This window comes from Natronoarchaeum rubrum, from assembly GCF_024494695.1.
Genome location: NZ_JANHDP010000005.1, coordinates 285,947 through 341,996, shown reverse-complemented (window position 1 = coordinate 341,996; position 56,050 = coordinate 285,947). Strand labels below are relative to the sequence as shown.

Annotated in this window: 57 protein-coding genes (2 of these 57 cut by a window edge); 30 read left to right on the top strand and 27 right to left on the bottom strand. The window is 68.2% G+C overall.

Features of this window, described 5'->3' with window-relative positions:
• The 5 genes from pheT to NO931_RS15180 all read right to left on the bottom strand — a co-directional run.
• On the bottom strand, positions 1–1,102 hold the 5' portion of the coding sequence (gene pheT, locus NO931_RS15200) for a phenylalanine--tRNA ligase subunit beta (protein WP_256393205.1). The gene continues 656 nt to the left of window position 1, outside the view; 1,102 of the gene's 1,758 nt are visible here — the first part of the coding sequence; it begins with the start codon at positions 1,100–1,102; its stop codon lies off the left edge, out of view.
• A complete protein-coding gene (pheS, locus tag NO931_RS15195; RefSeq protein WP_256393204.1) occupies positions 1,102–2,613 on the bottom strand; it encodes a phenylalanine--tRNA ligase subunit alpha in 1,512 nt (503 codons plus the stop codon). The genes pheT and pheS overlap by 1 nt, the downstream gene beginning before the upstream one ends.
• A 348-nt stretch (positions 2,614–2,961) precedes the next feature.
• A complete protein-coding gene (locus tag NO931_RS15190) occupies positions 2,962–4,605 on the bottom strand; it encodes a tryptophan--tRNA ligase (protein ID WP_256393203.1) in 1,644 nt (547 codons plus the stop codon).
• Between the two features lie 86 nt (positions 4,606–4,691).
• Positions 4,692–5,729 carry a tRNA-intron lyase gene (endA, locus tag NO931_RS15185; protein ID WP_256393202.1) on the bottom strand — a complete coding sequence of 346 codons (1,038 nt, stop codon included), beginning with the start codon at positions 5,727–5,729 and terminating at the stop codon, positions 4,692–4,694.
• 72 nt (positions 5,730–5,801) lie between these two features.
• Positions 5,802–6,563, bottom strand: a complete 762-nt coding sequence (locus NO931_RS15180) for a PDDEXK family nuclease (protein WP_256393201.1) — start codon at positions 6,561–6,563, stop codon at positions 5,802–5,804.
• A gap of 650 nt (positions 6,564–7,213) precedes the next feature.
• On the opposite strand from NO931_RS15180, the gene NO931_RS15175 reads away from it, so the two are divergent.
• On the top strand, positions 7,214–7,870 hold the full coding sequence (locus tag NO931_RS15175; protein WP_256393200.1) for an HAD family hydrolase: 657 nt from the start codon (positions 7,214–7,216) through the stop codon (positions 7,868–7,870).
• Here the strand turns inward: NO931_RS15175 and NO931_RS15170 are convergent, their stop codons facing one another.
• Positions 7,871–10,237, bottom strand: a complete 2,367-nt coding sequence (locus tag NO931_RS15170) for a DEAD/DEAH box helicase (protein ID WP_256393199.1) — start codon at positions 10,235–10,237, stop codon at positions 7,871–7,873.
• 237 nt (positions 10,238–10,474) lie between these two features.
• Here NO931_RS15170 and NO931_RS15165 point away from each other — a divergent pair, with 237 nt between their 5' ends.
• The 7 genes from NO931_RS15165 to NO931_RS15135 all read left to right on the top strand — a co-directional run bounded on the left by NO931_RS15165 (position 10,475) and on the right by NO931_RS15135 (position 17,343).
• The gene (locus NO931_RS15165; protein WP_256393198.1) at positions 10,475–11,032 is read left to right on the top strand and encodes a DoxX family protein; all 558 of its coding nucleotides are present in this window, start codon (positions 10,475–10,477) and stop codon (positions 11,030–11,032) included.
• Between the two features lie 174 nt (positions 11,033–11,206).
• Positions 11,207–11,872: a helix-turn-helix domain-containing protein gene (locus tag NO931_RS15160; protein ID WP_256393197.1), complete on the top strand. Its 666-nt coding sequence runs from the start codon at positions 11,207–11,209 to the stop codon at positions 11,870–11,872.
• 113 nt (positions 11,873–11,985) lie between these two features.
• Complete coding sequence (locus tag NO931_RS15155; RefSeq protein ID WP_256393196.1) at positions 11,986–12,315, top strand: DUF7344 domain-containing protein; 330 nt, start codon at positions 11,986–11,988, stop codon at positions 12,313–12,315.
• 64 nt (positions 12,316–12,379) lie between these two features.
• Positions 12,380–13,327, top strand: a complete 948-nt coding sequence (gene lipA, locus NO931_RS15150; RefSeq protein ID WP_256393195.1) for a lipoyl synthase — start codon at positions 12,380–12,382, stop codon at positions 13,325–13,327.
• Between the two features lie 251 nt (positions 13,328–13,578).
• Entirely contained in the window at positions 13,579–14,688 is a 1,110-nt protein-coding gene (gene pdhA, locus NO931_RS15145) for a pyruvate dehydrogenase (acetyl-transferring) E1 component subunit alpha (protein WP_256393194.1), read from the top strand.
• A gap of 2 nt (positions 14,689–14,690) precedes the next feature.
• Entirely contained in the window at positions 14,691–15,716 is a 1,026-nt protein-coding gene (locus NO931_RS15140; protein WP_256393193.1) for an alpha-ketoacid dehydrogenase subunit beta, read from the top strand.
• Position 15,717: 1 nt separating this feature from the next.
• Positions 15,718–17,343 carry a dihydrolipoamide acetyltransferase family protein gene (locus NO931_RS15135; RefSeq protein WP_256393192.1) on the top strand — a complete coding sequence of 542 codons (1,626 nt, stop codon included), beginning with the start codon at positions 15,718–15,720 and terminating at the stop codon, positions 17,341–17,343.
• 14 nt (positions 17,344–17,357) lie between these two features.
• Here NO931_RS15135 and NO931_RS15130 read toward each other — a convergent pair whose 3' ends face one another.
• Positions 17,358–18,014 (bottom strand): lactate utilization protein, encoded by a 657-nt coding sequence (locus NO931_RS15130; RefSeq protein ID WP_256393191.1) that lies wholly within the window; start codon positions 18,012–18,014, stop codon positions 17,358–17,360.
• A 176-nt stretch (positions 18,015–18,190) separates the two neighbouring features.
• Between NO931_RS15130 and lpdA the strand changes: the two genes are divergently transcribed.
• The 5 genes from lpdA (at position 18,191) to NO931_RS15105 (ending at position 21,799) form a co-directional block, all read left to right on the top strand.
• Positions 18,191–19,666, top strand: coding sequence for a dihydrolipoyl dehydrogenase (gene lpdA, locus NO931_RS15125; RefSeq protein ID WP_256393189.1), 1,476 nt, complete (start codon positions 18,191–18,193; stop codon positions 19,664–19,666).
• 101 nt (positions 19,667–19,767) lie between these two features.
• Positions 19,768–20,052, top strand: a complete 285-nt coding sequence (locus tag NO931_RS15120; protein WP_256393188.1) for a hypothetical protein — start codon at positions 19,768–19,770, stop codon at positions 20,050–20,052.
• Positions 20,053–20,184: 132 nt separating this feature from the next.
• Complete coding sequence (locus NO931_RS15115; RefSeq protein WP_256393187.1) at positions 20,185–20,364, top strand: hypothetical protein; 180 nt, start codon at positions 20,185–20,187, stop codon at positions 20,362–20,364.
• Positions 20,365–20,439: 75 nt separating this feature from the next.
• A complete protein-coding gene (gene pheA, locus NO931_RS15110) occupies positions 20,440–21,243 on the top strand; it encodes a prephenate dehydratase (RefSeq protein ID WP_256393186.1) in 804 nt (267 codons plus the stop codon).
• 133 nt (positions 21,244–21,376) lie between these two features.
• Entirely contained in the window at positions 21,377–21,799 is a 423-nt protein-coding gene (locus tag NO931_RS15105; protein WP_256393185.1) for an Hsp20/alpha crystallin family protein, read from the top strand.
• A 15-nt stretch (positions 21,800–21,814) separates the two neighbouring features.
• Here the strand turns inward: NO931_RS15105 and NO931_RS15100 are convergent, their stop codons facing one another.
• The gene (locus NO931_RS15100) at positions 21,815–22,312 is read right to left on the bottom strand and encodes a hypothetical protein (RefSeq protein ID WP_256393184.1); all 498 of its coding nucleotides are present in this window, start codon (positions 22,310–22,312) and stop codon (positions 21,815–21,817) included.
• Positions 22,313–22,445: 133 nt separating this feature from the next.
• Here NO931_RS15100 and NO931_RS15095 point away from each other — a divergent pair, with 133 nt between their 5' ends.
• The 3 genes from NO931_RS15095 to NO931_RS15085 all read left to right on the top strand — a co-directional run bounded on the left by NO931_RS15095 (position 22,446) and on the right by NO931_RS15085 (position 25,636).
• Entirely contained in the window at positions 22,446–24,017 is a 1,572-nt protein-coding gene (locus NO931_RS15095) for an FAD-dependent oxidoreductase (protein ID WP_256393183.1), read from the top strand.
• Between the two features lie 282 nt (positions 24,018–24,299).
• Entirely contained in the window at positions 24,300–24,632 is a 333-nt protein-coding gene (locus NO931_RS15090; RefSeq protein ID WP_256393182.1) for a hypothetical protein, read from the top strand.
• Between the two features lie 509 nt (positions 24,633–25,141).
• Positions 25,142–25,636: a hypothetical protein gene (locus NO931_RS15085; protein ID WP_256393181.1), complete on the top strand. Its 495-nt coding sequence runs from the start codon at positions 25,142–25,144 to the stop codon at positions 25,634–25,636.
• 69 nt (positions 25,637–25,705) lie between these two features.
• Here NO931_RS15085 and leuS read toward each other — a convergent pair whose 3' ends face one another.
• Entirely contained in the window at positions 25,706–28,372 is a 2,667-nt protein-coding gene (gene leuS, locus NO931_RS15080) for a leucine--tRNA ligase (RefSeq protein WP_256393180.1), read from the bottom strand.
• Between the two features lie 317 nt (positions 28,373–28,689).
• On the opposite strand from leuS, the gene NO931_RS15075 reads away from it, so the two are divergent.
• Both NO931_RS15075 and NO931_RS15070 read left to right on the top strand, forming a co-directional pair.
• On the top strand, positions 28,690–30,198 hold the full coding sequence (locus NO931_RS15075) for a sugar porter family MFS transporter (protein ID WP_256393179.1): 1,509 nt from the start codon (positions 28,690–28,692) through the stop codon (positions 30,196–30,198).
• Positions 30,199–30,253: 55 nt separating this feature from the next.
• On the top strand, positions 30,254–30,457 hold the full coding sequence (locus NO931_RS15070) for a DUF7535 family protein (RefSeq protein ID WP_256393178.1): 204 nt from the start codon (positions 30,254–30,256) through the stop codon (positions 30,455–30,457).
• 40 nt (positions 30,458–30,497) lie between these two features.
• On the opposite strand, the gene NO931_RS15065 is transcribed toward NO931_RS15070, so the two are convergent.
• The 4 genes from NO931_RS15065 to NO931_RS15050 all read right to left on the bottom strand — a co-directional run bounded on the left by NO931_RS15065 (position 30,498) and on the right by NO931_RS15050 (position 34,653).
• The gene (locus NO931_RS15065) at positions 30,498–31,487 is read right to left on the bottom strand and encodes an ornithine cyclodeaminase family protein (protein ID WP_256393177.1); all 990 of its coding nucleotides are present in this window, start codon (positions 31,485–31,487) and stop codon (positions 30,498–30,500) included.
• 221 nt (positions 31,488–31,708) lie between these two features.
• Entirely contained in the window at positions 31,709–33,400 is a 1,692-nt protein-coding gene (gene thsA / locus NO931_RS15060) for a thermosome subunit alpha (protein WP_256393176.1), read from the bottom strand.
• A 157-nt stretch (positions 33,401–33,557) separates the two neighbouring features.
• Positions 33,558–34,040: a hypothetical protein gene (locus tag NO931_RS15055; RefSeq protein ID WP_256393175.1), complete on the bottom strand. Its 483-nt coding sequence runs from the start codon at positions 34,038–34,040 to the stop codon at positions 33,558–33,560.
• 64 nt (positions 34,041–34,104) lie between these two features.
• Positions 34,105–34,653 carry a 16S rRNA 3'-interacting factor aDim2p gene (locus NO931_RS15050; RefSeq protein ID WP_256393174.1) on the bottom strand — a complete coding sequence of 183 codons (549 nt, stop codon included), beginning with the start codon at positions 34,651–34,653 and terminating at the stop codon, positions 34,105–34,107.
• A gap of 121 nt (positions 34,654–34,774) precedes the next feature.
• On the opposite strand from NO931_RS15050, the gene NO931_RS15045 reads away from it, so the two are divergent.
• Positions 34,775–35,173: a GNAT family N-acetyltransferase gene (locus tag NO931_RS15045; RefSeq protein WP_256393173.1), complete on the top strand. Its 399-nt coding sequence runs from the start codon at positions 34,775–34,777 to the stop codon at positions 35,171–35,173.
• 10 nt (positions 35,174–35,183) lie between these two features.
• On the opposite strand, the gene NO931_RS15040 is transcribed toward NO931_RS15045, so the two are convergent.
• The 5 genes from NO931_RS15040 to larB all read right to left on the bottom strand — a co-directional run bounded on the left by NO931_RS15040 (position 35,184) and on the right by larB (position 38,660).
• Positions 35,184–36,563: a phosphoglucomutase/phosphomannomutase family protein gene (locus tag NO931_RS15040; RefSeq protein WP_256393172.1), complete on the bottom strand. Its 1,380-nt coding sequence runs from the start codon at positions 36,561–36,563 to the stop codon at positions 35,184–35,186.
• 51 nt (positions 36,564–36,614) lie between these two features.
• Positions 36,615–37,163, bottom strand: a complete 549-nt coding sequence (locus tag NO931_RS15035) for a universal stress protein (RefSeq protein WP_256393171.1) — start codon at positions 37,161–37,163, stop codon at positions 36,615–36,617.
• An 88-nt stretch (positions 37,164–37,251) separates the two neighbouring features.
• On the bottom strand, positions 37,252–37,500 hold the full coding sequence (locus NO931_RS15030; protein WP_256393170.1) for a GIY-YIG nuclease family protein: 249 nt from the start codon (positions 37,498–37,500) through the stop codon (positions 37,252–37,254).
• 78 nt (positions 37,501–37,578) lie between these two features.
• Positions 37,579–37,722 carry a DUF7563 family protein gene (locus tag NO931_RS20935; RefSeq protein WP_343773300.1) on the bottom strand — a complete coding sequence of 48 codons (144 nt, stop codon included), beginning with the start codon at positions 37,720–37,722 and terminating at the stop codon, positions 37,579–37,581.
• Positions 37,723–37,901: 179 nt separating this feature from the next.
• Complete coding sequence (gene larB / locus NO931_RS15025) at positions 37,902–38,660, bottom strand: nickel pincer cofactor biosynthesis protein LarB (protein ID WP_256393169.1); 759 nt, start codon at positions 38,658–38,660, stop codon at positions 37,902–37,904.
• A gap of 217 nt (positions 38,661–38,877) precedes the next feature.
• Here larB and NO931_RS15020 point away from each other — a divergent pair, with 217 nt between their 5' ends.
• Positions 38,878–39,045: a DUF1931 family protein gene (locus NO931_RS15020; RefSeq protein WP_004267503.1), complete on the top strand. Its 168-nt coding sequence runs from the start codon at positions 38,878–38,880 to the stop codon at positions 39,043–39,045.
• A gap of 183 nt (positions 39,046–39,228) precedes the next feature.
• Here the strand turns inward: NO931_RS15020 and rpiA are convergent, their stop codons facing one another.
• Complete coding sequence (rpiA, locus tag NO931_RS15015) at positions 39,229–39,915, bottom strand: ribose-5-phosphate isomerase RpiA (RefSeq protein WP_256393168.1); 687 nt, start codon at positions 39,913–39,915, stop codon at positions 39,229–39,231.
• Between the two features lie 95 nt (positions 39,916–40,010).
• Between rpiA and glmM the strand changes: the two genes are divergently transcribed.
• Positions 40,011–41,324 carry a phosphoglucosamine mutase gene (glmM, locus tag NO931_RS15010; protein ID WP_256393167.1) on the top strand — a complete coding sequence of 438 codons (1,314 nt, stop codon included), beginning with the start codon at positions 40,011–40,013 and terminating at the stop codon, positions 41,322–41,324.
• Positions 41,325–41,553: 229 nt separating this feature from the next.
• Here glmM and NO931_RS15005 read toward each other — a convergent pair whose 3' ends face one another.
• Positions 41,554–41,835 carry a DUF8152 family protein gene (locus NO931_RS15005; protein WP_256393166.1) on the bottom strand — a complete coding sequence of 94 codons (282 nt, stop codon included), beginning with the start codon at positions 41,833–41,835 and terminating at the stop codon, positions 41,554–41,556.
• An 82-nt stretch (positions 41,836–41,917) separates the two neighbouring features.
• On the opposite strand from NO931_RS15005, the gene NO931_RS15000 reads away from it, so the two are divergent.
• The 4 genes from NO931_RS15000 (at position 41,918) to NO931_RS14985 (ending at position 48,617) form a co-directional block, all read left to right on the top strand.
• Positions 41,918–42,706, top strand: a complete 789-nt coding sequence (locus NO931_RS15000; protein ID WP_256393165.1) for an HVO_0234 family beta-propeller protein — start codon at positions 41,918–41,920, stop codon at positions 42,704–42,706.
• 65 nt (positions 42,707–42,771) lie between these two features.
• Complete coding sequence (locus tag NO931_RS14995; RefSeq protein WP_256393164.1) at positions 42,772–43,629, top strand: ribose-phosphate diphosphokinase; 858 nt, start codon at positions 42,772–42,774, stop codon at positions 43,627–43,629.
• A gap of 114 nt (positions 43,630–43,743) precedes the next feature.
• A complete protein-coding gene (locus NO931_RS14990; protein WP_256393163.1) occupies positions 43,744–44,277 on the top strand; it encodes a heme NO-binding domain-containing protein in 534 nt (177 codons plus the stop codon).
• 389 nt (positions 44,278–44,666) lie between these two features.
• Positions 44,667–48,617, top strand: a complete 3,951-nt coding sequence (locus NO931_RS14985; RefSeq protein ID WP_256393162.1) for a glucodextranase DOMON-like domain-containing protein — start codon at positions 44,667–44,669, stop codon at positions 48,615–48,617.
• Positions 48,618–48,805: 188 nt separating this feature from the next.
• Here NO931_RS14985 and NO931_RS14980 read toward each other — a convergent pair whose 3' ends face one another.
• Positions 48,806–48,994, bottom strand: a complete 189-nt coding sequence (locus NO931_RS14980) for a DUF7470 family protein (protein WP_256393161.1) — start codon at positions 48,992–48,994, stop codon at positions 48,806–48,808.
• 111 nt (positions 48,995–49,105) lie between these two features.
• Here NO931_RS14980 and eif1A point away from each other — a divergent pair, with 111 nt between their 5' ends.
• From eif1A to rio1, 3 genes are read left to right on the top strand one after another with little or no spacing between them, the layout of a single operon-like run.
• Positions 49,106–49,384, top strand: a complete 279-nt coding sequence (gene eif1A / locus NO931_RS14975) for a translation initiation factor eIF-1A (protein WP_256393160.1) — start codon at positions 49,106–49,108, stop codon at positions 49,382–49,384.
• Positions 49,381–49,581 carry a hypothetical protein gene (locus NO931_RS14970; RefSeq protein WP_256393159.1) on the top strand — a complete coding sequence of 67 codons (201 nt, stop codon included), beginning with the start codon at positions 49,381–49,383 and terminating at the stop codon, positions 49,579–49,581. Before eif1A ends, NO931_RS14970 begins: the two co-directional genes overlap by 4 nt.
• Positions 49,582–49,635: 54 nt before the next feature.
• Positions 49,636–50,520, top strand: a complete 885-nt coding sequence (rio1, locus tag NO931_RS14965) for a serine/threonine-protein kinase Rio1 (protein WP_256393158.1) — start codon at positions 49,636–49,638, stop codon at positions 50,518–50,520.
• 24 nt (positions 50,521–50,544) lie between these two features.
• On the opposite strand, the gene NO931_RS14960 is transcribed toward rio1, so the two are convergent.
• The 3 genes from NO931_RS14960 to NO931_RS14950 form a co-directional block, all read right to left on the bottom strand.
• Entirely contained in the window at positions 50,545–51,435 is an 891-nt protein-coding gene (locus NO931_RS14960; RefSeq protein WP_256393157.1) for an alpha/beta fold hydrolase, read from the bottom strand.
• Positions 51,436–51,491: 56 nt separating this feature from the next.
• The gene (gene samp2, locus NO931_RS14955; RefSeq protein ID WP_256393156.1) at positions 51,492–51,689 is read right to left on the bottom strand and encodes a ubiquitin-like small modifier protein SAMP2; all 198 of its coding nucleotides are present in this window, start codon (positions 51,687–51,689) and stop codon (positions 51,492–51,494) included.
• A 443-nt stretch (positions 51,690–52,132) separates the two neighbouring features.
• Positions 52,133–52,693: a hypothetical protein gene (locus NO931_RS14950; protein ID WP_256393155.1), complete on the bottom strand. Its 561-nt coding sequence runs from the start codon at positions 52,691–52,693 to the stop codon at positions 52,133–52,135.
• Positions 52,694–52,831: 138 nt separating this feature from the next.
• Here NO931_RS14950 and NO931_RS14945 point away from each other — a divergent pair, with 138 nt between their 5' ends.
• Positions 52,832–53,815 (top strand): replication factor C small subunit, encoded by a 984-nt coding sequence (locus tag NO931_RS14945; protein ID WP_256393154.1) that lies wholly within the window; start codon positions 52,832–52,834, stop codon positions 53,813–53,815.
• A gap of 128 nt (positions 53,816–53,943) precedes the next feature.
• Complete coding sequence (locus NO931_RS14940; RefSeq protein WP_256393153.1) at positions 53,944–54,186, top strand: DUF7127 family protein; 243 nt, start codon at positions 53,944–53,946, stop codon at positions 54,184–54,186.
• Between the two features lie 15 nt (positions 54,187–54,201).
• Here NO931_RS14940 and NO931_RS14935 read toward each other — a convergent pair whose 3' ends face one another.
• The 3 genes from NO931_RS14935 to NO931_RS14925 all read right to left on the bottom strand — a co-directional run.
• Entirely contained in the window at positions 54,202–54,711 is a 510-nt protein-coding gene (locus tag NO931_RS14935) for a TspO/MBR family protein (RefSeq protein WP_256393152.1), read from the bottom strand.
• 123 nt (positions 54,712–54,834) lie between these two features.
• Positions 54,835–55,632, bottom strand: coding sequence for an alpha/beta fold hydrolase (locus NO931_RS14930; protein ID WP_256393151.1), 798 nt, complete (start codon positions 55,630–55,632; stop codon positions 54,835–54,837).
• Positions 55,633–55,722: 90 nt separating this feature from the next.
• Positions 55,723–56,050: the final stretch of a helix-turn-helix domain-containing protein gene (locus NO931_RS14925; protein ID WP_256393150.1), read on the bottom strand. 359 nt of this gene lie beyond the right edge of the window; only the last 328 of its 687 coding nucleotides appear in the window; its start codon lies beyond the right edge, outside the window; the stop codon is at positions 55,723–55,725.

The following is a 56,050-nucleotide window of genomic DNA, read 5'->3' as shown; positions in this document are numbered from 1 at the left end:
GGCCCGCGTCGTCCACCAGGTCGAGGGGATGGAGCACGTCGACGCGGTACGGCGGGATGGAGACGTCGTAGACGAGGGCCTCACTCTCCTCGTCCGTCGCGGCGTCCAGCCCCGACCGCTCGAACAGGTCGACGACCTCTTCGGGGTCGAGATCGACGCCGAGGAGCGTCTCGATGCGATCGTGCGAGACCGATTTTTCGGCGACTTCGAAGTCGGGCCGGTGAAGCTCGCGGTCGGGGTAGTCCACGACGACGTCCTCGATCGTCGCGCCGCGGGCGTCCAGCGCGTAGCAGACGATCGCGCACATCCGGTCGATCGTCCACTGGTCGGTGCCCGTCAGCTCGACGAACAGGTCGCGCGAGTCGGTAGTCACCTCGGTCCGCCGACCGTTGATCACAGGCGGGAACGAGAACAGCCCGATATCGTCGTAGATCGCGGGGTAGCGGTCGTACTCGGAGACCAGATCGGCGTACGTCTCGCCGGTGGGATGTTCCTCGAGCACCTCGCCGGGCGTCAGCTCGGCGTCGCTATCGAGTGGGACGAACCGATCGCCGTCCGGTTCGACGCCGGTGTAGCGGATACTCTTGTTGGGCGCCGTCGCGCCCGCGTCGGGATCGACGAGGTCGTCGTCCGCGTCGTCGACTTCGACGGCCCCGCCTTTCAGCATCGTCAGGTCGTGGATGCCGATGGCGCCCTTGGCGCGCTTGCGCCCCATCGTGGCGTGGAGCTTCTCCTGAAGCTGGATCAGCGAGTCCAGCGCGTCCTCGTCCAGATCGACGCCGCGGATCACCGCTCCGGTGACGTAGGGCCGTTCCTCGGGGACGGCCTCGTCGACCTCGATCGTCCAGTCGGCGTCGTTCGTGTTCGGGACGTACACGCCCCGGTCGTCGCCGTAGTGGTAGCGCAGCGATCGGGCGATCCCCTCGACCGAGAGGCGATCGAGCCGGTCGGGCGCGAACTCAAGTTCGAAGCCGCCGTCCTCCGTCTCGCCCTCGAACTCCAGTCCGAGGCCGAACAGGTCCTCCTTGAGTTCCTCGTCGTCCTTCTCGTCGTGGCCGGTCAGGTCGCGCAGTTCGTCGGGATCGACGTCTACGGTTGGCATCAGTACATCACCTCGGTGTCTCGCAGCAGTTCAAGATCACACAGCGTCCCGTGGACGTCGCGGATGTCCTCGAAGCCGTAGATGAGCATGAGCAGGCGCTCCAGCGACAGTCCCCAGGCCATCACGTCGGCGTCCTCGACGCCGAGCGGCGCGAGCATCTCCTCGCGGAAGATTCCCGAATTTCCGACCTCGATCAGTTCGCCCGTCTCGGGGTGGGTGCCGAACAGCTCGAAGCTCGGCTCGGTGTAGGGATTGTAGTGGGGCTTGTACTCCAGGTCGGTGATGCCGAACTGGGCGTAGAACTCCTCGAAGGTGCCCATCAGGTCACGCACCGAGAGATCCTCGGCCATCACCCAGCCCTCGATCTGGAAGAACTCCAGCAGGTGGGTCGGGTCGAGCGTGTCGTTGCGGTACACCTTCTCGACGCTGAAGAATCGCTGGGGCGGTTCGAGTTCGCCGACCTGCTCGCCCGAGAGATATCGCGTCGACAGCGAGGTGGTGTGCCCGCGCAGCGCGAGCGCCCGCGCGAAGTCCTCGTCCCACGGCGAGTGGTAGCCGTCGCCGTCCGGTCCGACGCCGTTGCGGTGGGCGTCCTCGACGCGGTCGACGAGGTCCTCAGGAAGCTCGTCGATCTCGCGGGGCTGGTCCATGGCGAACCGGTCCCAGTGCGTCCGTGCGGGATGGTCCTGGGGCATGAACAGGCAGTCGTTGATCCAGAAGTCGGCGTCGACGTGAGGGCCTTCCATCTCCTCGAAGCCCATTCCGACCAGCACGTCCTTGACGCGATTCGCGGTCTGGCGGAGGATGTGTTCCTTCCCGCCGCCGACCTCGGCGGCGTCTGCCTCGACGTTGTACTCGCTGAACTCCACGTCGCGCCACTCGCCGCTCGTGAGCATCTCGGGCGTAAGCTGGCCGACGGACTCGGTGGCCTCGACGCCCTCCATCAGCGCCGTGACGCCGTCGTCGGTCAGTCGAACCGATCGAACCGTGCGCTCGCTGCGCTCGACCAGTCCGCGGCTGTCGAGCCGATCGAGCGTGTCGTCGTCGACGTCGGCGTCGCCAGCGGAGAGTACCGTCAGGGCTGCAACCTCGGGATCTGTCTCGGAGTCGGCGTCCGCGTCGGCGGTGATCTCGCCGCTGTCGATCGAGCCGTACCCCTTGCGGGCGTAGTTCGACAGCGCGATGTCGACTTCCTGGCCTTCGAGGCCGGAGGCGCCGATCGCCTGGCCCATCTGGACCGGCGACTCGTCGGCGCCGAGGTCGAGCGCCGCCTCGTACAGTCGAACCTCAGGGAGCCCCTCGTCGAGGTACTGGCGCCCCTCGTCGGTGAGCTCGACCGCTTCTTCGGTCGCCGACTCGACGGCGACGAGGCCCTGCTCTTCGAGATCGAACGCCGCGCCGGTGATCGTCTCGGGCTTGTGCCCGGTGGCGTCGGCGATATCGTCGATCGTCTGTGCGTCGTCCGCGCTCGCGGTCTCCAAGACCGCGACCTGTGCGTCCGGGAGTTTCATGGGTTCATTGTTGGATCAACCGCTCGGTCGTCAGTTACCGGTTCCGGTCTGGAACGGCATCGGTGCGGCTCTTCTCGGATCGGTTTCGTCCGGGGTGCGGCGTCGAGACGCCGTCGCGCCGCGGAGTCCACCGGCCCTAGGCCGCGACAAAAAAGCCGAACCCCGCTCTGGCCGCGCGTGCCTTGCTGTCGACGCGAACGTCGGCGTGGGGTTCGAACGCCATGTGCGAACGGTTGTGAGGGGTTCTAAAAAGCGTTACGCGTTCGTCGGCGTGCGCTCGCCGCGTCGACGCGCCGAGCGTGGCGTCGAGACGCCGCGGCGGCGTCTGCCGCTCCCGGCCACTGGAGGCTACCGCTTCCGGTCGCTGTCGAGATCGATGTCGAGTTCGTCGAGCTTCTCGGCCCACTCCTCGCGCTTCTCCTGGTGGTCTTCGAGGAACTCCGTCATGAGCTGGGCGGCCTGCTCCTTGCAGTCGCCACAGAGCCGCTCGCCGCCGACGCACTCGTCGTACACCTCCTTGGCGAACTCGTCGTCCTCGCCCGCGAGCAGGTAGGCGTACAGCTCGTACACCGGACACTCGTCGGCTTTTCCGCCTTTCTCGCGCTGTTCCTCGGCGGACTGTCGTCCTCCCGTGGTGGCCGATTTGACCTTGTCGTAGCCGTCCTCGGGATCGTCGAGCAGCGAGATGTGGCTCGCCGGGATCGACGACGACATCTTGCCGCCGGTGAGCCCGGTCATGAACCGGTGGTAGATCGACGACGGCGGCCGGAAGCCGTAGCCGCCGTGGTCGAGTTCGACCTCGCGGGCGAGTTCGTCGGCCTCCTCGCGGGAGAGCTCGAACGTGTCGATGTGGGCGTCGTAGACGCGCTTCTCGCCGTCGACCGCCTCGATGAGCGCCTCGAAGGCGTCCTCCGGGGCGTGCTGGTCGAGGAAGCGAACGCGCGGCCGGACCGGCTCCATCCCCGCGGCGTCTAACTTCTCGATCGCGGTCTGCCGGGCGTCGTCCGGCGCGGGCTCGTGTTCGCGAAGCCAGTCGGCGGCGTCCTCGCAGCGCACGTCCTCTGCATCGTCGTCGGTGCGGACGTCCTCGCCGCCGAGGTCCTCGTAGGCCTCGCCGATCAGCCGGCGCTCGGTCGGCGTCGCCTCGAAGCTGGCGTACGCCTCGGTGACGCCGAAGTAGCGAGTGCGAGCAGCCAGATCCCGCGCCAGCCGCATGTGGGGGTCCTGATCGGGGCCGACCGGGATCACCGTGGGCTTTGGCTCGTCGGCGACCTGCGGGTAGAGGATGTCGGCCATCTGCGTGACGACCGACTGCATGTGGCTCACGTCGGTCTCGCCGTCGAAGCCGTAGATCGATCCCAGCTCCGAGAAGTTCGCCTCGGCGCCGAGCTCGAAGGCCAGATCCTGCACTTCGCGGTTGTCGGACTGACGATACAGCGTGCCTTCCTCGGGGTCGAAGCCGAGCGCCAGCAGCGAGAGCACGTAATCGCGGGCGTGCTCGTCGATCTCGTCCCACGTCATCCCGCGGGCGCTGTGGGCTTCGAGGTCGGCGATCAGGCCGTAGGCGTCGCCGCCCCGCTCCTGGTGCCAGATGATCTCGTCGAACACCAGCTTGTGGCCGATGTGCGGGTCGCCCGTGGGCATAAAGCCCGACAGCGCGGCGAACGGCTCGCCCTCGCGCATCGCCTCGGCGACGGGCTCGTAGTCGCGGTGGCCGAAGATCACGCCCCGGCGCATCAGGTAGTGCGGCGAGGGGACGCCGTCGAGCAGGTCCTCGAACTCCGCGATGCCGAAGTCCTCGAACAGCTTCCGGTAGTCGGCGACCGAGGACGACCCCCACGGGTCGAGCGCGACCTCGTCGGCGCCCGCCGCGGCGCTCGTCTCGCCGCCATCAGAGCGGAGCCCCGACGAAGAGCGCCAGCGCTCCCCGTCCGAGGAGGGCTGGTCGGACGGCGATGCGCCGGTCTCGTGGGAGTCAGCGTCTCGACTCATACGATACGCCAGAGTCGACGCGGGGAGCGCATAAAGCCGTTGTTTCGGGCGACGGGACGGAGAACAAGACAGTGAGCGACCGCCTCTCAGGGCGTGATGCGCCCGACGCCGAGCCACGCCAGCTCGTCGCCGTCGGGGAGCGCGAACACCATCTCCTTGCGGACGCCGTGGGCCAGGCGCACGTCCAGCGAGAGGTCTCGCGGCGCGAACGCGTAGCCCGGCGGCAACACCCTGACGAGCCGCTCGGAGTGGCTCAGCTGCTCGACCGACTCGACGTCGGCGTACGTCCGGAAGTCGGCGCCGAACTTGAACCCGGTCTTAGGGACGACGCCGCGGTCGCGCAGGACGGCGTACGTCCGGAGCCGGCGGTCGAACCGCTCGCCCTCGACCGCGCGGCCGCGCTCGACGACGGCGTCGTAGCCGCCAGGCACGTCGATCGCGCCCGCGGCGGATAGTTGGGCTGCTTCGACCAGCGAAAGCTGGAGGCCCTGCTCGTCGGCCGGCTCGCGTCCCGCGAGGGGTTGGCCGTAAAACCCGCTCTCGTGGAGTCGCGTCGGCGGCTCCCAGCAGATCGCCCGGTCGTCGAACAGCGCCGTCGGGACGCCCTCGGGCAGGTCGACGGTCGTGGATCCGGAGGGGTCGGGCCGGCTCGTCTCGAAGTAGGTGATCTCGCTCTCCTCGTCGACGATCGCGAGCGTGCAGTCGCCGAGCGAACTCGCGGGAAGTCGCTCGCGCTCGCCGACGACGCGGATCCGGTAGGCGATTTCGCCGGCGTGGCGGTCCTTCCCGCGCGGGTAGACGACGAAGTCGACGTTCTCGGCGTCGGCGGCGTCAGGCGTCCATTCTCCGCGGGCCGGCGAGAGGTAGAACCCGCGGGCGCGCAGGTCGGCGTACACCAGAAACCGGAGTCCGAACCCCTCGGCGTCGGCGCTCGCGAGGAACTCGCGGAACCCGTCGCCGTCGACCGCGTCGAGGTCGCCGCGGAACAGGAGGTGGGCTGCCTCGACGGGGGCGAGCGCGATCTCGTCGCCGTCCAGCGGGTAGCCGTACCCCCGCGCGTCGTAGAAGCGCTGGCGAGCGTCCTCGGCGACGCGGACGACGCCGTCCCGGCGTGTGCCGTGCATACTCCCTCTCGCCGTCGGGTCGGCAAATGCGTGACGGTCGCGGGGCGGCGGGTGTGACAGCGGCAGCCGCGGTCAGCCGGCCAGCTCGCACGTCGAGTCCAGACAGCGATTCCGACTGCCGGCGTCGAACAGCGGCAGCCCGCAGGGACAGGTGCCGACGACCGTGCCGGCGGGGATCGCAAAGCTCGCTTCGCAGTCGGGATGGGAGTCACAGCCCGCGAGCAGGCCGCCCCTGCGGAGGATCCGCAGGTCGTCGCCGCAGTCGGGGCAGTCCCACGCGCGGTCGAACTCGTCGCGGACGGCGGCGTCCAGCGACTCGCAGTCGCGGTCGAGACAGAGATCGAACGGGACGCCACGCTCGACGCGCATTCGCGGGAGGCCGCAGTCGCAGGTCTCTCCACGGACGCTCGCGCCGGCCGGCAGCCCGTAGCGCTCGCCACAGCCCAGACAGTTGACCGCGCCGCCAGCCCGGACGAGCGTGCGCTCGCAGTCGGGACACTCGCCGATCGGACGACCGGCCTCCGTGGCGGGGTAGCTCCCGTAGCCGTCCTCGGTGTGGCCGACGACGCGCAGACGCTCGTCGCCGGATTGGGCGGTGAGCGAGAAGCCGCCGTCCCGGGCGCAGGAGACGGCGTCCGCGCGGGTGAGCCACGCCACGGGCTGGTAGCCGTCGGCGTCGTGGACCAGCACGGTGTTGTCGGGCTTGACGACGACGGCGACGTGGCCGCGGTGCTCCTCGCGCTCGTCGCCGTCGTATATGGTGGTGCACTCGCCGGCCAGCACGCGGATCGATCGGGTGGGATCGCGGGGGTGGGCGTCCGTTGTCTGGGACATGGGGCGTCTGGCTCCGTTTCCGGTGTTAAAGGTGTGGAGCGGTGGAGCGAATCGAGGGGACGACAACGCTACGAAAGCCCTCAGCCCGCCTGTAGCAATGGCAACTGCGGTGAACACCACTACGAAAGCCCTCGGCGCGCTCCGGTCGCGCGGCTCGCCCTTTCAGTCCGCCAGGCCAGCACCGCAACCGCAGTGCGCGGGTCGCTTCGCGACCACGCGTGACCCGGCCCTCCCCCGTGGGCGCGGCATGAAGCCGCGCCCGGCCACGCGGGTGCAGTGGCGCACACTGGCGGGCGCTCCGTCGCCCGCCGACACTGTGCGAGGGATGAGTAGCGCAGGCGCACCGCGCCGAGCAACGCAATCGGCTGGGGAGGTCGAGGCTAGCGGTCGGGTGGGACTGAAAGGGGCCGGCGCGCTCGGCCCGGTGAGACGACGCAAGCACCGCAGTCCGTCAGCTCCGCTGACGCAACAAGGAGCACAGCGAGTCGCAACCGGTCGAGCGCGCCGGGGGCTTTCGGAACGTTGGAGACAGCGGTTGCTGTTCCAGAGAGCACCACAAGTGCAGGTGCAATCTCCAACTCCTAACCCGAACCCAGCACGAACCGCCGCGACGCCACCCTATAACCCGCCGCCCGCTCTACGACCAGATAATGAAAGCAGTCCTGTTCGACATGGACGGCGTGCTCGTCGATTCCGAGGAGTACTGGGTCGCGCTCGAAGAGGAGGAGGTCCTCCCCGAAGCGGTCGGCGAGGGCGTCGTCGACGACGAGGAAATCACGGGCATGAACTACCGCGAGATCCACGGCTACCTCGACGAGCACTACGGCGAGCACCTCGACATCGGCCGCGAGGAGTTCGAGGCCTACTACGAGGATGCCGCCGAGGACCTCTACAGCGAGCGCGTCGACCTGATCGAGGGGTTCGAGGCGCTGGCCGACGACCTGCGCGATCGGGGCGTCCGCACCGCGGTCGTCTCGTCCTCGCCGATCGACTGGATCGGCATCGTCGTCGATCGGTTCGGGGTCGACGAGCACTTCGACGCGCTCGTCAGCGGCAACGAGATCGACGGACGGAGCAAGCCCGAGCCGGAGGTCTACGAGATCGCTGCCGCGGAGGTTGGCGTCGATACCGCCGACTGCATCGCCGTCGAGGACTCCGAGAACGGCGTCGAAGCCGCGAACAGGGCCGGGATGGAAAGCGTCGGCTACCGGACCGAGATCAACCAGGGGATGGACCTCTCGGAGGCAGATCACGTCGCCGAGGGCCCGAAAGAGCTGCGCGGACTGTTGTTGGAACTGACGAACTAATTACTCCACTCGAACCGTTCGCGAGTCCCGCACCGGCAACAGCGGAAGCTCCGGGAAACACACCTCGACGGTGAACTCCATCGGGCTCTCGCTCCCACCGAAGACGCCGACCGGAACCTCCACGGGCTGGGAGAGGTACGCCTCGGTGGCCGTCATCTCCACGTCGTTCACAGTTACGCGCACGCCCGCCTGCGCGCTGCCGCCCGCGTTTGTCACCGTCACCTCGCACATCTCGTTGTCGCCCTGCGCGATCGACTCGGGGAACTGGCCCCACTCGATCCCGACCACCGGAAGCTCCCCCGCGGAATCGACGACGCGCTCGGCGACGCCCTCGGAGAGTCCAGCGGCCACTAACCCGTCCACGCCGGCCGACTGGACGTCCGCCGGCGTCGTCATACCCTCGGAGGCCAGTTTGCTCGCACGGCCCGAGCCGATACCGTCGACCGCTGTCAGCCCGACGGCGTCCGAACTGACGCCGTTCTCCAGGCGCGCCTCGATCCGGCGAGCGAGATTAGCAGCTCGCGGATCGGCGAAGCGCCCGAAGAACGCCTGCAGCGAGGAGAGCAGGCGGACCGCGTTCTGGCGGATCACCCACGCGTCGCTGGACAGATCCGCGGGCGTCGACCCGGTCATCGAGGAGTGGAGAATCGCGAGCACCTTGCGCTGGCCGGCGTCGACGTCGCCCACCTGCTGGCCCGACAGCACTGCGGAGATGGCGTCGCGCTCCGCGGAGCGAGCGGTGACCGAGTCGAACTCGCCTGCCGTCGCGACAGCTTCGAGTACGGCGTCGACGTTGATCTCGTCGCCGGTCGCGACGGCGTGAAATCGCTCGGCGGTGTCGAGTCTGAGGTAGTACTTCGAGGCCAGCGTCCCCAGCGCCGTCGAGTCGACGTGCAGTCCCTCGGTCTCGACGAAGCCCCGTTCTTCGAGGCCTGCAAGGGCATCGCTGACCTGCTCGCGTAGCGCGTCGTCGAACGCGGCGTCGTCGAGGTCACCGAAGCCGTACTGCTCGGGGACGGTCCGGGCCCGCCGATAGTAGAAGGTCGTCTCGACCCACTCGACGATGTCGTCGACGTCGTCGATCGTTCCCATCGCGATCTCGGCGTTGAGATGGGAGTCCAGATCTTCCGCGAGACGCGACTCGATCTCCTTGCCGTCCCGGAGCAGTTTGCGGTACTTGTCGGCGTCCGAGCGATCGCAGACGATCCAGCCGTAGCCCACGTCGTCGTAGCCCGGCCGGCCCGCGCGCCCGAGCATCTGGAGCACGTCCAGCGGGCTCATGTCGACCTCGCCCTCCAGCGGGTCGTGGTACTTCGTGTCCCGGATCACGACGCAGCGCGCGGGGAGGTTGACGCCCCACGCGAGCGTCGACGTCGAGAACAGGAGCTGGATCTGGCCCTGCTTGAACCACTCCTCGATCAGGTCCTTGTCGTTCTTCGAGAGCCCCGCGTGGTGGAAGGCGACGCCGTCGAGTGCGGACTTCCGGAGCGTGTCGTTCTCGAGTTGCTGGGTCTCGGTGTGGTAGTCGTAATCCCCGCGGGCGCCCATCGAGAGGTCGCGCTCGGCGATCTCGTCGCGGGCTTTCTTGGCGGCCTGGACGGTGTCCTGGCGCGAGGAGACGAACACGAGCGCCTGCCCGCCGTCCTCGATGTGGGGTTCCGCGAGGTCCAGCGCCCGGTAGAGCCGGCGGTACTTGTCGGCGAAGGAGTTCTCGCCGTGGGTGTAGGTTCGAACGTCGGCGTGCAGGTCGACCGGGCGGTACTCGTCGCCGAACTGGAACGTCGTCTCCTCGGGCGCATCGAGCCACGCCGCAACGTCGTCGACGTTCGGCATCGTCGCCGACAGCGCGACGATCCGCGGGTCGCAGAGCCGGCGCAGTCGCGAGATCGTCACCTCCAGCACGCTGCCGCGCTTTTCCGAATCCAGCAGGTGGACCTCGTCGATGACGCAGACGTCCACGTCGGTGATAAACGAGTAGCGGCGCGTGTCGTGCTTGCGGGTCGCCGAGTCGGCCTTCTCGGGGGTCATCACGAGGATGTCGGCGCGCTCGGCGCGGCGGGGGTTCAGGTCCCGTTCGCCCGTGACGACGTACACCGAAAAGCCCAGTTCCTCGAAGCGCTCCCAGTCCGATTCCTTCTCGTTGGTCAGGGCGCGCAGCGGCGCCATGAACAGCGCCGTTCCGCCGTCCGCGAGGGCCTTGCAGATCGCCAGCTCGGCGAGGGCGGTCTTGCCGCTGCCGGTCGGCGCGCTGGCGACGACGTTCTCGTCGGTGTCGAGGATCGGGCGGTACGCCTCGCGCTGCATCTCGTTGAACTCCTCGAAGGCGAAGGCGTCCGCGAAGTCGGGGAGAACCTCGGCGACTTCCATCGTCACTAGGCGTGGGTCCGGGCGTCATATGCGTTTCCGTTGGCGAGTCCGCGGCGTCCCGATATCTATAGATCGGCGTCGTTCTCGACAGCGACGCTTCGGCGGCGTCGCGGCTGTCGGTATCCTCTCCGCGTTGTGGGTGGACGTGCGTTACCTTACCACTGTTCTCCCGTTTTGAGAACCACCTTCTCCAGCTAATATACGAACGAGCGTAGGAATATCTGTAGAGGAACCACAATGTCCATCAACACCGACAACAGACTCGAAAGCCAGTACGCCGGAATCGCTCTCGAAGGACGCCCCCACGCGCTATCGGCGTGGTTCGTCGTCGCCCTGCGGGTCGTCATCGGCGGGATGATCCTCTTTGCCGGGCTCGGCAAAGTCTCCGAGTGGCCGTTCGACGCCGCGGGCTATCTCGCGTACGGCGTCGATCCCGCCAGCCCCGTGAGCGGCCTGTACGCTGCCATGGCGGGCGACGCGGCGCTGATGGAGGTCGTCAACGTCGTCGTCCCGGTCACGCAGCTCCTGATCGGCGGCGCGCTGATCGCCGGCGCGTTCGTCCGACTGGCCGCGCTGGGCGGTGCCGTGCAGATGGCGCTGTTCTACCTCGGCGGCTGGACCGGCGACTGGCTCGCCCTGTTCGACTCGACGCTGATCTACGGCGTCGTGTTCCTCGCCGTCGCGGCGTTCGGTGCGGGTCGGATCCTCGGCGTCGACCGGCGACTCGAACAGGCCGAGGTCGGCGACGAGGCGCTGATCGAGCGCTACCCCGCGCTCCGGTACGTGCTCGGGTGATCCGCTCACCGATCGGCGACACGACGACCGCCTCTCGGCGTCTCGCGAGCCGCCACAGCGTCGCGGCGATGCCACGTCACCATCGTCGGCGCAGATTGCGCATGGATATATCCCCTGATATGCCAAGCCGTTCTAATAAACAGTCTGTCAATCAGTAGTATAAGACGCCATTATATGAGCGTCATCGCTGAACTCCGTATTCCTGCCGCCGACTTCGAGTTAGGACGCATCCTGAATCTATCAGACGACATCAGTGTCGAACTGGAAACGCTGGTCCCCGCCGGCGACCGCGCGGTGCCGTTCTTCTGGGTCCACGGCGTCGACGCCGAAACGTTCGCGACTCGACTCCGGACGGGCGGCGGCGTCCACGGCGTCGAGATCGTCGAGGAGTTCGAGGATCAGACGCTGTACGGACTGGACTGGAACGCCGAAGACGATCGGTTTCTCTCGGGCATCAGAGAGCAGTGCGGTCAGATCCTCCGCGCGACGGGACGGGGCGACAGGTGGCGCTTCGAGTTGCGGTTCCCGGACCACGACGCGCTGTCGGCGTTTCGGACTCACTGCACTGACGCCGAGGTGACGCTGACGGTCGCGCGGGTGTACCATCCCAGCCAGCCAGACGCCGGGCCGCGGTTCGGGTTGACCGAGCACCAGCACGAGGCGTTGACGCTGGCCGTCGAGATGGGCTACTACGACGTGCCGCGGCGCTGCAACACCGTGGAGGTCGCCGGCGAGCTCGGGATCTCCGACCAGGCCCTGACCGAGCGCTTGCGACGCGGCATCTCGACGCTCGCGGCGAACACGGTTTTCGCGCGCCCCGACGCCACCGCCGCCGAGTGATAGCTAGCCGGCGTCGGCGCCGCGACGCCCGGCATTACAGCCCATGGCCAATGATTATGCGGCGATCCGTCGAAGCGTACCGTAGACAGTCCGCTCCGGCGGCGATTTCAGCCATGATCTCCGACCACGAGATACTCGAGGCGCTGGCCCACGGACGGCGGCGAAGCGTCTGCAAAGTGCTCGCCGCAGCCGACCGGGAGTTTCTGTCGCTGGAGGAAGTGAGCGAACGCGTCACCGCGAACGGCGAGAACCGGTCGGCCGACGCGCGGCCGGTGCGAGTCGAACTCCACCACGTTCACCTGCCGAAACTCGACGAGGCGGGGCTGCTGGAGTACGACCACCGCGTCCATACCGTGTACTACGAGCAAGATCCCGTCGTCGAGGCGCTCGCCGACGGCGCCCGACCGCTCGAAGCCGCCCGAGCCCGCGTCGACGCCGAGTAGGGACGCCCGCGCGGCGATGTCGTGATCCCGCATCCTTTTGGCCCGGTAGCCCCGAACACCCAGTATGAGCCGCTCGCGGAAGCCCGACTGGCTGGCGGTCCAGCCGCCCTCCGGACACGAGTTCACCGAGATCAAGCGAACGCTTCGCGAGCACGACCTCAACACCGTCTGCGAGGAGGCGAACTGTCCCAATCTGGGAGAGTGTTGGAGCGGGCGCGGTGGACCAGAAGGCGGCGACGCCGGCGGGACGGCGACGTTCATGCTGATGGGCCACAAGTGCACGCGCTCGTGTGGCTTCTGCGACGTCGAGACCGGCGGCGGCGAGCCGCTCGATCCCGACGAACCCGAAAACGTCGCGAGCGCCGTCGCCGAGATCGGACTGGACTACGTCGTTCTCACCTCCGTGGATCGGGACGACCTGCCCGGTCAGGGCGCCGCCCACTTCGCCGAGACGATCCGCGAGATCAAGCGTCGTCATCCCGGCATCCTCGTCGAGGTGCTGATCCCCGACTTTCAGGGCGATCCCGAACTCGTCCGAAAGATCATCGACGCCGGACCGGACGTGCTGGCTCACAACGTCGAGACGGTCGAGCGCCTGCAGGGGAAAGTCAGGGACCCCCGTGCGGGCTACGAGCAGAGCCTCTCGGTGCTCGAACAGGCCGGCCGCGAGTCCGACGTCTACACCAAGACATCGATCATGCTCGGCCACGGCGAGTACGACCACGAGGTGTACCGGACGCTCGCGGACCTCCGCGAAGCCGAGGTCGACGTCGTGACGCTGGGTCAGTATCTCCGCCCCTCGCGCGAACACCTCCCCGTCGAATCGTACGTCCACCCGGACAAGTACGATACCTGGCGCCACGTCGCCGAAGAGGAGCTCGACTTCCTGTACTGCGCCTCGGGTCCGATGGTGCGATCCTCCTACAAGGCGGGCGAGCTGTTCGTCGACGCCGTGCTCCGGGAGGGAAAGAGCGTCGAGGACGCCAGGGCCGAGGCGCGGGCCGGCGACTGAGCGGGGACGCAGCCGAGAGGCCACCACGACTCTCAAAACTGGCCGTTCGTCCAAAAGGCCGCCGCCAGCTACTGTTTCGGTGACTCCTCAGTCAGTTAACCACCGTCGAATGAACCGTTCGTTTCGATACTTCCTTCTAAATTGGACGAGTTTGCGGCTCGATGGCAAGGATTGAGTCGATAGTAAACTATTTACGAAAATCCTATAACCCGAGCGAACGATCATGATACTATGCGCCGGAGGATTTTCCCATGAGTACGATACAGCGCGACCCCGACGAGCGAGTACAGGTACTCGACGACGCGGGGCGTGTACGCGAAGGCGCCGAGGTTCCCGATCTCGACGACGAGGCGATGATCGAGATGTACCGGGACATGCGCCTGGCGCGTCGCTTCGACGAGCGAGCGGTGAGCCTCCAGCGGCAGGGCAGGATGGGGACGTATCCCCCGATGTCCGGTCAGGAGGGCTCGCAGGTCGGCAGCGCCCACGCGCTCGCCGAGGAGGACTGGATCTTCCCCAGCTACCGCGAGCACGCCGCGGTGATGATCCGGGGGATGGACCTCGACCGGACGCTGCTGTACTGGATGGGCAGCGAGGAGGGAACCAGAATCCCCGACGACGTCAACATGTTCACGCCGGCCGTCCCCATCGCCACCCAGATCCCCCACGCGACCGGGGCGGCCTGGGCCTCGAAGCTCAAGGGCGAGAATCGCGCCTTCCTCTGTTACTTCGGCGACGGCGCGACCAGCGAGGGCGACTTCCACGAGGGGCTGAACTTCGCCGGCGTGTTCGACGTGCCGGCGATATTCTTCTGTAACAACAACCAGTGGGCGATCTCGGTGCCCCGCGAGCGCCAGACCGCCAGCACCACGCTGGCCCAGAAGGCCGAAGCCTACGGGTTCGAGGGCGTGCAGGTCGACGGGATGGATCCGCTCGCAGTGTACAAAGTGACCCGCGAGGCGATCGAGAAGGCCAAGGACCCCGACGACGGCGAGTTGCGACCCACCATGATCGAGGCCGTCCAGTACCGCTTCGGCGCCCACACCACCGCCGACGACCCGAGCGTCTACCGGGAGGAAGCCGAGGTCGAGCGCTGGAAGCAGAAGGATCCGATCCCGCGCCTGGAGACGTTCCTGCGCTCGACCGGACGGCTCGACGACGAGCGCGTCGACGCCATCGAAGAGGAGATCGAGGAGCGCGTCGCCGACGCCGTCGACGTCGCCGAGTCCGCCGATCGCCCCGATCCCGAGGAGATGTTCCAGCACGTCTACCGAGACATGCCGGAACGGCTCGACGAGCAGCTGGCGTACCTCCGCCGGCTTCGCGAAACGCACGGCGACGAAACCCTACTGGAGGACTAATCATGGCGAGCAAACAACACTCCACCGAGACACCGGACCCGGGGAGCGTCGAGACCGACTCGCTGACGCTGGTCGAGGCGGTGCGCGACGCGATGGCGACCGAACTGGCCCGCGACGACGACGTGCTGGTGATGGGGGAGGACGTCGGACAGAACGGCGGCGTGTTCCGCGCCACCCAGGGGCTGTACGACGAGTTCGGCGAGGACCGGGTGATCGACACGCCGCTGGCCGAGTCGGGCATCGTCGGCAGCGCGATCGGGATGGCCGCCTACGGCCTCAAACCGGTCGCCGAGGTCCAGTTCATGGGCTTCATCTACCCTGCGTTCGACCAGATCGTCTCCCACGCGGCCCGCCTGCGGACGCGCTCGCGCGGCCGGTTCACCGCGCCGATGGTCGTCCGGGCGCCCTACGGCGGCGGCATCCGCGCGCCGGAGCACCACTCCGAGTCGACGGAGGCCTTCTTCGTCCACCAGCCCGGCCTCAAGGTCGCGGTCCCCTCGACGCCCTACGACGCCAAGGGGATGCTCATCAGCGCGATCCGCGACCCCGATCCTGTCCTCTTTCTCGAACCGAAGCTGATCTACCGGGCGTTCCGCGGCGATGTCCCACGAGACCCCTACGAGGTGCCGCTGGGCGAAGCCGAAATCCGACGCGAGGGGTCGGACGTCACCGCCTACGCGTGGGGCGCGATGGCTCACCGGACCGAGGAGGCCGCCGAGAACATGGCGGACGACGTCGACGTCGAGGTCGTCGACCTGCGCTCGCTGTCGCCGCTCGACCGCGAGACGATCGTCGACTCGTTCGAGAAGACCGGGCGCGCGGTCGTCGTCCACGAGGCGCCCCGCACCGGCGGGCTGGCCGGCGAGATCACGGCGATCCTCCAGGAGGAAGCGCTGCTCTACCAGGAGGCGCCCGTCGAGCGCATCACCGGCTTCGACACGCCGTTCCCGCTGTACGCCCTGGAGGACTTCTACCTGCCCGAGCCCGCTCGCATCGAGGACGGAATCAGGGAGGCGGTGGACTTCTAAGATGGTACGCGAGTTCAAGCTGCCCGACGTGGGCGAGGGGGTCGCCGAGGGCGAGATCGTCCGCTGGGCCGTCGAACCGGGCGACACGGTCGAGGAGGACCAGCCCGTCGCGGAGGTCGAGACCGACAAGGCGGTCGTCGACGTGCCCGCACCGGTCGACGGAACGGTCCGGGAGCTGCTGGCCGAGGAGGGCGAGGTCGTCCCCGTCGGCGAGGTGATCATCACGTTCGACGTTGCGGGCGAGGAAGACGCCGAAGCGGACGAAGCGGCCGCGGACGACGCCGAAGCGGACGAAGCAATCGCTGACGACGCCGAACCCGCCAAAGCCGGCGATCCCGAAACCGAGGCGGCGGTCGACGCCGATGCGGAGACGGCGTCGAGCGGCCGCGTGTTCGCCGCGCCCAGCGTCCGACGACTGGCGCGCGAGGAAGGCGTCGACCTCGGGAGCGTCGAGGGCTCAGGCCCCGGTGGCCGAGTCACCGCTGGAGATGTCCGGGCGGCCGCGAGTGGCGACGCCGAACAGGCTTCCGCGGGAAGCGACGCCGCAGGAACGGCGTCATCGACCCAAGACGGTGCGACGAGCGCGTCGACGGACGCCGAAGCGGCGTCACAGCAACCCGCGTCGACCGACGAGGCGGGCGGACAGGCCGCCCGGATCGACGCCGCCGACTCGGCCGACCGCGACCGGACGCTCGCCGCGCCGGCGACGCGCCGGGTCGCCCGCGAGGAGGGCGTCGACCTGAACGGGGTGCCCGCGACCGAGCAACGAGACGGCGAGGCGTTCGTCAGCGAGCGGGCGGTCCGCGAGTACGCGCAGGCCCAGCGCGAGGCCCAGCAGGCCGACACGCAGGCGCTGCAGGTGCAGGACGCCGACGTGCCGGCGGCCCAGGCTGCGGACGACGCAGTGGCATCGACCGCCGCCGAGGGCGAGCGCGAGCGGCGCCGCCCCTACCGCGGCGTCCGGCGGACGATCGGCGAGCGGATGAGCGACTCGAAGTTCACCGCGCCCCACGTCACCCACCACGACACCGCGGACGCGACCCGGCTCGTCGAGACGCGCGAGCGCCTCAAGCCCGAGGCCGAGGAGCGGGGCATCAGCCTGACGTACATGCCGTTCGTGATGAAGGCCTGCGTCGCGGCGCTGAAGGAGCACCCGATCGTCAACGCCCAACTCGACGAGGAGGCCGAGGAGATCGTCGAGAAGCGCTACTACAACCTCGGCGTCGCGGCGGATACGGACGCCGGGCTGATGGTGCCGGTCGTCGACGACGTGGACCGGAAGGGGCTGTTGCAGGTCGCCTCCGAGACGAACGAACTCGTCCAGAAGGCCCGCGAGCGCTCGATCGATCGCTCGGAGATGCAGGGCGGCACGTTCACGATCACCAATATCGGCGGCATCGGCGGCGAGTACGCGACGCCGATCATCAACCGCCCGCAGGTCGCGATCCTGGCGCTGGGCGCGATCGAGCAGCGTCCGGTCGTGGAGGACGGCGAGGTCGTCGCGCGCCACACCATCCCGCTCAGTCTGTCGATCGATCACCGAGTCGTCGACGGCGCCGACGCCGCCCGCTTCACGAACACGCTGAAAGAGTACCTCGAAGAACCGTCGCTGCTGCTGTTAGAGTAGCGAGGGCGCGACGCTCAGTAGCCGAGTTGCTCGCGGACGAGCACGACCGTCGTGCGACCCTCTTCGAGTTCCTTGCGGAAGATGAGCTGCTTGGCGATCGCGGACTCGACGCCGTAGGCCTCCTGCGCGCGCTCGTTTTCGAGGGGATAGGCGACGTCTTCGAGCCGGTCGAGCGCGTCGTCGAGCGTCGGGACGACCTTGTTGACGCCGCTGACGATCACGACGTTGCTCGCGGCGAAGGGGTACGCGCCGACGCGGCTGCCCGAGCGGTCGGCGGCGACGAGTTCGCCGGTCTGGGAGATGGCGTTGATGCCGCCGAGGAAGTAGTCGGCGGTCTGGGAGTCGCGCCGGGCGGCCTGGCGCTCGGCGTCGTCGTCGATGCTCCAGATCTGGTCGGGCAGGCTCTCCCACTCGTGGTCGCCCTCGCCGAGATAATCGACGAAGCCGATCTCTTCGAGCGTCGTGGAATGCCCGTTCATCACGGACGCTCCGGCGGGGATCTGGGACTGGACGGCGTCGAGCGCCTCGTCGCGCGAGTCGGCCACGACGACCTCGAACCCGTTGGCTTCGAGATTGGCGATCGTCTCCTCGATCGTCTCGTCGTCGGGGAGCTGGTCGAGCGTCGCGTCGACGTCGGCGTCGTCCGCGTAGTCGGATTTTTGCTGGGACATTGTCGTGCCAACTCGTTGCGCCGGCAGTCCCTTAACCTCTCGCGGACACCGGTGTCAGGTGGTTACACCGGTGTTATCGTCAGGGCGTCGCACGGTGCGACGCCGCGCTGACATCGAGTGTGGGCGACCCTCCGCGACCCCACCTACTACTTGCCCGGGGGCCGAAGGGCCACCCAATGGTCGTCGGAGACATCGCGACAGGGACGGACGTACTGGTGATCGGCGGCGGTCCGGCGGGCTACGTCGCCGCGATCCGGGCCGGACAGCTCGATCTGGACGTGACGCTCGTCGAGGACGACGCCGTGGGCGGCACCTGCCTCAACCACGGCTGCATCCCCTCGAAGGCGCTCATCTCGGCGACGGACGTGGCTCACGACGCCGCCAACGCCGAGGAGATGGGGATCCACGCCGACCCCGCGGTCGACCTGGGCGGGATGCAAGAGTGGAAAGGCGGCGTCGTCGACCAGCTCACCGGCGGCGTCGAGAAGCTCTGCAAGGCCAATCAGGTCAACCTCGTCGAGGGCCGCGCGGAGTTCGCCGGCGAGCACGAGGCCCGCGTCGTCCACGGCGGCGAGGGGCAGGGGTCCGAAACGATCGAGTTCGAGCACGCCGTCGTCGCGACTGGCTCGCGACCGATCGAGATTCCCGGGTTCGCCTACGACGAGGAGCCGATCCTCGACTCGCGGCAGGCGCTCGCGCTCGATACGGTGCCCGACTCGCTGGTGGTCGTCGGTGCGGGCTACATCGGCATGGAGCTGGCGGGCGTGTTCGCCAAGCTCGGCACCGACGTCACCGTCATCGAGATGCTGGATGGAGCGCTGCCGGGCTACGAGGACGACCTCGCGCGACCAGTGAAAAAGCGCGCCGAGGAGCTCGGCGTCGAGTTCCACTTCGGCCAGACCGCCAGTGAGTGGCACCACACCGGCGACGGCACCGTCACGGTCGCGACGGAGCCGGCCGGCGAGGCGGCAGCCGACGGCGGCTCAGCCGAAATGGAGGGGGCGGATGCCGACGAGGGGCTGAGCCTCCGCGCCGAGAAGGTACTCGTCGCGGTCGGACGAGCGCCGGTCTCCGAGACGGTGAACCCCGAGGCGATCGGCCTCGAACCGGACGATCGGGGCTTCCTGCAGACCGACGAGGAAGCCCGGACGGACGTCGAGCACGTCTTCGCGGTCGGCGACGTGGCGGGCGAGCCGATGTTGGCCCACAAAGGCAGCAAGGAGGGTCAGGTCGCCGCCGAGGTGATCGCCGGCGAGCCCGCGGCGCTGGACTACCAGGCCATCCCCGCAGCCGTGTTCACCGACCCCGAGATCGGCACCGTCGGGCTCACAGCCGAAGAGGCCGAGGAGGAGGGGTTCGAGCCGATGGTCGGGGAGTTCCCGTTCCGCGCGAGCGGCCGGGCGCTCACGACCGGCGAGTCCGACGGGTTCGTCAGGCTGGTCGCCGACGAGGAATCTGGCTTCGTGCTCGGCGGGCAGGTCGTCGGTCCCGAAGCCTCCGAGCTGATCGCCGAGATCGGGCTGGCCGTCGAGCTGGGCGCCACGATCGAGGACATCGCCGCGACGGTCCACACCCACCCGACGCTGTCGGAGGCCGTGATGGAGGCCGCGGAGAACGCGCTGGGCCACGCGATCCACACGCTGAATCGGTAGCCACCGGACGCCCCGGTCGGTGCTATCGTTTTCGTGGGACGTGACGTAGCTGTCAGGCGTCGAAGCGAGGAGTTATCAACTGCAAGTCAATAGCTACGATCATGTTTCTGGCGACGACGTTCGGCGTCTCGGACGCCACGCTCGGGACAGCCCTCGCGGTCGCGTGGCTCGGCACGCTGGGCTGGTTGGGCCACCAGTATCGGCGCGGTAGCGTCTCTCGTTCGAAGTTGTTCTCGGTGTCGACGATGGCGCTGCTGTGGCTCGCGTGGAGCCTCCTGCAGATCGCAAACGGAACGAGCGGCGGCGTCGAGACACTCGTCGAACTGCTCGCGGTGGGCGTGTTCGTCGCGGCGATCGTCGCGGCCATCCAGTGGCGGCGATCGTAAGCGACGGCCGCCGACTCCGTCGTCTGCGCTGGCGTCGCGATCGGGGCGATCGACGAGTCGCGGGACGCCACGATCCGGAGCGCTAGTATCCGGGACGTACGGTTTTACTCTGAAATGCCGTACTACCCACCCATGGAGACCGTCGAGATGGGTCCAGCGGAGGTGGAACGGCGAGAGACCTGTCCGGAGTGCGGTACGCTCGCGCTCCCCGGCGGCGAGAAGACAGATCTCGAGGGCAACCTGCTCGCGGAGTTCTACGAGTGCGGGAACCCCGATTGCGACTGCGTCTGGTGGATCGGCGTCAAGGACTGACGCCGAGGGAGGACGGCGGGCGGGAACCTGTCGCGACCGCGGTGTTTTTGACCCCGAGACCAGTACGAGAAGGCAATGAACGTAGTCACGCTGGGCCCCGAAGGCACCTACTCACACCGCGCGGCCCGGTCGATATCCGATACGGTCGACTTCCGCGAGTCGGTGACCGCGATCGTCGAGGCGGTCGCCGACGGCCAGTACGACCGCGGCGTCGTCGCCATCGAAAACAGCATCGAGGGCAGCGTCACCGAGAGTCTCGACGCCCTCGCGGAGCACGAGGTCGCGGTCGTCAAGGAAGTCGTGACGCCGATCCGCCACGCCCTGCTCGCTCAGGACGAGGAGTTCGACCGAATCGCCAGCCACTCGCAGGCGCTCGCGCAGTGCCGGGGCTACCTCGACTCGGAGTACCCCGACGCCGACCTGGAGGCGGTCGCCAGCACGGCCCGCGGCGTCCAGATGGCCCGCGACGACGCCTCAGTTGCGGGAATCGGCCACCCGGACAACGGCGGCGACGGACTTGAAGTGCTCGCCGAGGACATCCAGGACCAGACCTCGAACGCGACGCGCTTTCTCGTGCTGGCGCCGATCGAGGACCGCTCGCCGGCGGGCGGCAAGTCGACGTTCGTCGTCTACCCGAACGCCGACTACCCCGGCCTCCTGCTGGATCTGCTGGAGCCCTTTGCGGACCGCGATATCAACCTCACGCGCGTCGAATCACGCCCGAGCGGCGAGCGACTCGGCGACTACGTGTTCCACATCGACGTCGCGGCGGGGCTGTACGAGGACCGGACCGCCCAGGCGCTCGCGGAGATCGAGCACATCGCCGAGGACGGCTGGGTGCGGCGGCTCGGCTCGTACGACTCCGAGCACGTCGTGTAGGGCGCCGGGGACGCCGCGGCGACCGCGCCAACCGCGCCAACTGCGCCGATCCACCTCCTGACCCTGCAGCGAGGACAGAACTTATGAGCGAAACCGTCGAACTTTCTAGCGGGAAACCGATCCCGGATTCACCATGCGAGGGAACCCATTCGACGAGTTCGAGCGGATGCTAGAGCGGATGAACCAGCAACTCGGCCAGTTCGAGGGCGGCGCCAACGTCCAGGTCGGCGGGTCGTCGGCGTCGGTCGACGTCGCCGATCAGGGCGACGAGTTCGTCGTCACCGCCGACCTGCCGGGCTACGACACCGAGGACATCGACCTGACGCTGGCCGACGACACCGTCCGGATCGAGGCCGAGCGCGAGGAGGAGATGGAAGACGAGGACGAGCAGTACATCCGGCGCGAGCGGCGCCACCAGCACGTCAGCCGATCGGTGCCGCTGCCCGAGGCCGTCGACGAGGACTCGGTCTCGGCGTCGTACAACAACGGCGTCCTGACGGTGACGCTGCCCAAGCGCCACGGCGTCGACGACGGCCACCAGATCGACATCGAGTGATCGGCGAGCGGGTCGTCAACCGAGCAGATCGTCGATCCGACGGGCGCAGTCGTCCGCCCGACCTCGCCAGTCGTCGGGCCACTCGCCGCCGCGCTTCGGCGGGTCGAGATCGAAGTTTACGGGTTCGTAGGAGACCCGGTCGAACGCCTCGGCGGCAACCCGACCGACGAACTCGGCGTTCTCTCGCTTCGAGGAGACGCCGCCGCGCGCGAGGTCGTAGTACCCCGTAAAGACCTGACAGACGACGATCCGGTCGTGCTCGTCGAGCGCGCCGTCAGCGAGGTGGCGGAACAGTTTCGCGGAGTTGTCGGCCGGGTCGGCGCGGCGCCACTCCAGTTCGACCAGCGCGAGCGTTTTCGCTGTCGCCGATTCCCCAGCACCGCCGCTGTCGACGCCGGCCACGTCGACCGGCGTCGGGCCGACGCGGTACTCGGTCTGCCAGTCGAGCGAGGGCCGCCGCTCGGCGAGGCGCTCGCGAAGGCGCTTCTGGACGGCGTCGGCAAACTCGCCCACGAGCTCGACGTGAGCAGCTCGGCGTACTCAAGGGAAGGGAATCGGCAACAACTCCCGGTAGCATCGATCGCTCGATAGCATCGCGCGGCCGGGTTTTACGTCCGCGTTCGTGGTGCTCCGAGACGGGGGAGCAATGTCCGAGGACACAACGCCGACCGGAACGACGCGTCGCGCCGACGACCCGGAGTCGCTGTGGCTCGCGACGACGCCGACGACCGACTACGACCCGCTCGACGGCGGCCTGCACGTCGACGTCGCCGTCGTCGGCGGGGGGATCGCGGGGCTGACGACCGCCCTCGAACTGAAAGAGCGCGGCTCGACAGTCGCGGTCGTCGAGGCCGACCGGGTCGTCACCGGCGCGACGGGCCACACCACGGCGAAGGTGACGTCCCAGCACGGGCTTCGATATAGTACGCTGACCGAGAAGTTCGACCGGCGCACCGCCGAGCAGTACGGCCGGGCGAACGAGGCCGCGATCGACGAGGTCGAACGCATCGTCGAGAAGCACGGCATCGACGCCCAGTTCCGGCGGACGCCGTCGTACGTCTACGCCGAGTCCGAGGAGAACGTCAGCAAGATCCGCGAGGAGGACCGCGCGGCCACGCAGGCCGGGCTTCCGTCAGCGTTCGTCCAGGAAACCGACCTGCCGTTCGACGTCGAAGCGGCGGTCAAGTTCGCCGAGCAGGCCGAGTTCCACCCGCGCAAGTATCTCCTGGGCGTCGTCGAGGCTATCCACGGCGACGGGAGCTACGTGTTCGAGGAGACGCGCGCGACCGACGTGGACGCCGGCGCGCCCAACCGCGTCGAAACCGATCGCGGCGCCGTCGTCGCCGACGACGTGGTCGTCGCGACGCAGTTCCCGATCTACGACCGCGGGGGCTACTTCGCGCGCACCCACCCGCACCGCGCGTATCTGCTCGCCGTCGAGATCGCCGGCGAGGTGCCCGAGGGGATGTACTACAGCGCGGCGTCGCCGCCGGCGACGATGCGACCGTACCGATCGGACGGCGAGGAGTACCTGATCGTCGGGGGGCAGAGCCACGAACCGAGCCTCGGCGGCCCGCCGACCTCCGAGCGCTACCGGCGCTGCGAGGCGTACGCCCGCAGCCGGTTCGACGTCGAGTCGGTGGCGTACCGCTGGTCGACTCACGACTACTCGACGGTCGACGGGATCCCCTACGTCGGGGAAATCGGACCCGGCGCCGGCGACGTGTACGTCGCGACGGGGTTCGACGGCTGGGGGATGACCGGCGGCACCGCGGCGGGGATGCTGATCGCCGACCTGATCGAGATGGGCCGGAGCCACTACGCCGACCTGTTCGACCCGAAGCGCGTGACGCCGAAAGCGTCGGCCAAGAACTTCTTCGCGGAGAACGCGGTCGTCGGCGCGCGCTTCGTCGGTGACCGGGTCAGAACGCTGCTGCACGACCGCGAGGACCTGCCCCGGCCCGGCGAGGCGAACGTCCTGCGCGAACAGGGTCGGCCGACAGGCGTCTACCGCGACGAGGACGGCGCGGTCCACGCGGTCGACGCGACCTGCCCGCACATGGGCTGTCTCGTCACCTGGAACGACGCCGAGCGCTCCTGGGACTGCCCGTGTCACGGCTCGCGGTTCGACTACGACGGCGAGATCCTCTCGGGACCGGCGGTCGAGGGGTTGGAGCACCGCGAGTATCCGACCGGAGACGGAGCGATAGACCGCTGAACATCGGAAGACGGGACCAGCTTGCAGAGTCGATTAAAGACGTTCGACCCCATCATACGAAGAGTATACCGGCGATTCTACCAGCCGCGAATGTAGAGATAGTGGGGACAATGAGCGATACCGCCTAACAAACATAGTTACATAGGATCTGGCAGTAACAGGGGTCAGACCAGTGAATAGCGCTCACAGTCCGTAATAACCGCGGGGACCAACACTCCATAACTAGATAATAATACATACATAGGAAGTTATATTATGCCTCGAAGTTAGAAACTAAACGCTATGTCCAATAGCAATCAAACGAATCGACGCACTCTACTGAAGCAAACAGGTACCCTGCTGGGCGGTGGTTTGATAGCCACCACCACGGCTAGTGCTTCACATAGTGAACCGGACTACATCTTGACAAGCAAGGACTACGGCGCATACATTTACGAGGATGCAGACGTCCACTCAGAGATACTCGACAAAGCAGCACCGAGCGCAAAAGGTTACGTAAGTGCAACGGGATACGATCCCGATAGTGGTGTTGATATGTATTATGTAAACGAATGGGAAGTACTCGCTGATTACCCAACGGGATGGGTCGCAGAGTACGAGGTCGATACGTTCTAATAACAAGTGACGATCTTGATCGTCCCTCGTAATTGAGGGAAGCTGGACGTCAGGCAGCGACGGACACGTATCGTAGACAATCACCTACAGCTAATAATCATTATACTTGGTGGTGAGGTCAGAATACGGCAATCCAGAACAACAGGATATAAATAATATCTGAGATCCGCGCTTACTCTTCGATATCGATCCTTCACCTGTGGAACGATAGTGGAACGGGGAAATCCTGGCTAATCCCGATCGTTCGAGGACCGGCGAGTTTCAGTAGCGTGGTAGGGGCGCGGCGCTCTAATAGTAACGGGCGAATAAATCAACCAGCTCTCCATTGAATATTTTTGCACCTCCGACACTAAGTCGATCGTATGCGGCGGCGAGAACTACTCACATCATCGCTCATCGCGGTACTCGCCGCGGGTAGCGGCTGTACGAGCGGCGCTCTGGCCGGCGGTAGTTTCGGGGACGATAGCCGGGCGACCGACGACGGCGAAGGATTCGAACGAGCCGCTGACGTGTCGAACGTCGACGACCTCCCGGAGTCGAGTCCCGTTCGGATCGACGTGAGCGTAACGCAAGAACGCATCACCGCCGACCGGACGGCAGTATTCGAGGTTACGACGACGAACGAGAGCGACGGAGTAGTCCGCGTCCAGCCTCCAGTCTACAAGAATCTCAACGAGGACAGTGACGAGAAGGTGCTGCTCCTGTTCTCCCCCGACGCACCTGACACTCCCGACAGGGAGTACTCACCGAACTGTCCGGACAACCCGAACGGTAGCGATGTTATCACTTCCACGTACGAAGGGTGGCCAACCCATCGGCTCGAATCCGGGGAAACGGTCGATACAGAAGCCATCCCCGTCAACCACCTCGGCGTGGACGGCTGTTTCGTTCCGGGAGCGTACCGCTATGAGAGCAATGTGAAAATCACGGAAGCGCCGGACGGGATGTCCGAGGATGGGACCCTCGACTGGGGATTCACGATCGAGGTCACCGGCTCCTCGTGATCTAGGCCAGGATTTGATCAGGCGATAGGACGTCCAGACGAACGCGGAGAGAGCTACAGACGAGCGCCGTTACTCCACGATATCGATCGCGGGCCGTCCGGGCTCGGCCTTGTTGACCACGTCATCGTCGGCCTCAGCGGCGCGAACCACGCGGACCGGCGCGTCGAACTCGCGCTCGACCAGCCACGCGGCGGCCTCCAACGCCTCGTACTCGGCGTCGGGTGCGAGCGTCTTCGAGAGCGCCTCGCGCTCTTCTTGCAGATCCTGTCCGTAGCTGGCGGCGGCATCGCCCTGCTCGCGGATCTCGCCGTTCTGCATCAGTTCGGAGATCAGATTGTCGGCGTCGCTCTCGACGGCGATCTCCAGGGCGTCGTACTTCCACTCGGGCGTCACGACGACGTCGACGCGATCGGGGTCCTCGATCCCGGCGACGTCGACGATCTGGCGGACGTCCTCGCGGGTGTTCTCGACCAGGTTGCGGCGCTGCTCGACGGTCTCGCGGTCGACGTCGGCCTCGGGCCACTCGGCCTCGGCGACGAAGCCGTCGTTGCCCAGCTCGGTCCAGAGCTCCTCGGCGAGGTGGGGCGCGACCGGCGCCAGCAGGCGCACCGCGACCGAGAGGCCGCGCTCGAACGTCTCGGCGTGGACGTCGGCGTACTCCTCGTACTGCCGGAGCGTCCGGACCAGCGACTGGGCCTCGCGCAGCGCCTCGTTGAACGTCAGCGAGTCGTACTCGTCGGTCGCGACGGCGACGGCGGCGTCGATCTCGTCGGCGACGTAGCGGTCGATCGGGTCGCGATCGCCGGACTGGCTGCTCTCGAACTCGTCGACCACGTTCTTCAGCCGGTTCAGGAACTGGTGGGTCGAGCGGACGCCCTCCTCCTTCCAGTCGAAGTCCCGCTCGGGGCGGGCGGCCTGCATCATGAACAGGCGGGCGGTGTCGGCGCCGTACTCCTCGACGATGCGCTGGGGCGAGACGACGTTGCCCTTGGACTTGGACATCTTCTCGCCCTCCAGCTGGACCATCCCCTGGGCCAGCAGATTACTAAAGGGCTCGCGGTGCTCCAGGCCCTCGTAGTCGGCCAGCACCTTCGTGAAAAAGCGCGAGTACAGCAGGTGCATCACGGCGTGCTCGATGCCGCCGACGTACTGATCGACGGGCATCCAGTCGTTGGCCCGCTCCAGATCGAAGGGCGCGTCCTCGATGTCCGGCGAGACGTACCGCAGGAAGTACCACGAGGAGTCGAAGAACGTGTCCATCGTGTCGGTCTCGCGGGTGGCCTCGCCACCGCAGTCGGGACACGTCGTCTGTTTCCACTCCTCGGCGGCGTCCAGCGGATTTCCGGTGGTGTTGACGAACTCGGGCAGCTCGACCGGCAAGTCCTCCTCGGGCACCAGCACCGAGCCGCAGTCGTCACAGTGGACGACCGGGATCGGCGTCCCCCAGTAGCGCTGCCGGGAGATGCCCCAGTCACGCAGACGGTACTGGGTGGCTTCGTCGGCGCCCTCGGTGTCCTCAGTAATCCGCTCGCGGGCGGTCTCGCTGTCCAGCCCGGAGTACTCGCCGGAGTTGACGAGCACGCCGTCGTCGGTGAACGCAGCTTCCGAGACGTCGGGCGCCTCGGGATCCTCGCCCTCCTCGGGTTCGGGCGCGATCACGGGGCGGACGTCGATGCCCTTCTTCTCGGCGAAGGCGTGGTCGCGCTCGTCGTGGCCGGGGACGGCCATCAGCGCGCCGGTGCCGACGTCCGAGAGCACGAAGTCGGCGACGTAGACGGGCAGTTCGTCGCCGTTGACGGGGTTGGTCGCCACGAGGTCGGTCTCGACGCCGTTGGGCTCGTCGCCGTCGGGGTCGGCCTCGTGTTCGACGAACTCGTGGACCGCGTCGTCTTCCTCGGCCAGCTCTTCGGCGATCGGGTGGTCCGGCGCCAGCGCGAAGAACGTCGCGCCGTGAACGGTGTCGGCCCGCGTCGTGAAGGCGTCGACCGAGCCGTAGCTCCGGCCGTCGTCGCCCGCGGTGTCGATCTCGAACGGCAGGTGCGTACCGTGCTGGCGGCCGATCCAGTTGCGCTGCATCTGGCGGACCGAATCGGGCCAGCCCTCCAGCTCGTCGATGTCTTCGAGCAGCTCGTCGGCGTAGTCGGTGATCTGCAGGAACCACTGTTCGAGCTCGCGCTCCTCGACCGGGTGGCCGCAGCGCCAGCAGAGTTCCTCCTCGCCCTCGACCTGCTCGTCGGCGAGGACGGTCTCGCAGTCGGGACACCAGTTGACATCGGCGTCCCGGCGCTCGGCGAGGTCCTCCTCGACGAACCGTCGGAACAGCCACTGGTTCCAGCGGTAGTACTCGGGCGTGCAGGTGGTGATCTCGCGCTCCCAGTCGTACCCGAAGCCCATCGACTCCATCTGGCCCTTCATCGTGTCGATGCAGTCCAACGTCCAGTCCCGCGGGTTGGTGTCCCGCTCCTTGGCGGCGTTCTCGGCGGGCAGTCCGAACGAGTCCCACCCCATCGGGTGGAGCACGTCGTCGCCGCGCAGCCGCCGGTAGCGGGCGTACGCGTCCGTAATCGTGTAGTTCCGGACGTGGCCCATGTGGAGCTTGCCGGAGGGGTAGGGGTACATTCCGAGGACGTACGTCGGGTCCTCGACGTCGTCGGGCGTCCGATGCACGTCCGCGTCGTCCCACGCCTCCTGCCAGCGGGCCTCCACGGCGGCGTGGTCGTAGCTCTCCATACTCATCAGCTTGTACGTGATTCGGCGGGTCGGCGCCCTATACCTTTCCATCCGACTTCCGGGGCTGTCAGACCGCGATCCCGCCGGCCGGTCGCGGCGACGTGACGACGCCGCTGTGAAGCCGAAGCGACGAGCCCGTAGCGCCCCGAAGTGACGAGCGGTGCCCGCCCCGACGCCGACGATGAACGGAAAGATGTGCATTAACCGAACGCCGCTCAGAAATGAATAATGCGACGATAGATGGTTTTAACGGTCATTTATTTCAGAAAGATCGACGTATTTGTTAATGAGCGTTCGGAACGGTCGGGTTGTAACCGATACTTATGTCAACGACACCCACAGGAACGTCGACAGGCGAACGAAACCCGTTCGTCTACGTCATCGGCGCGCTGGCGGCGCTGACCGGGCTTCTCTTTGGCTTCGACACCGGCGTCATCTCCGGAGCCTTACTCTTTATTCCCGACACCTTCGAGATGACGTCGCTGTTCGGGATCGCGATGGACGAATCGCTCGTCGAGGGGTTCGTCGTCAGCGGCGCGCTGGTCGGCGCGATCGCCGGCGCGGCGGTCGGCGGCCGGCTCTCGGACCGGATCGGACGCCGACGCGTGATCCTCGTCGCCGCGGTCGTGTTCTTCGTCGGCTCGGCGATCATGGCCGTCGCGCCGACGATCGAGTGGCTGTTCGTCGGCCGCGTGATCGACGGCGTCGCCGTCGGGCTGGCGTCGATGATCGGCCCGCTGTACATCTCCGAGATCGCGCCGGCCGACATCCGTGGCGGCATGGTGACGCTGTTCCAGTTCGCCGTCACGTTCGGGCTGCTGACCTCCTACCTGGTGAACTACGCGTTCGCCGAGGAGTTGCTCGTGACGGCGGTGACGAACATCGCCTTCGAGGGCGCGGCCGTCTGGCGCTGGATGCTCGGCGCCGGGACGGTCCCCGCCGCAGCCCTGTTCGTCGGGATGCTGTTCATGCCCGAGAGCCCGCGCTGGCTGTTCGAGCAGCGCCGCGAGGACGAGGCCCGCGACGTGCTCGCGTCGGTCCGGACGAGCGAACAGGTCGAGCCCGAACTGCGCGAGATCGAGGAGAAGGCCGAGCGCGAGGACGCGAGCCTGCGGGACCTGCTCGCGCCGTGGGTCCGCCCGATGCTGGTCGTCGGTATCGGGCTGGCGGCGTTCCAGCAGCTGACGGGGATCAACACGGTGATGTACTACGGGCCGTCGATCCTCGAATCGACCGGTTTCGGCGCCAGCGGGTCGCTGCTTGCGACGGTAGTCATCGGCGTCGTCAACGTGACGATGACGCTCGTCGCGCTGCTGCTGATCGATCGCGTCGGCCGGCGGCCGCTGTTGCTCGTCGGGCTGGCCGGCATGATCGTGACGCTGACCGGACTCGGCGCGGCGTACTTCCTGCCCGGTCTCTCGGGCGCGGTCGGGCTGATCGCGGTGGCCAGCCTGATGCTGTACGTCGCCTTCTTCGCGATCGGCCTCGGACCGGTGTTCTGGCTGCTCAACTCCGAGATCTATCCGCTGAAGGTCCGCGGCACCGCGGTGGGGGTCACCACGGTCGTCAACTGGGCGGCGAACCTCGCGGTCGCACAGTCGTTCCCCTACCTCGTCGACACCGTCGGCGAGGCGGGGACGTTCTGGACGTTCGCGGCGCTGAGCGTCGCCGCGTTCGCGTTCGCGTACGCCTTCGTCCCAGAGACGACGGGCCGGTCGCTCGAGGAGATCGAGTCCGACCTGCGCGAGACGGCGCTGGGTGGCGGCTCACGCGTCGGCGATGCCGGCGGCGACGCCGCGGTCGAGAGCGGAGTCGACTCGAACGACGATTGAGTCGGGGCGGCATCGCGACCGCGCCTTTATCCCTCGGTCCGCCCAATCTACGGACATGAGCGACGCCGAGGATCCCCCGCTGCCGAAGAAGGTGCTGCGCACAGTGACGCCCGGGACCCGCGGGCACAAGGACCCCGGCATGGACGTCATCGGATGGAGCATTCTGGTCGGGATGCTGGTCCTGCTGGTGCCGCTGCTCCCCTTTATCGTGATCGTCTGGCTGATCACGAAGGTGCTCGACCGGTTCAGCGGCGAGTAGGCGCGACGCCGACGGCCGGCCGAGCGGATCGCCCGTCCCCTCAGCCGAGATCGATCATCTCGAACTCGTACCCGTCGCCGTTCTCGCGGGCGTTCTCGTAGACGACGCGAGCGGCCGCGACGTCCTGGATCGCCAGCCCCGTCGAGTCGAAGACGGTGACGGCGTCCTCGCTCGTCCGGCCCTCCTTCCCGCCCGCGACAATCTCGCCGAGTTCGGCGTAGAGGTCGTCCTCGTCGAGCGCGCCCTCGCTCCAGGGGACGTTGATCTCGCCGGAGTGGGTGCACTGCTCGTAATCGTCGATGACGAGTTTGGCGTCCAGCAGCACCTCGTCCGCGATCTCGTGTTTCCCGGCGGCGTCGGCGCCGATGGCGTTGACGTGCGTACGCTCGCCCAGGTCGTCGGCGCCGACGATCGGCTCGCGCACCGGCGTCACCGTCGAGAGCACGTCGCAGTGGCCCGCCTCCGAGATCGATCCGCCCCGCACGTCGAACCGGTCCTCGAAGGCGTCGACGAAGTCCGCGACGCGCTCGTCGTTCTGATCGGCGACGACGACCTCCTCGATCGGACGCACCTCGGCGATCGCGTTCAACTGAGTGTACGACTGGACGCCGGCGCCGACGATGCCGAGACTCGTCGCGTCGTCGACCGCGAGGTGGTCGGTCGCCACGGCCGCGGCGGCGCCGGTTCGTTTCATCGTCAGCGCCGTTCCGTCCATGACCGAGCGGGGGAACGCCGTCTCGGGGTCGGAGTAAATCAGCGTTCCCATCACGGTCGGGAGGTCGTGGTCGGCGGGGTTGTCGGGGTGGACGTTCACCCACTTCACCGCGGCGGCGTCCCACTCGTCGGTCTCGACGTACGCCGGCATCGATCGGAAGTCCCCGTTGTACTGCGGGAGATCGACGTAGGACTTGGCGGGCATCTGAACGTCTCCGCGTTCGTAGGCCGCGAACGCCGCCTCGACGGCCGCGATCATGGCACCCGTGTCAGCGTTCGCCTCGACGTCCTCCCCGTTGAGCAACAGCGTCTCCATGGCTGGCAAATTTTGCGGGATGGCACTTAATACGTGCTGCCGAACTGCGGCGCCGACGCCGCGGAGCCGAGCGTCGGCGTCACGACGCCGCTGCGTGCCCGCAACCGTCGTCCGAGCGCGAGCGCCGCCGCTGTCGAGCGAGTACGAAAGAAAAACGCGCGTTCGTTCGGCGAGCGGTGCGGATCGGCGCGGTGACGTAGCTGCAGGCAGATGGGCCGAGCTTACATCATGCCGCCCATGCCGCCGCCCATACCGCCGCCCATGCCGCCGGGCGCGCCGCCGGGGCCGCCCGCGGGCGGGCCGCCGGCGTCGTCGTCGTCGTTACCGACTTCGCCGCCCTTCAGGTCGCCCGCGGCGATGACGTCGTCGATGCGCAGGATCATCACGGCCGCCTCGGTGGCGGACTCGATGGCCTGAGTCTTGACGCGGAGCGGCTCGACGACGCCCTCCTCCTCCATGTCGATCACGTCGCCCGTGTAGGCGTCGAGACCGGCGGCGTCGTTGCCGGCGTCGTGCTCGCTGCGGAGCTCGACGAGCGAGTCGATCGAGTCGAGACCGGCGTTCTCGGCGAGCGTGCGGGGGCCGACTTCCAGCGCGTCGGCGAACGCCTCGACGGCGAGCTGCTCGCGGCCGCCGACCGAGTCGGCGAACTGGCGCAGCTGCAGAGCGAGCTCGGTCTCGGGGGCGCCGCCGCCGGGCAGCACCTTGCCGTCCTCGAGCGTGACGCTGACGACGCCGAGCGAGTCCTCGATGGCGCGCTCGATCTCGTCGACGACGTGCTCGGTGCCGCCGCGGAGCAGCAGCGTGACGGACTTGGCGTTCTCGACGTCCTCGACGAGGATCTGCTGGCTGCCGCCGACCTCCTGCTGGGAGACCGAGCCGGCGAAGCCGAGGTCGTCGGACTCGATGTCGTTGACGTTACTCACGACGCGGGCGCCCGTCGCGCGGGCGAGCTTCGTGGCGTCGTCGGACTTGACGCGGCGGGTCGCGAGGATGCCCTCTTCGGCGAGGTAGTGCTGGGCCATGTCGTCGATGCCGTCCTGGGCGAACACGACGTCCGCGCCGGACTCGACGATCCCGTCGACCATCTCCTTGAGCTGCTCTTCTTCCTGGTCGAGGAAGTCCTGAAGCTGGTCGGGGTCGGTGACGTTGACCTCGGCGTCGATCTCGGTCTCCTGGACCTCCAGGGCGTCGTCGAGCACGGCGACGTCGGCGTCCTCGACGAGATAGGGCATGTTCTCGTGGACGCGCTCCTTGTCGACGAGGACGCCCTCGACGAGCTCGGAGTTCTCGACGGCCGAGCCGACGATCTTCTCGACCTTGATGTTGTCAGTGTCGACCTCGCCGTCGTCGGCGACGCTGCTGACGGCGCGAACGACGAGATCAGCGAGCAGGTCCTTGGCGTTCTCGGCGCCCTTGCCCGTCATCGCGGTGGCGGCGATCTGTTCGAGGATCTCGGTGTCGTCCTCGTCGACCTCGATCGCGACGCCTTCGAGGATGTCCTTGGCTTCCTCGGCGGCCTGGCGGTACCCCTGCGCGAGGGTGGTCGCGTGGATGTCCTGGTCGAGGAGGTCCTCGGCCTCGCTGAGGAGTTCGCCGGAGACGACGACGGCGGACGTGGTGCCGTCGCCGACCTCGTCCTCCTGGGTCTCCGCGACCTCGACGATCATGTTGGCCGCGGGGTGCTCGATCTCCATCTCCTTGAGGATGGTGACGCCGTCGTTCGTGACGACGACGTTGCCCGTCGAGTCGACGAGCATCTTGTCCATCCCCTTGGGGCCGAGCGTGGTGCGGACGGCCTCGGCGACGGCCTTCCCGGCTGTGATGTTCATCGACTGTGCGTCCTCTCCGGAGGTGCGCTGGCTATCCTCCGAGAGTACGATCATCGGCTGGTTGCCCATCTGCTGCGCCATAATCGGTAGAGGATTGATTGTCGTTCTATATAAATCCTTCGTTCCGAGTGGTATGGTGAGGAATAACACGCCGTACGTGACGGCGTGCGGACGGCCACGGACGGGCCATTCATAAGCCACTCGTGGCGATCGAACCCCACCGCGGGCGGCGTCGTCGCTACGAGGAAGAGGAGTTCGTCGATCCCGAGGCCGCTTCTTCCAACTGCGTCGCGGCCACCAGCGACTGGGAGCTTTCGAGTTCCAGCGCGTCGATCAGCGCGCTCGCCGACCCGGAGATGCGGACGGCGCCGAACTGGTCGTACTCCTGTTCGACGGTGGCGGACGTGCTCGACTCGATCTCGTCGACGAGCGCCGAGACCGCCTCGGAGAGGATCTCCTGCTGGCGTGCCTGATAGTCCTGCTGAGCTTCCTGCTGGCTGACGTTGTCCTGCTGGGCCTGTTGCTGGGCCTCGATCTGGGCCTGCTGGAGCGCCTGCTGGTCGACTCGCGCGACCACGCCGGCCTCGCGGGGGCCGTCGCTGCCGTCCTCGGAACTCTGCCCGAGGCCGAGCTGTTCGGTACACCCTGCGAGTAGTGCGGTGCCGCCGGCGCCGGCGCTCTGGAGGAGTTTGCGTCGTCTCGCGGAGAAGTCGTCAGTCACGTACCGAGATTCGCGCCAGCCACGGAAAAGCGCGTTGCGTCGGGGTCGAACGGACGAATAGCGGTCAGCCCGTAAACTGGTGGTACTCCAGCCCCTGCCGTTTCAGCTCGTTGTGCTTGCGCTCGAGGAACGAGTACACCGCGCCGTGGGGTGCGCCGTCGATGATCATCTCGGCGGCCTCGCGGACGGCTTCGACCTGCTGGGGCCCGCCGATGGTACCAAGCGTCGTGCCGTAGATGACGACCGACGCGCCGGTCAGCTCCTCCATCAGCTCGCGCGTGCGGCCGTTCTCGCCGATGAGCCGGCCCTTCTTGCGCTTGAGGTCGTTCTTGTTTCGCGCCGCGGCGTCGATGTCGACCAGATCGAACATCATCATGTCGTCGTCGAGCAGGGTCATGGCGTCGTCGGGCGCGAATCCGCGACCGATCGCACGGACGATGTCGGGTCCCTTGAGCGCCGTGACGGGATCGCCCGTCTTCTCGATGCCGACCGAGCCGTTCTCGGAGTCGACGTCGAGTCGCACTTCGGCCCGCCGCTCGATCTCGCGCAGCGTCGCACCGCCCTCGCCGATCAGCACCCCAATCCTGTCCTGCGGAATCTTCACGTGCTGCATATTTGCCGGTAGTGGCTCGGGCTGTAAAAGCCTTCCCGAGCGCGGGAGTCGCCCTGAGAGCCAGTCTCTCGGGTGGCGTGCGACCGGAACGACCAAGGCTCGCGCGGCCGCCCGCCCGAACGTGGACAGCGCACCGCTCGACGCCGACGTTCGGCCGGCGACCGCGGATGATCGGCTCGCCGTCCGGCGGTTGCTCGACGCCGCCGTGCTGGCGGTCGACGACGTCGACGAGCGACTGGCAGCGGGCGACGTGCTCGTGGCGGTCGCAGACGGGCGCGTCGTCGGCACCGTCGTCCTCAGTCCTCGCGAGAGCCGCGGCGTCCGCGTCGCCGCGATCGCGGTCCGGCGTCGACGCCGCGGCCGCGGCGTCGGAACGGCGCTGATCGAGCGCGCCCGCGAGAACCACGGTCGACTCACCGCGGAGTTCGACGCCGACGTTCGGGCGTTCTACGAATCGCTGGGCTTTACGATCGAACCGGCAACCGACGAGAACGAGCGCTTCGAGGGCGTTCTGGAGTGAGGTAGCGGGCTCAGACGTTCGCTTCGACCAGTTCGCGTCCGTCGGCCAGCAGGGCCTCGACGGCCTCGGTACTCCCGGCTTCGGCGTACACCCGGAGCTTCGGCTCGGTGCCGCTCGGTCGGACGAGCACCCACGAACCGTCGTCGAGGAGCAGTTTGACGCCGTCGACGGTGCTCGTCTCGGCGACGGCTCGACCCGCAAGTTCGTCCGGCAGGGCGTCCTCTACCGCCGCCATGGCCTCGGCCTTCTGATCGTCGGGGCAGTCGACACTGATCTTCCCCGGAACGATGTCGCCGTGGGCGTCGAGCAGGCGGTCGACCCGCTCGTCGATCGACTCCTCGGACTCGGCGGCGGCGGCGAGCAGCGCCGTCAGCACGCCGTCTTTCTCGCGCACGTGTCCGCGGATCGTGAACCCGCCGCTCTCCTCGCCCCCGATCAGCGCGTCGCGGTCGGCCATCGCCTGCGCGATCCACTTGAAGCCGACCGGCGTCTCGACGACGTCCTCGCCGTTCGCCTCGGCGATTTCGTCGATCAGGAACGTCGTCGAGACCGACCTGACCGCGGGGCCGGACTGGTCTTCGAGGAGGTAGTCGTACAGCGCGGCAAACAGCAGGTTTTCGTCGAGGAAGCCGCGTTCGGGCGTGACGACCGCGATCCGATCGGAGTCGCCGTCGTTGGCGATCCCCAGATCGGCGTCGCCCGTCTCGACGGCGTCGACGAGTCCCGCGAGATTCTCGGCGTTCGGTTCGGGCGAGACGCCGCCGAACTCGGGGTCGCGCTCGCAGCGGCGCCGTTCGACGGTCGCGCCGGCCCGTTCGAGCAGGGCGTCGGTCGTCCCGCGGCCGCTGCCGTGCATCGCGTCGTAGGCGACCGTCAGGTCGGAGAGCTCGGCGTCGACGAGGTCGAACGCCTGCTCGGCGTGGGGCTCGACCAGATCGACCCGCCGGACGCTCCCGTGCTCGGACTCCGGTATCGGGTCGGGTTCCCGGAGATTCTCCATGATCCGGTCCGTAACCTCCGGGAGCGCCGGGGCGCCGTCCTCGGGGATGAACTTGACGCCGTTGTACTCCGGCGGGTTGTGCGAGGCCGTCACCATCAGTCCGCCCGCGAGGTCGCGGTCGACGATCGCCCACGCGATCAGCGGCGTCGGCCGGTCGCGCTCGGGCATCACCACGTCGTGGCCGCCGGCCGCGAGCACGCGGGCCAGTTGCTTGGCGAACCCCTCGGAGGTCTCCCGGGCGTCGTAGCCGACGACGACCGGGTCGTCGCCCAGCCCCGCTTCGTCGAGGTAGTCGACGACCGCCTGTCCGACCATCCGCACGCGCGGGGCAGTAAACTCGTCGAGCGTCGCTCGCCAGCCGTCGGTCCCGAACGAGATCGCCGTCTCCATACGCCTGCTTCGGGGGCGGGGGCGAAAAAGACGGTGGTGGCGCGACGACGCTCAGGCCTCGCTCGCGACGACGACCGGCACCGGCGAGCGCTCGACGATCGCCTCCGACGTGCTGCCGAACAGGGCCTGAGAGGTCGCCGAGCGGTCGCGCCGACCGACGACGATCATGTCGGCGTCGCGCTCGTCGGCGAGTCGGACGATCTCCGGCGCCGGGTCGCCGATCGTTCCGAGGAGATCGTGCTCGATCGCCGCGGCGTCCAGCGCGTCGTCGAGGTCGTCGACGGCGGCGAACTGCCCGACGACCTCGTCGCCGGCGTCGCCGTACCGGTCGGTCGACGTCGGGTCGCCGGGCCAGATTTTCTGGTACAGCGACGTCTGGCCGCCGCTGGGCGGCTCCTCGGTCGGCCGGTCGTGACCGCCCGACGAGACGTCGACGTCGAGTTGCTCGGCAGCGGTTTCGGCTTCGTCTCGCGTGAGCGCGTGCGCGAGAAGAACCGTCGCGTCGGTCGACTCGGCCAGCGGAACGATCGCGTCCGCGAGCGTCGCGGTGTCGACGCCGTCGTCGGTACCGACCGCGACCAGGAGGGTATCGATCGCCATACCGGACGATCCACGGATGCGAAGAAAAGCGCTGGCGTCGTTCGGCAGCCGATCGCGGGCGCCGGGAGCGAGCGGCCGTCGGAAGCGACTACTCGGCCCCGACGAGCCGTTCTTTCTGCCGGCGCGAGAGCTGCTTGAGTTCGTGCTCGCGGGACATCGCCGCCGATCGCGAATCGAAGCGCTCCCGGTGGACGAGTTCGACCGGCGTCCGGCCGCGGGTGTACTTGGCCCCCTCGCCGGCGTCGTGCTCGGCGACGCGTCGCTCGACGTCGGTCGTGTAGCCGGTGTAGAACGTCCCGTCGGCGCACTCCAGTACGTAGACGTAGTGGTCGCTCACGTCGAGTCGATCACACCGGAACCACAGAAAGGCTTCGCGTGGTGATCACGCGGCTGCACAACCCGATCGGTCCGACACTCAGCGGGCTCGCTGTCGCGCCGCCTCGGCGATACCCGCGTTAGCCGAGCAGCTCGGACACGCGAAGATGCGGCCGTGCTCGTCGGCGAACACTCGCTCGAACCGGTCGGAGACGTGCGCATCGCAGTGGTCACACGTGGGCATTGGGTACATCCGGCACGGTACGCGCCGGCATCCGTTACTACGTGATCGACCAATAAATATCCTTCCGAAATACCCCTTAGATTTCCGCAGAAAACAATCGTGGTTCGTAATTCGTGAAGAAATTTTCCGGCTCGTTCCGCTGGCCGGCACCGACGACGGAGACGCCGCGCCGGAACTGCTCAATGCCCGTCGATCGCGCGGGCGATGAGGCCTGCCTGCGCACCCGCGACGAAGCCGGCGTCGACGTTGACCGTCGACAGCACGGTACACGACTGGAGCATCCCGAGCAGCGCGGCCTCGCCGTCGCCGCCGTGGCCGTAGCCGCTGTTGGTCGGCAGCCCGATCACCGGCGTGTCGACGAGCCCGGCGACGACGGTCGGCAGCGCGCCCTCCCGGCCCGCGGCGACGACGAGCACGTCGGCCTCGCGCAACTTGTCGACCCGATCGAGCAGGCGGTCGATGCCGGCGACGCCGACGTCCTCTACCAACTCGACCGCGGCGCCCATCTCGGCGGCGATGGCGCGGGCCTCGCCGGCCGGGCCGCGATCGACGGTCCCGCCGGTGACGACCCGAACGGTGGCGTCCACGTCCGGCGGTTCGTAGTCGGGGGCGTGGAGGAGCAGCACGCCGGCCCGATCGCGCCATCGGACGTCGGCATCGAGCCCCGCATCGTCGAGCGCGTCGCGCACGGCCGCGGCCTGTTCGTCGCTGACGCGCGTCGCGATGCCTCGCCCGGTCGTCTCCAGCGATGCCAGCAGCATGTCGACGACCTCGTCGGCGGTCTTGCCCTCCGCGTACACCGCCTCGGGCACGCCGCGTCGCTGTTCGCGGGCGGCGTCGAACCGACCCGCGTCCGTCGTCGCGTAGCCCGCGAGACGGGCCTCCGCCTCGGCGGGGCTGACCTCGCCGCTCGCGACGGCGTCCAGTAATTCGCGCATACCGCCACTCCCGCGCGGACGCACTCCTAGATGTCGTTTTTCGACCGACGCGAGCGAGAATCGGCGCCGGTTCGGGGATAGAATTAAATACCGACCCCGTTCGATCGTGCCGAACGCTGTCATCCGTCCGACAGCGGGGGTCAGGATACCGTCCACAGGCCCGCTCTCCGGCCGATTTGGGAACGTTTATAAACGGCGGTTTTCAATGTCAGGTCGTATGGCAGACCTCATTGTCAAAGCAGCCGTGAAGGAAGCGCTCGACGACAAGAACGTCGCATCGGATTTCTACGACGCCCTCGACGAAGAGGTCGACGAGCTGCTCGAAGACGCCGCCCGCCGCGCCGAGGCCAACGACCGGAAGACGGTCCAGCCGCGCGACCTGTAAGCAGGGTTCCCTGCTCCGATTTTTTATCGACGCCGATCGACCAGCGACGGCGCCACATCGCCCAGTAGATGGTGCGTCTCGATAGTCTTGCTGTGCCGGAGCGGCCGCTCCACCCGGCGTCTCGACGCCGTAGTCAGATCGCTCGCGACCTGCCTGTCCGTCAGACGTAGTCCGACGACCGTGCTACGGCGTTCGGACGTCAACGCTGTCCTCACGACCGACGTGGATTTCATCGGCGAGGTCGACGAACAGGCCGTGCTCGACGATGCCCGGGACGGCCGACAGGTCGGCAGCCAGATCCGCCGGCGCGTCGATGGCGCCGAACTCGCAGTCGAGCACGACGTTCCCGTTGTCGGTGACGACCGGGCCGTCCTTGCGCTCGGCCGACCGGAGCGTCGACTCGCCACCCAACGCCGCGATCCGATCCTCGACGACCGGCCGCGCCGCGGGCAGCACCTCAACGGGGACCGATCGGTCGAGCCGGTCGGCGAGTTTGCCGGGATCGACGACGACCAGCAGTTCGTCGGCCGCGGCGTCGACGATCTTCTCGCGGGCGTGGGCCGCGCCGCCGCCCTTGATTAGCTGGCCGTCCGCAACCTGATCGGCGCCGTCGATCGCCAGATCGACGCCGTCGACCTCGTCCAGTTCGACCAGCGGGATCCCCGCCTCGATCGCGAGCTGTCGGGACTGGAAGGAGGTCGGGACGCCGCGAACCGACAGGCCGTCCGCGACGGCCTCGCCGATCGCCCGGATGGCGTGGGCCGCCGTGCTGCCGGTGCCGAGGCCGACGACCTGCCCGTCTTCGACTGCCCGGGCCGCGCTCTCGCCCGCGCGGCGCTTCGCCGTCGCCGATCCGCCGCTCGTCTTCATAGGTCTCTCTCGCCGGGGCGGGTGCAAAAAGTTGGCGAGCGCGCCCACCGTTTAGATACCGCTTATTTTTGTCGCCCCCTGCTCCCGTCTAGGGTATGTTCGGAACGAGCGGCATCCGCGGCCCCGTCGGCGACACCGTCACCTCGGAGCTCGCGCTGTCGGTGGGCCGAGCGGTCGGCGTCGACGCCGATCGAATCGTCGTGGGGAGAGACCCGCGAGAGAGCGGGCGCGTGCTGACCGACGCGCTCGCGGCGGGAGCACGGGAGTGCGGCGCGGACGTGATCGACCTCGGGCTGGCGGCGACGCCGACGATCGCCCGTGCCGTGGGCTGGCGGGACGCCGACGCCGGGGTCGCGATCACGGCCTCGCACAATCCGGCGCCGGACAACGGCATCAAGCTCTGGACGCCGAGCGGGCAGGCGTTCGACGAGGACCAGCGGACGACGATCGAGCGCCGAATCCGAGAGGCGGACTGGAAACTGGCCGACTGGACCGGCCAGGGCGAGCGCTCGCGCTGGAACGGCGCACGCGAGCGCCACGTCGATCGGCTGGCCGACGCCGTCGCGATCGACGAGCCGCTGTCGGTCGTCGTCGACGTAGGCAACGGCGCCGGCGGCGTCACCGCCGACGCGCTGGCGGCGCTCGGCTGCTCGGTCGAGACGCTCAACGCCCAGCCCGACGGCAGTTTCCCCGGACGGCCGAGCGAACCCACCGCGGAGAACTGCGGGACGCTCGCGGCGACCGTCGCAGGGACGGACGCCGATCTGGGGATCGCCCACGACGGCGACGCCGACCGGATGCGCGCGGTGGCCGGCGACGGCACGTACCTCTCGGGCGACGTGTTGCTCGCGCTGTTCGGCCGCGAGGCAGCAGAGGAGGGCGACCGCGTCGCGGTGCCGGTCGACACCAGTCTCGCGGTGGCCGACGCGCTGGCCTCGGTCGGGGCCGAGACGACCCGCACGCCCGTCGGCGACGTGTACGTCGCGGAGCGGGCGAGCGAGTCAGATGTCGTCTTCGGCGGCGAACCGAGCGGCGCCTGGATCTGGCCCGAGGAGACGCTGTGTCCCGACGGCCCGCTGGCGGCCTGCCGGCTGGCCGCGCTAGTCGCGCGCCGCGGGCCGCTCGCGGAACTCGCCCGAGAAATCGAGACGTATCCGATCCGGCGCGAGAACGTCGAGACCGAAGCGAAGGAGGACGTGATGGGGCGCGTGCGCGAGCTCGTCGCCGGTCGGTACGACGACGTCGCGACGCTCGACGGCGTCCGCGTCGATCGGGAGAACGGGTGGTTCCTCGTGCGCGCGAGCGGGACCCAGCCGCTGATTCGAGTCACCGCGGAGGCCCGTGACCCCGAGGAAGCCGACGCGGTGCTGGAGGAGGCGCTGGGCGTCGTCTCCGACGCCGGCGCCTGAGCCGCTGGGGCGGGTGTTCGGGGCTGACAGGCGGCGCTGTCCGGAGGTTGCGGTCGTCGACCCGACGCGGCGCACCGCGCACCCGCCTCGACCGCGCCGGGACCGTGATCAGGGCACGCCGGCTGTCGCCGCCCGTTCGATTATAAACGTCCGGGCGCCGACGCAGGATGCAGATATGGAGACGCCGACGCGCAGCTGTCGACGAGAGAGTGCCGACGCGATGACGCCGTCACTCCTCGACCCGATCGAGAATTTCTTCGGCCAGTTCGCTCGCCCGCTCGACGTGCTCGGTCGCCGCTTCGTCGCCGGCGTCGTCGACTTCCGCGAGCAGCCGCCGGACGTGGCCGACCCGATCGGCGACGACCGACTCGGGCGGATCGCCCTCCGCCACGTCGGCGGCGACGGCCTGAGCCTCGCCGATCCAGCGGCCGGCGGTCCGGTCGACGGGGAGTTCCTCGGTCGCCCGCAACTGCTCGTGGAGCCGGGCGACCAGCTCTGAGAGATCGCTCACGGACGCTCGTTCGGCGGCCAGCGGCGTGAACCTTCGGCCGCGCGTCGGAACGCTTTCGGGCGCCCCAACCGTTCCGGATCACATGACGACGATCGAGGAAAAGCGGATCTTCGCGAAGAAATCCGGTCGGACGCGCGCGTTCGTCGGCTCCGGCGTCGGCGTCGCGGCGGTGTCGGTGTCGGCCGACCTCGTGGGCGAGTTCGGCGTCGAGTACCGGACCGCCGCGATCGACGTCGCCGGGCGAGCCGGCCAGATCGCGGTCGCGACGGGCGAGGACGTCGTCCTGCTCGGCGACGAACCGCTCGAACTCGGCTTCGGAGCGGCGTCCGCGGTCGGCTTCCGCGACGGCGCAGTCGTCGCCGGCGACGAGAACGGTCGAGTAGCGACCGCGACGGATCCCGACGTGTGGAGCGAGATCGGGAGCGCTGGCGGCGCCGTCCGGGCGATCGACGGCGATCTCGCAGCGGCGAGCGACGGCGTCTACCGGCTCTCGGAACGTCTCGATGACCCCGATCTCGACGCCGCGGCGGACGTGGCGTCGGGCGCGGTCGATCTGGCCGCGACCGCGGCGGGCGTCTACCGGTATCAGGACGGCTGGACCCGCGAGATAGAGGGCGACGCGACGCTCGTCGCGGCCGACGCCGACGGTCGGGCCCACGCCGTCGTGGATAGTGTGTTCTACGCGCGCACGAGCGGCGGGGAGTGGAGCCCGGTCGAGCTGCCCGTCGACGCCGATCCCGCGGGCGTCGCATACGGTCCGGCGACGTACGTCGCGACCGCCGACGGGACGTTTCTGGTCGACGCCGGCGACGGGTGGCGCCACCAGCCGCTCGGACTCCGAGGGGTCGTCGGCTGCGCCGTCGCCGAGTGAGAAATGCGGCGGTGCTCGCGACCCGAACGAAAACGGGTTTACCGCTCGCCGGAGTTCGGTCGGATATGATCCTCAGCGGACGCCACTCCCAGTCGATCGCCGCCGCGCTGGCCCGCGAGCTCGACGAGCCCCTCGCGCCCGTCGAGTTCGACCGGTTCCCGGACGGTGAACTGATGGCACAGATCGGACAGACAGACGGGGAACGCGCCGTCGTCGTCGCGTCGACGCCGACGAGCGACGCCCACCTCGAACTGCTCCAGCTGCAGGACGCCGCCCGCGAGGCCGGCTTCGAGCAGGTCGTCACGGTGCTGCCGTACATGGGCTACGCCCGGCAGGACCGGGCGTTCGCGGCCGGCGAACCGGTGTCGGCCCGCGCCGTCGCGCGGGCGATCAGCACGGGCGCCGACCGCGTGATCACCGTCGACCCCCACGAGGAGGCGGTCTGTGACTTTTTCGAGCCGTCTGCGACCGCGGTGACCGCGGCCGATCAGTTGGCCGAGCCGCTGCCCGACGACCTGACCGACCCGCTGTATCTCTCGCCCGACGCGGGCGCGATCGAACTCGCCGAGACCGTCAGGGACGCGGCGGGCGGCGGCGAGGTCGACTACTTCGAGAAGACCCGCCACTCGGACAGCGACGTCGAGGTGACGCCGAGCGACGCCGCCGTCGAGGGGCGGGACGTCGTGGTCGTCGACGACATCATCGCGACCGGCTCGACGATGAGCGAGGCCGTCGGCGTGCTCGACGACCGGGGCGCCGCCGACGTGTACGTCACCTGCGTCCACCCGCTGCTGGCGAGCAACGCGGTCACGAAGCTCTCGCGAGCCGGCGTCGCGGCGATCTACGGCACCGACACGATCGAGCGGCCACAGAGCGAGGTCAGCGCCGCGCCGGCGATCGCGGCGGCGCTGGAGCGTCGCTGAACCGGACCGACAGACGCCGTTGCGGTTCGCCGGAACGCCGGAATACTTACGCGATGCTTACGCTTGGTTGACGTATGTACGGACGCACGCGATCGGGAGGACGGGACTGAACGTATGCACGGGATCGTTCACAAAACGCTCAAAGAGCACGTCGAAGAGGACATCGACGCGGTCGAGTGGGACGAAATCGTCGACCGCGCGGGGCTGGAGCCGAAGCTGTATCTACCGGTGACGCACTACCCCGACGAGGAAGTGACTGCAGTGTTCGAGGCGCTGGCGGCCGCGACCGGCGAGTCCGAGGCGGACGTCCAGCGAGCCTTCGGGCGCCGTCTCGCTCCGGAGCTGTTGAACACGTTCAAGGCTCACGTCCGGGACGACTGGGCGACGCGGGAGCTGCTGCTGGCGCTGGAAATCGTCTACGAGCGGGTCGGCGCCCAGGACGAGGACTCGGACCTGCCCGACGTCGCGACCGGGGCTGACGGCGGCGATGTCGTCGTTACCTACGACTCGGACCGGAAACTGTGCTCGCTGGCGCGCGGCGTCGTGCTCGGCGTCGCGGACCACTACGACGACGACGTCTCGATCAGCGAACCCGAGTGCGCGCGGGAGGGCGCTGACCACTGTACGCTCCGGGTCGCGTTCGCCTGACGGCCGGAGTCGACGACTACTGTCGAGTGTCACGCTTGCCTCGGGTACGTTCGACTATGTACAGCTGTAACTAATAATGTAAATAACAAACCCATTTACGTACACGAATAACTACAGGCAAATGTTAATCACAGACGCACCATTAAGCATGAAGAAAGATTACATCGTGTCGTGTCGACGAGGCGTTGGCAACGGTTGCGACGACCCGGACCGGCGATCGGTCCGTCGAACCGCGACACGGCACGGTGCCCGTTCGGTTCGACGCCGTACTCACGTCACGGTGAACGATCGTCAGCGACGGTGCCGTCCCGAACTGGACCCGCGTCCCGGCGGGTTCGATTTCGGCACTGCAGACCCACAGACGACCGCTTCGGACACCGAAGTAACTCATGAGCAACAACGATAATCTCACCCCCACAACGAATCGACGAAGCGTGCTCGGCGGCATCGCCGGGCTCGGCGCGCTCTCGCTGTCTTCCGGCTACGGTAGCGCGGAGACGCAGCCGGCGCTTCAGCAGGCAGCATCGAACGGCGCGGACTCCCATCACCCCGGCGAACCACGATTCGTCGAGGTCGGCGAATCGCTGCGCAACTCCATCTACGTCGACGGCAGCCACGTCTTCGACCGCGACAACCTCGCGCCGCGCGTCGTCGACATCGACGCCGATGCGGCCAACTACAGCGCCGACGACTTCCAGTGGTCGCTCGCCGAGTCGCCCGACGGTAGCAGCGGCGACGTGCTCGCCTTCGAGACCGACGACGAGGACGGCGAGCCGCGCTGGGACGACGGTAAAAAGAACGTCGCGGAGTTCACCGCCGACGCGCCGGGCACGTACGTCGTCGAGGTCGACGCCCCGGACGGTACCCACGAGATGACGATCCACGCGTTCCCCGCGACGCCCGACGGAGCGGGCGGCCCGCCGCGCCTCTCGCTGGACGCCGAGTTCGACAGCGAGGCCGGCGAGTTCGTCATCGAGTCCAACGCCAAGCTGTCGCCTAACAGCAACGCGAATCCCGAGGACCTGACGGTCGAGTTCCTCGCGGACGACCGCGACGCGCTCTCGACGAGTGACATCGTCGACGAGGGAACGACGGCGCGCGTCCCCGCGAGCGCGATCAGCGGCGACGCCGCGCGCGTCCACGCCGCGCCCTACGACGGCGACGTCCACGGGATGGCCGACACGGTCATGCTCGACGCCGACGGCGAGGTTCACCTGCCCAACCGTCCGCCCGAGTGGATGAAAGACGGCGTGATGTACGAGATCTTCACCCGCTCTTTCGCCGGCGAGCGCGGTGAGACCGACATGCAGTATCTCACCGAGCGAGTCAGCTACCTCGACGAGCTCGGCATCGACGCCGTCTGGCTGACGCCGATCTACCCCTCGGTGAGTTCGAGCAAGGAACTCGCGGGCGGCGGTCCCCACGGCTACGACGCCACGGACTACATGTCCGTCGCCTCCGACCTCGGGACGGTCGAGGAGTACAAGGCCTTCATCGAAGAGTGTAACGCAAACGACATCAAGGTCGTGTTCGACATGGTGATCAACCACGCCGGCCGCGACCACCCCTACTTCCAGGACACGATCGCGAGCAAGGGCGACGAAGTGCCCGCGGAGAGCTGGGAGTTCCTGCCGGTCGAGGAGTGGAACCAGGACTCGAAGTACTTCGACTGGTTCGACCGGATGGACGCCCCGATCACCGGTCCCGACGGCGGCGTCGTCGACCCCGCGCCGGGCAACACCGGGTTCTGGGGCCTGCGCCTGCAGCCCAACTGGAACTTCGACAACATGGCGCTGCGCGAGCACATGCTCGCAGTCGCGGACTTCTGGTCCGGCGAAGTCGGCGTCGACGGGTTCCGCTGCGACATCGCGTGGGGGACGCCCCACAGCTTCTGGAAGGAAGTGCGAGACCTCGTCCGTTCGAACAACAGCGAGTTCCTGATGCTCGACGAGTCGATCCCGAAGGATCCCCACTTCGCCGAGAACGAGTTCGACATGCACTTCGACACCTCGGAGTTCATGAACACGATGCGGGGGATCGGACGGGACAACGCGCCCGCCAACGAGATTCTGAGCTCGATCAACAGTCGCAAAGCCGAAGGGTTCCCGGAGCACACCCTGATCCTCAACACGACCGAGAATCACGACGAGGAGCGCCTTCTCAACCAGATCATCGAAGGCGGTACCCGCGACAACCCGAAGAAGGCACAGCGCGCGTGCTGGGCGGCCGGCGTCACGCTGCCCGGCGTCCCCTTCGTCTACTACGGACAGGAACGCGCGATCAGCGAGTACGGCGAGGGCCGACACATGGGCGAGGACGACCCGCGCAGCGGGGACATCTTCCCCGGCGGCAAGAAGCGCGCGTTCATGAACTGGGACGAGTACGACGAGGAACACCTCCAGTTCTACAAGGACCTGATCGGCACGTACCAGGAGATGGACGTGCTCAAGCCCGACGCCGACATGGCCGCCGAGTGGTTCGCGACGGCCGCCAAGGCCGAGCCGAACCTCCTCGTGTTCGGGCGCGACGCGAGCCACCTCGACGACGTCGAGGGCCCCGAGACGGTCGTCGTCGTCATCAACTTCGAGGAGGAGCCCTCGCAGGTCAACCTCCGACCGGAGGTCAGTACCACGGACCTGCTCAGCGGCGAGGACCTCTCGATTCCGAGCGGCGCCTCGGCGGCGGTCGCGGAGGTCGACACGATCGCGATCTTCGAGACGCCGTCGCTGCTCCCGACCGGGCAGACCGTCTTCGAGACGGGCGACCCCACGGGTGACGACATCGGCCCGGGACAGCCCGACACCGAGGACGGCACCGCGCCGTACACGTACCCGACCGGCGACGGCTACGCCGACGGGACGTTCGACATCGACACCTTCCGCGTCCACGAGACCGAGGACCACTACCAGTTCATCTACGGCGTCGACACCGAGGTGACGAACCCCGACGACCTGGAGTACGGTCTCTCCCACCAGCACCTGCAGGTGTACGTGCGCGACGGGAACGGTGACGGCGGCGCCACGAGCGCCCGAACGGGCGTGAACGCCGAGTTCGCCGAGCCGTACCACTACCGCGTCGTCGCCGACGGCGAGAACGGCGCCCGACTCGAGGACGCCGACGGCAACGAGCTTGCGACGGGGAACGTCAAGATCAACAACGCGGTGTACGAGATCATCGCGGAGATTCCCAAGCGAGAGCTCAACGTCCCGACCGAGAGCATGCAGCTGGCGCCCCTGATGCTCGGCTACGACGGGTCGGCCGAGGGCGGCGTCATGCCCGTCGAGTCCGAGGCGTCCGCGAACGCGTTCGGCGGCGCCGAGAACGGCAGCGCGCCCAACGTCATCGACATGGTGTCGAACGACAACACCACGCAGGCGGCCGCGCTGGCCTACTCCGAGGGCGAGCTCGCCCAGATCCCCTACGTCCTGGTCACCACCGAGTTCCAGGAGGTCGCCAGCTTCGACGACCCGACCGGCGACGGAATGGCCTCGGGACAGTACACGCTCCCCACGGCCGACGCCTACTACGAGAACGCGTGGGACATCGCATCCTTCAGCGTCGAGGCGTCCCGGAGCCGCGTTCGGTTCAACTACACGATGGCCGAGGAGCTCCAGAACCCCTGGAGCTTCGGCACCGGGTTCAGCCAACAGATGTTCCAGATCTACGTGGCGTCGCCCAACGCCGGCGGTCCGAGCGGCACGGAAGGCCGCGGCGGGACGAACCTCGGCTTCGCCCAGCCGTACCACTACCGCGTCGTCGTCCACGGCGAGGGCACTCTCGCGGTCGAGAACGCGGCCGGCGAGGCAATCTCGACCGACGTGAACGTCGTCACGGACGGCAAGACCGTCTCGATCGACGTGCCCCGCGGCGCGCTCGACTGGTCCCACGAGGAGACCGGCATGGCGCTCCAGCCGATCACCGTCCCCTACGACGGGTACGGCACCAAGGGCGTCCGCGGCATCGCCGAGTCGAACAGCCAGCACGCCATCGGCGGCGGCACGGGCACCAACGACCCGGCCGCGATGGACATTCTCACCCCCGAGGGCACCGACCAGGCGTCGGTCCTGAGCGACTACTCCGCCGACAGCACCGTTTCCCTGCCGTTCGTCACGGTCGGCAACTACGGTGGCGGCGGAAGCGGGAGCGGGAGCGGTGACGGCGGTGACGGCGACGGCAGCGGCGACGGCAGCGGTAACGAAAGCTCCGGCAACGAATCGCAGGAGGAGGGTTCGAGCAGCGACGGGCTGCCCGGATTCGGCGTCGCCGCAGGTGCGGCCGGCGTGGCCGGCGCCGCCGCGGCCGCCAGTCGGCTGTCCGACGACGAGGACGACGAGGAGTAATCACCCACCGCTCGCATCGTTCGCCAAGTACGACGTCGCGGATTTTTTGACTGCTACGCGCCAGCGGCGGCGCCGGCGGAGTGTGACAGCGGCGGCGGCAGGAGCCGTCGCGCGGCGACGCCGCTGGCGAATCGCGCTGGCGATGCCACTGGCGAATCAGTCGCTCCGCCGAACGCGGATTCGGCGCGCTAGAACATTCCGCCCATCCCCATCGAGTTGATGAGACTGGAGACGAGCGCACGAACGACCAGACCGATACCGGCAAGCACCAGCGCGATGCCGCCGGCGGCGACGAGACTGTGATACGCGATGAGCGCGATACCGCCGAGGATCGCCAGCAGGCCGACGATGCCGGTCGCGCCGAGTCGTTTGAGCATACGCTGAGAGGACCCGAACGACAGTTAATCCTTTTCGTTTAGCGGACGGACGCCCCGTGGCGGCCGGAAGCATCCAGCGTTTTTAAAACCGTCCGCCACCAAGGGGCGAACATGAGCGACGGACGGAAGGACCTGCGCATGCCCGAAGACGACGAGGTGTTCGCGGAGGTCACGAACATGCTCGGGGCGAATCGCGTGGAAGTGCGCTGCGCCGACGGCACGGAACGAACCGCCCGGATCCCCGGCAAGATGCAAAAGCGCATCTGGATCAGGGAGGACGACGTCGTGCTCGTCGAGCCGTGGGACTGGCAGGACGAGAAAGCCGACATCACCTGGCGCTACGAGAAGCAGGACGCCGACCAGCTCCGCGAGGAAGGCCACATTCAGTGACGACGACCGAGCGGCGCTGTCCCGACTGCGGCGTCGGGATGGAAGCCGGTCGACTCGCCGGCGCCGAGCGGTTCGTGCTCGACGAGCCCAGGGACGGACTGCTGGGGCGCGTCGGCGTCAAAGAGCAGTTCGACGTCGACGCCGTCGTCTGTCCGGAATGCGGACTGATTCGCGCGTACGCCGACGTCGACGAGTGAGAGCAGTCCCGATGAACGCACCCTTTTAGGGCTGGCTCGCCTAGCCCGTCGTAGATGAACGGCGAGTACGGCCTCCTCGATCCGGACGAAGCCGACGCCCCCGGCGACGAGTTCGAGGAGATCGACGTCACGGACACGGAGGCCGACAAGATCGCGCGCGAACGGGACCGCGAGTTCAGCCAGTGGCGCAAGCGCATCAAGGATTCCGAGCGCTTCATCGTCCAGGACTCGGCGTTCGACGACGCCACGTTCGCCGCGCTGTACAAGCTCGTCCAGGACGGCTACGTCGACGCGATGGGCGGCCCCGTCTCGACGGGCAAGGAGGCCAACGTCTACGAGGCGCTCTCGGGCGAGCGCGCTCGGAAGACGCTGGGCGAAGGCGCCGAGCAGGTCGCCATCAAGGTGTACCGCACGCGGGCGACGAACTTCCAGGACATGCGCGAGTACCTGGTGGGCGACCCGCGCTTCGAGGAGCTGGGCGACAAGAAGGAGATCGTGCTCGCGTGGACCCGCAAGGAGCTGTCGAACCTCGAACGCGCTCGCAAGGCCGGCGTGCGGGTGCCCAACCCTGTGGCCGCCGAGCGCAACGTGCTGGTGATGGAGTTCGTCGCCACCGACGGCGAGCGCGCGCGCCGCCTCGACGAAGTGTCGATCGAGAACCCCGAGACCGCCTACGGCGTCGTCCGGGAGTACGTCCGTCGGCTGTACGCCGCCGGGCTGGTCCACGGGGACCTGAGCGAGTACAACGTGCTGTTCTACGAGGGCCAGCTGGTGATTATCGACGTCGGGCAGGCCGTCACGATCCACCACCCCAACGCCGAGGAGTTCCTCGAACGCGACTGCGAAAACGTCGCCTCCTTCTTCCGCCGACAGGGGATCGAGGCTGACGGCGGCGAACTGTACGAGTGGGTTCGAGAGAACGCCGATCCGGACAAGTGAGGCGATCGGCGCGGCTCGGTGGAACTACCGGAGCGGCTCCGCCAACCACGTGAGCGCCGATTCGTGGCACGCCAGTAGCGCCGAGAGGTGATCTTCGTCGGAGAGCACCGACGCTTCGGCGTCGGGCAGCCGCGTCGCGAGGTACTCGGCGGTCGCCGGCGAGACGTTCTGGTCGTCGGCGCCGTGCCAGAGCCGAACGGACGGCTCCACGTCGGCGAGATCGAACGACCAGTCGCGAGCGCTGGCCCGGAACTCGCGGTAGATGCCGTCGTGGCCCTGCCGGAACGCCTCGCGCAGGTCGAGCGCTACGAGGGGGCCGATCGGGCGGTCGCCGATCCGGGCGTCCAGTGTCTCGGGATCGGCGTCGGTGAGTAGATCGAGCGCGTCCTCGGCCTCCGTCCGGTCGGCGGTCCGCGCCTGAAGTGCGAACAGCAGCCCGAGCAGCGGCGGCGCCCGGCGAGCGAGAACGTCGAGAAATCGATTCTGCAGACCTACTCCGTCCGTCGGCGCGTCCGGCGGGCCGTCCGCGGCGACGGTCGCGACTCGCGTCACCCGATCCGGGTGCTCGTGGGCGCACGCGAGCGCGAACCGGCCGCCGCCGGAGAACCCGAGGACGGCGAAGCGATCGACGCCGGCGTCGTCCGCCACCGCGGCGGCGTCGTCGGCCCAGTCCAGCGCGTCGGCGTCGGGCGCGGGGTCCGACCGGCCCTGTCCGGGGCGGTCCGGTGCGAGGAGTCTGATCGAGGCCTCGCGAGCCGTCTCGTGGAACGCCGCCGGGAGGATCCGCGACCCCGGCGTTCCGTGATGGAAGAGCACGGGATCGCCGTCGGGGTCGCCGTACTCGCGGTAGGCGATCGTGCGGCCCTCGGTCGTCGTCGTGGCGCCACTACCGACGGACAGGTCGTCGAGGTCCATCGTCGGCTGTTCGCCCGCTTGTAATTTCAACGCTTCTATACTACTTCGGGCGGAGACTATCCGCCCTTGATCAATCGCAGCACCGTCACCCGATCGGTCTCGACGGGCTGGTCTTCGGGGACGGGACTGCCGTCGACCAGCACCGACGCCTCGTGCGGACTGAGATCGACGGCCGCGAGGAGATCGGCGTACGTGGGCTCCTCGGCGTCGACCTCGTGGGTGTCCTCGCCCTTGACGTCCACCGTGACCTGCATGGGTTCGGGTTGTCGCGGGAGGTGCTTGAGCGTGTCGCGTCTGTGATGGCCTGCGCTCTCTCAAGCGGTAGCTACGACTGCGAACTTCCTGAAAGCCCCCGCCCCGCTCTCTTGAACAGCAGCTACGACTGCGAACTTCCTGAAAGCCCCCGCCCCGCTCGACCGGTTGCTGCTCGCTGCGGTCCTCGCCTTCGGCTGCGGTCCTTGCGTCGCTTCACCGGATCGAGCGCGGCGACCCCTTTCATTCCTCACCCGAACAGTAGCCTCGTCCTCCCCAACCGACTCGCTCGCTACCGCTCGCTCGTCCCTCGCGCGGCGCTGTCTCGTCACAAGGACTCGACAGCGCGCGCCACCGCACCCGTACGGCCGCGAGCGGGCCGAGGCTTCGAGGAATCACGGTCGAGACCGACCGAAGCGACCGGAAAACGATCGTACCGATCAGCTCACGCAGCAGTCCGTCGGCGATGCCAGAGCGACCACAGCATCGCGCCGCTCCCCAGCGTCAGCACCCCCAGAAACAGCAGGTCGAGCACGGCGTCGCGCGGGAGCCACGAGAGCGCGGCGGGGACGACGCCGCCGATCGCCAGCGCGACGTAGGGGCTCTCGACGCCCGCGAGCGATAGCACGCCGCCGATGACGCCGACCGTGACGTACACGAGCGCCAGCAGCGCCAGCGGGAGCCACACCAGCGCGAACACGACGAAGGGGCCGGCGATCCACAGTACGGCGAACGCGCCGACCGAGATCGCCGACACCGCGAGCATCAGGAGGAGCCCCGAAACCAGCGCGCGCGCCGGGCGGCGGACGACCGTCCGCGCGGCCGTCCGCGAGAACTCGGGCCAGAGCGTCAGCGCGAGCGCGCCGACGAGGTAGTACGCCGCCGCGGCGCCCGCCGCGCTGGCGACGGGTGCGGGCACCCAGTTCGCGAGCCCGGCCACGGCGTCGAGCGGCGCCGGCAGACTCGCCGCAGTCGCCAGCGCCACGTACCCCACCGGAACTACCATGTGGATCGCTACGACGGATGCGGCCAAAAGCGTACGAGACGCGCGCTGGATCGACTTCGCCGCCGACCGGCCGCCGGGGCGTCGACGCCGAGGATCGCACTCGGGGATTTTATCACCGTGAGGGGACTGGGGCAACGTATGAGCGACGCAGAGGGCCAGCCGGCGGGGGGCAGACAGGACGTCTGGACCGAGAAATATCGGCCCCGGACTCTGGAGGAGATCGTCGGCCAGGAGGGAATCACCGAGCGCTTGCAGAGCTACATCGCCCGCGACGATCTGCCGAACCTCTTGTTCGCAGGCGAGGCGGGTATCGGGAAAACGACAGCTGCCACGGCCATCGCCCGCGAGATCTACGGCGACGACTGGGAGCAGAACTTCCTCGAACTCAACGCCTCCGACCAGCGCGGGATCGACGTCGTCCGCGGCCGGATCAAGGAGTTCGCCCGATCGAGCTTCGGCGAGTACGACTACCGCGTCATCTTCCTCGACGAGGCCGACGCGCTGACCAGCGACGCCCAGTCGGCGCTGCGCCGGACGATGGAGCAGTTCTCCTCGAACACGCGCTTTATTCTCTCGTGTAACTACTCCAGTCAGATCATCGACCCGATCCAGTCTCGCTGTGCCGTCTTTCGGTTCGCGCCGCTGGGCGACGACGCCGTCGAGAAGCAGGTGCGCAAGATCGCCGCCGAGGAGGGGATCGACCTCACGCAGGACGGCGTCGACGCGCTGGCCTACGCCGCCGACGGCGACATGCGCAAAGCGATCAACGCCCTGCAGGCCGCCGCGGTGATGGGCGAGACGGTCGACGAGGAGACCGTGTTCAAGATCACCTCCACCGCCCGCCCCGAGGAGGTCGAGGAGATGATCCAGACCGCCATCGACGGTGACTTCGTCGCGGCGCGCTCGAAGCTCCGCGAGCTGCTCGTCGACAAGGGGATCGCCGGCGGCGACGTGATCGACCAGCTCCACCGGTCGGTGTGGGATCTGGACATCGACGACGACGCCGCGGTGCACCTGATGGACCGCGTCGGCGAGGCCGACTACCGCATCACCGAGGGCGCCAACGAGCGCGTCCAGTTAGAGGCGATGCTGGCGTCACTCGCGCTGGAAACCGGAGAGTAGAACGCTCCGACCTCACTCGCTGCGCTCGCGAGGAGGCGGGCGATCAGTAGCGCGGACGAGGAGACGGTCGTGCGGCGCCGGCGCCTTTTCGCGCGGGGTTCATCCGCGTCGAGCCCCTCCACATTGGTATGGAAATGCCTCCAGAACTCGAAGACGTCGCCGGACGCGACGAGCAGATTCTGGTCACCGAACGCGATCACGACGGCGGCGAAATCGCGGTGGACTTCGGGCCGACCGACGCCGACGCGACGGTCGACGTCGTGGGCGACACGGCGATCGTCGTGATCGGCGACCGACAGTTCGAGTTCCCCGTCCCCGAAGGCGCCAGCGACGTCACGGTCAACGCCGGCGTCCTCACGATCCGCGACTGAGACGCGGCGCCGCGCTCACCCCGCCGCGCGCCAGATAGCGTAGTTCAGCACCGCCGCGAACGTCACCCACGCCAGATAGGGCACCAGCAGCGCCGCCGCCCGGCGATCCACGCGGTCGAACGCCACGATCGTCGCGACGATGGCGACCCAGAGCGCGAGGATGATCGCCAGCCCGAGTCCCGGCGCCTGCAACCCGAAAAACGCCGGCGTCCACGCGACGTTCAGCGCCATCTGGACGCCGAAGGCGCCCAGCGCGATTTTGACGGCTCGCCGACCCGCGCCCTGACGCCAGACGAGAAAGAGCGCGACGCCCATGAGCGTGAACAACAGCGTCCAGACGACCGGAAATGCGATCGTCGGCGGGAAGAACCACGGCTCGTCGATCCACGAGGTGTCCGCGCCCGCGACGAGCGAGGGCGCCGCGCCGACGGCGTTGACGCCGACGACGAATCCCGCGAGAACGAGCAGGTCTCGGGCGTCGAGGTCGGCGAGGCCGGAGCGGCCCGTCGGTTCGGAGTGACTCACACGTGCGGTTTCGGTCGCGGCGGCCGTAGCCGTTTGGGTCCTGCACGGCGGCCGTAGCCGTTTGGGTCCGGCGACGACCGCGGGTTCCCGCGACGGCTGGGACAATCCTGCGACGGCCGACGCCTATCGTCGGGGCTGCAGGAACGCGTCGATTTCCGCCGCGACCGCGTCCGGCGCTTCGGCGGGACCGCTGTGACTGACGCCGTCGAACTCGACGAAACGACTGTGCGGAAGCGCCTCGTGGACGGCGCGAGCGCTCTCGCGGAGGAAGCCCGGGCCGTCAGTGCCGGTCAGTACGAGCGCAGGTGCGTCGACGTCCAGCCGACCGGGAAGCCGATAGCGCTCGACGGCGCGGTTCATCCGGACGACTTCCTCGGCGAGGTCGACGCAGGCCGGCCAGACCGGCCACTCCGACAGCCAGGCGTCGAGATCGTCGATCCCACCCGGATGGAGCACCTGCTCGACGTAGCGTTTCACGGCCTCGCGGCGATCGCCGTCGTCGATGAGCGCCTGCATCCGGTCGGCGAGATCCGCCTGCTCGCGATAGTTCTCGGGGAGGACGGCGGGTTCGTAGCCGACGACCGCTTCGACCGCCGCGTCGGTCGCGGCCTCGAACGCGGTAAGCGCGCCGAAGGAGTGACCCAGCAGGATCGGCGCCCCGTCCACGGCGTCGACGAGCGCGCGCACGTACTCCGCCTCGCGGTCGACCACGTCGTCGGGGCCGGTCTCGCCCGGATCGTCGAGACAGGTGCCGAACCCGGGACGCTGCGGGACGATCGGGGCGTACTCCTCGAAGTGGGGAACCACCGGCTCCCAGTACTGCCGGGGCGCCATCCCGCCGTGGAGCAAGATCAGCGGTCGACCGTCGCCGCGTCGTTCGTACTCGATGCTCGTTCCGTGGTCGGAGGTCACTGTTTGCATCGCTGGGTACACCCATTGGCCGGAGGTCCGGGTAGGGCTGTCTCTCAATCGTCCGGCATTTTAAGTGAACGCCGCGACCGGACGACCGGTTCAGTCGAGCAGCGGCGGCCAGGTCGGGGCGACCGTCTCCTCGACGAGTCGGGTCTGGGCGCGGCGCAGGCGCTCGGAGACCGACGACGCCGAGACGCCGAGTTCCGCCGCGACGTCCTCCAGCGAGGCGCCGCGGGGAACGTCGAAGTAGCCCAGCTCGTACGCCGTCCGCAGCGCCTCGTCCTGACGATCGGTCAGCCCGTCGCCGGGCGGTTCGGGCGCCCCGTCCCGAGTGAGCCGTCGCAGGCGGAACCCGGAGTTGCGCTGCCAGAACGTCCGGAACTCGTCGAACGTCGCCCGGTCGGCGAACCAGCCGGTCTGGGTCCAG

Bases quoted from the DNA above. Each gene is read 5' to 3' on its own strand.
- pheS (WP_256393204.1), bottom strand. From the start codon at position 2,613: ATGAAACTCCCGGACGCACAGGTCGCGGTCTTGGAGACCGCGAGCGCG.
- NO931_RS15190 (WP_256393203.1), bottom strand. From the start codon at position 4,605: ATGAGTCGAGACGCTGACTCCCACGAGACCGGCGCATCGCCGTCCGAC.
- endA (WP_256393202.1), bottom strand. From the start codon at position 5,729: ATGCACGGCACACGCCGGGACGGCGTCGTCCGCGTCGCCGAGGACGCT.
- NO931_RS15180 (WP_256393201.1), bottom strand. From the start codon at position 6,563: ATGTCCCAGACAACGGACGCCCACCCCCGCGATCCCACCCGATCGATC.
- NO931_RS15175 (WP_256393200.1), top strand. From the start codon at position 7,214: ATGAAAGCAGTCCTGTTCGACATGGACGGCGTGCTCGTCGATTCCGAG.
- NO931_RS15170 (WP_256393199.1), bottom strand. From the start codon at position 10,237: ATGGAAGTCGCCGAGGTTCTCCCCGACTTCGCGGACGCCTTCGCCTTC.
- NO931_RS15165 (WP_256393198.1), top strand. From the start codon at position 10,475: ATGTCCATCAACACCGACAACAGACTCGAAAGCCAGTACGCCGGAATC.
- NO931_RS15160 (WP_256393197.1), top strand. From the start codon at position 11,207: ATGAGCGTCATCGCTGAACTCCGTATTCCTGCCGCCGACTTCGAGTTA.
- NO931_RS15155 (WP_256393196.1), top strand. From the start codon at position 11,986: ATGATCTCCGACCACGAGATACTCGAGGCGCTGGCCCACGGACGGCGG.
- lipA (WP_256393195.1), top strand. From the start codon at position 12,380: ATGAGCCGCTCGCGGAAGCCCGACTGGCTGGCGGTCCAGCCGCCCTCC.
- pdhA (WP_256393194.1), top strand. From the start codon at position 13,579: ATGAGTACGATACAGCGCGACCCCGACGAGCGAGTACAGGTACTCGAC.
- NO931_RS15140 (WP_256393193.1), top strand. From the start codon at position 14,691: ATGGCGAGCAAACAACACTCCACCGAGACACCGGACCCGGGGAGCGTC.
- NO931_RS15135 (WP_256393192.1), top strand. From the start codon at position 15,718: ATGGTACGCGAGTTCAAGCTGCCCGACGTGGGCGAGGGGGTCGCCGAG.
- NO931_RS15130 (WP_256393191.1), bottom strand. From the start codon at position 18,014: ATGTCCCAGCAAAAATCCGACTACGCGGACGACGCCGACGTCGACGCG.
- lpdA (WP_256393189.1), top strand. From the start codon at position 18,191: ATGGTCGTCGGAGACATCGCGACAGGGACGGACGTACTGGTGATCGGC.
- NO931_RS15120 (WP_256393188.1), top strand. From the start codon at position 19,768: ATGTTTCTGGCGACGACGTTCGGCGTCTCGGACGCCACGCTCGGGACA.
- NO931_RS15115 (WP_256393187.1), top strand. From the start codon at position 20,185: ATGGAGACCGTCGAGATGGGTCCAGCGGAGGTGGAACGGCGAGAGACC.
- pheA (WP_256393186.1), top strand. From the start codon at position 20,440: ATGAACGTAGTCACGCTGGGCCCCGAAGGCACCTACTCACACCGCGCG.
- NO931_RS15105 (WP_256393185.1), top strand. From the start codon at position 21,377: ATGCGAGGGAACCCATTCGACGAGTTCGAGCGGATGCTAGAGCGGATG.
- NO931_RS15095 (WP_256393183.1), top strand. From the start codon at position 22,446: ATGTCCGAGGACACAACGCCGACCGGAACGACGCGTCGCGCCGACGAC.
- NO931_RS15090 (WP_256393182.1), top strand. From the start codon at position 24,300: ATGTCCAATAGCAATCAAACGAATCGACGCACTCTACTGAAGCAAACA.
- leuS (WP_256393180.1), bottom strand. From the start codon at position 28,372: ATGAGTATGGAGAGCTACGACCACGCCGCCGTGGAGGCCCGCTGGCAG.
- NO931_RS15075 (WP_256393179.1), top strand. From the start codon at position 28,690: ATGTCAACGACACCCACAGGAACGTCGACAGGCGAACGAAACCCGTTC.
- NO931_RS15070 (WP_256393178.1), top strand. From the start codon at position 30,254: ATGAGCGACGCCGAGGATCCCCCGCTGCCGAAGAAGGTGCTGCGCACA.
- NO931_RS15065 (WP_256393177.1), bottom strand. From the start codon at position 31,487: ATGGAGACGCTGTTGCTCAACGGGGAGGACGTCGAGGCGAACGCTGAC.
- thsA (WP_256393176.1), bottom strand. From the start codon at position 33,400: ATGGCGCAGCAGATGGGCAACCAGCCGATGATCGTACTCTCGGAGGAT.
- NO931_RS15050 (WP_256393174.1), bottom strand. From the start codon at position 34,653: ATGCAGCACGTGAAGATTCCGCAGGACAGGATTGGGGTGCTGATCGGC.
- NO931_RS15040 (WP_256393172.1), bottom strand. From the start codon at position 36,563: ATGGAGACGGCGATCTCGTTCGGGACCGACGGCTGGCGAGCGACGCTC.
- NO931_RS15035 (WP_256393171.1), bottom strand. From the start codon at position 37,163: ATGGCGATCGATACCCTCCTGGTCGCGGTCGGTACCGACGACGGCGTC.
- NO931_RS20935 (WP_343773300.1), bottom strand. From the start codon at position 37,722: ATGCCCACGTGTGACCACTGCGATGCGCACGTCTCCGACCGGTTCGAG.
- larB (WP_256393169.1), bottom strand. From the start codon at position 38,660: ATGCGCGAATTACTGGACGCCGTCGCGAGCGGCGAGGTCAGCCCCGCC.
- NO931_RS15020 (WP_004267503.1), top strand. From the start codon at position 38,878: ATGGCAGACCTCATTGTCAAAGCAGCCGTGAAGGAAGCGCTCGACGAC.
- rpiA (WP_256393168.1), bottom strand. From the start codon at position 39,915: ATGAAGACGAGCGGCGGATCGGCGACGGCGAAGCGCCGCGCGGGCGAG.
- glmM (WP_256393167.1), top strand. From the start codon at position 40,011: ATGTTCGGAACGAGCGGCATCCGCGGCCCCGTCGGCGACACCGTCACC.
- NO931_RS15000 (WP_256393165.1), top strand. From the start codon at position 41,918: ATGACGACGATCGAGGAAAAGCGGATCTTCGCGAAGAAATCCGGTCGG.
- NO931_RS14995 (WP_256393164.1), top strand. From the start codon at position 42,772: ATGATCCTCAGCGGACGCCACTCCCAGTCGATCGCCGCCGCGCTGGCC.
- NO931_RS14990 (WP_256393163.1), top strand. From the start codon at position 43,744: ATGCACGGGATCGTTCACAAAACGCTCAAAGAGCACGTCGAAGAGGAC.
- NO931_RS14985 (WP_256393162.1), top strand. From the start codon at position 44,667: ATGAGCAACAACGATAATCTCACCCCCACAACGAATCGACGAAGCGTG.
- NO931_RS14980 (WP_256393161.1), bottom strand. From the start codon at position 48,994: ATGCTCAAACGACTCGGCGCGACCGGCATCGTCGGCCTGCTGGCGATC.
- eif1A (WP_256393160.1), top strand. From the start codon at position 49,106: ATGAGCGACGGACGGAAGGACCTGCGCATGCCCGAAGACGACGAGGTG.
- rio1 (WP_256393158.1), top strand. From the start codon at position 49,636: ATGAACGGCGAGTACGGCCTCCTCGATCCGGACGAAGCCGACGCCCCC.
- NO931_RS14960 (WP_256393157.1), bottom strand. From the start codon at position 51,435: ATGGACCTCGACGACCTGTCCGTCGGTAGTGGCGCCACGACGACGACC.
- samp2 (WP_256393156.1), bottom strand. From the start codon at position 51,689: ATGCAGGTCACGGTGGACGTCAAGGGCGAGGACACCCACGAGGTCGAC.
- NO931_RS14950 (WP_256393155.1), bottom strand. From the start codon at position 52,693: ATGGTAGTTCCGGTGGGGTACGTGGCGCTGGCGACTGCGGCGAGTCTG.
- NO931_RS14945 (WP_256393154.1), top strand. From the start codon at position 52,832: ATGAGCGACGCAGAGGGCCAGCCGGCGGGGGGCAGACAGGACGTCTGG.
- NO931_RS14940 (WP_256393153.1), top strand. From the start codon at position 53,944: ATGGAAATGCCTCCAGAACTCGAAGACGTCGCCGGACGCGACGAGCAG.
- NO931_RS14930 (WP_256393151.1), bottom strand. From the start codon at position 55,632: ATGCAAACAGTGACCTCCGACCACGGAACGAGCATCGAGTACGAACGA.